The organism is Streptomyces sp. NPDC057002, from assembly GCF_042673825.1.
In the GTDB taxonomy this organism is placed as follows: domain Bacteria; phylum Actinomycetota; class Actinomycetes; order Streptomycetales; family Streptomycetaceae; genus Streptomyces.
Window position 1 is genome coordinate 1 of sequence record NZ_JBHURZ010000003.1, and the last position, 55,600, is coordinate 55,600.

The 55,600-nt window shown below is 70.8% G+C and carries 53 protein-coding genes, 1 rRNA gene and 2 pseudogenes (1 of these 56 cut by a window edge); 31 read left to right on the forward strand and 25 right to left on the reverse strand.

Annotation, left to right across the window (positions count from 1 at the left end; translation table 11 throughout):
- From rrf to ACFT32_RS14390, 9 genes are all read left to right on the forward strand, one after another.
- A 5S ribosomal RNA gene (gene rrf, locus ACFT32_RS14350) occupies nt 1-93 on the forward strand; the annotation flags it as partial.
- Between the two features lie 62 nt (nt 94-155).
- Nucleotides 156-800, forward strand: a complete 645-nt coding sequence (locus ACFT32_RS14355) for an HAD family hydrolase (RefSeq protein WP_382488930.1) — start codon at nt 156-158, stop codon at nt 798-800.
- 75 nt (nt 801-875) lie between these two features.
- Nucleotides 876-2,105: an MFS transporter gene (locus ACFT32_RS14360; RefSeq protein WP_382488932.1), complete on the forward strand. Its 1,230-nt coding sequence runs from the start codon at nt 876-878 to the stop codon at nt 2,103-2,105.
- The gene (locus tag ACFT32_RS14365) at nt 2,056-3,231 is read left to right on the forward strand and encodes an acetoin utilization protein AcuC (RefSeq protein ID WP_382488934.1); all 1,176 of its coding nucleotides are present in this window, start codon (nt 2,056-2,058) and stop codon (nt 3,229-3,231) included. Before ACFT32_RS14360 ends, ACFT32_RS14365 begins: the two co-directional genes overlap by 50 nt.
- An 86-nt stretch (nt 3,232-3,317) precedes the next feature.
- Nucleotides 3,318-4,133 carry a phosphatase gene (locus ACFT32_RS14370; protein WP_382488935.1) on the forward strand — a complete coding sequence of 272 codons (816 nt, stop codon included), beginning with the start codon at nt 3,318-3,320 and terminating at the stop codon, nt 4,131-4,133.
- 129 nt (nt 4,134-4,262) lie between these two features.
- Nucleotides 4,263-4,475, forward strand: a complete 213-nt coding sequence (locus ACFT32_RS14375; protein WP_004984898.1) for a helix-turn-helix domain-containing protein — start codon at nt 4,263-4,265, stop codon at nt 4,473-4,475.
- 154 nt (nt 4,476-4,629) lie between these two features.
- Nucleotides 4,630-4,728 (forward strand): 30S ribosomal protein bS22, encoded by a 99-nt coding sequence (locus tag ACFT32_RS14380; protein ID WP_003948845.1) that lies wholly within the window; start codon nt 4,630-4,632, stop codon nt 4,726-4,728.
- A gap of 214 nt (nt 4,729-4,942) precedes the next feature.
- Nucleotides 4,943-6,004 carry an NAD-dependent epimerase/dehydratase family protein gene (locus ACFT32_RS14385; protein ID WP_382488937.1) on the forward strand — a complete coding sequence of 354 codons (1,062 nt, stop codon included), beginning with the start codon at nt 4,943-4,945 and terminating at the stop codon, nt 6,002-6,004.
- A gap of 14 nt (nt 6,005-6,018) precedes the next feature.
- Entirely contained in the window at nt 6,019-7,074 is a 1,056-nt protein-coding gene (locus ACFT32_RS14390; protein WP_382488938.1) for a lysophospholipid acyltransferase family protein, read from the forward strand.
- Nucleotides 7,075-7,270: 196 nt separating this feature from the next.
- On the opposite strand, the gene ACFT32_RS14395 is transcribed toward ACFT32_RS14390, so the two are convergent.
- The 3 genes from ACFT32_RS14395 to ACFT32_RS14405 form a co-directional block, all read right to left on the reverse strand.
- A complete protein-coding gene (locus ACFT32_RS14395) occupies nt 7,271-8,515 on the reverse strand; it encodes a DUF5667 domain-containing protein (protein ID WP_382488940.1) in 1,245 nt (414 codons plus the stop codon).
- Nucleotides 8,516-8,751: 236 nt separating this feature from the next.
- Nucleotides 8,752-9,522 (reverse strand): ECF subfamily RNA polymerase sigma factor, BldN family, encoded by a 771-nt coding sequence (locus ACFT32_RS14400; protein WP_382488942.1) that lies wholly within the window; start codon nt 9,520-9,522, stop codon nt 8,752-8,754.
- A 348-nt stretch (nt 9,523-9,870) separates the two neighbouring features.
- On the reverse strand, nt 9,871-10,788 hold the full coding sequence (locus tag ACFT32_RS14405; protein ID WP_382488943.1) for an HAD family hydrolase: 918 nt from the start codon (nt 10,786-10,788) through the stop codon (nt 9,871-9,873).
- Nucleotides 10,789-10,935: 147 nt separating this feature from the next.
- Between ACFT32_RS14405 and ACFT32_RS14410 the strand changes: the two genes are divergently transcribed.
- From ACFT32_RS14410 to ACFT32_RS14430, 5 genes are all read left to right on the forward strand, one after another.
- The gene (locus tag ACFT32_RS14410; protein WP_184558945.1) at nt 10,936-11,214 is read left to right on the forward strand and encodes a glutaredoxin family protein; all 279 of its coding nucleotides are present in this window, start codon (nt 10,936-10,938) and stop codon (nt 11,212-11,214) included.
- A gap of 314 nt (nt 11,215-11,528) precedes the next feature.
- Nucleotides 11,529-12,293, forward strand: a complete 765-nt coding sequence (locus ACFT32_RS14415) for a redox-sensing transcriptional repressor Rex (protein WP_382488945.1) — start codon at nt 11,529-11,531, stop codon at nt 12,291-12,293.
- Nucleotides 12,290-14,035: a glutamyl-tRNA reductase gene (locus ACFT32_RS14420; protein WP_382488946.1), complete on the forward strand. Its 1,746-nt coding sequence runs from the start codon at nt 12,290-12,292 to the stop codon at nt 14,033-14,035. The genes ACFT32_RS14415 and ACFT32_RS14420 overlap by 4 nt, the downstream gene beginning before the upstream one ends.
- Nucleotides 14,032-15,012: a hydroxymethylbilane synthase gene (gene hemC, locus ACFT32_RS14425; protein WP_382488947.1), complete on the forward strand. Its 981-nt coding sequence runs from the start codon at nt 14,032-14,034 to the stop codon at nt 15,010-15,012. The genes ACFT32_RS14420 and hemC overlap by 4 nt, the downstream gene beginning before the upstream one ends.
- Nucleotides 15,009-16,715, forward strand: a complete 1,707-nt coding sequence (locus tag ACFT32_RS14430; protein WP_382488949.1) for a uroporphyrinogen-III synthase — start codon at nt 15,009-15,011, stop codon at nt 16,713-16,715. The genes hemC and ACFT32_RS14430 overlap by 4 nt, the downstream gene beginning before the upstream one ends.
- 164 nt (nt 16,716-16,879) lie before the next feature.
- Here ACFT32_RS14430 and ACFT32_RS14435 read toward each other — a convergent pair whose 3' ends face one another.
- Nucleotides 16,880-18,268: an FAD-binding oxidoreductase gene (locus ACFT32_RS14435; RefSeq protein ID WP_382488950.1), complete on the reverse strand. Its 1,389-nt coding sequence runs from the start codon at nt 18,266-18,268 to the stop codon at nt 16,880-16,882.
- Between the two features lie 334 nt (nt 18,269-18,602).
- On the opposite strand from ACFT32_RS14435, the gene hemB reads away from it, so the two are divergent.
- Nucleotides 18,603-19,601, forward strand: a complete 999-nt coding sequence (gene hemB, locus ACFT32_RS14440) for a porphobilinogen synthase (protein WP_382488952.1) — start codon at nt 18,603-18,605, stop codon at nt 19,599-19,601.
- Nucleotides 19,602-19,614: 13 nt separating this feature from the next.
- Here hemB and ACFT32_RS14445 read toward each other — a convergent pair whose 3' ends face one another.
- Nucleotides 19,615-20,286, reverse strand: a complete 672-nt coding sequence (locus tag ACFT32_RS14445) for a DUF4232 domain-containing protein (protein ID WP_382488954.1) — start codon at nt 20,284-20,286, stop codon at nt 19,615-19,617.
- A 228-nt stretch (nt 20,287-20,514) separates the two neighbouring features.
- On the opposite strand from ACFT32_RS14445, the gene ACFT32_RS14450 reads away from it, so the two are divergent.
- On the forward strand, nt 20,515-21,900 hold the full coding sequence (locus ACFT32_RS14450) for a helix-turn-helix domain-containing protein (protein ID WP_382488955.1): 1,386 nt from the start codon (nt 20,515-20,517) through the stop codon (nt 21,898-21,900).
- 28 nt (nt 21,901-21,928) lie between these two features.
- Here ACFT32_RS14450 and ACFT32_RS14455 read toward each other — a convergent pair.
- Nucleotides 21,929-22,284, reverse strand: a pseudogene (locus tag ACFT32_RS14455) (hypothetical protein).
- An 86-nt stretch (nt 22,285-22,370) separates the two neighbouring features.
- Between ACFT32_RS14455 and ACFT32_RS14460 the strand changes: the two are divergent.
- Nucleotides 22,371-23,273: an SAM-dependent methyltransferase gene (locus ACFT32_RS14460; RefSeq protein WP_382488957.1), complete on the forward strand. Its 903-nt coding sequence runs from the start codon at nt 22,371-22,373 to the stop codon at nt 23,271-23,273.
- Nucleotides 23,274-23,295: 22 nt separating this feature from the next.
- Here ACFT32_RS14460 and ACFT32_RS14465 read toward each other — a convergent pair whose 3' ends face one another.
- The 3 genes from ACFT32_RS14465 to ACFT32_RS14475 form a co-directional block, all read right to left on the reverse strand.
- Nucleotides 23,296-24,081, reverse strand: a complete 786-nt coding sequence (locus ACFT32_RS14465; RefSeq protein ID WP_382488958.1) for a DUF4253 domain-containing protein — start codon at nt 24,079-24,081, stop codon at nt 23,296-23,298.
- A gap of 147 nt (nt 24,082-24,228) precedes the next feature.
- The gene (locus tag ACFT32_RS14470) at nt 24,229-25,062 is read right to left on the reverse strand and encodes a DUF2690 domain-containing protein (protein ID WP_382488960.1); all 834 of its coding nucleotides are present in this window, start codon (nt 25,060-25,062) and stop codon (nt 24,229-24,231) included.
- Nucleotides 25,059-25,832, reverse strand: a complete 774-nt coding sequence (locus ACFT32_RS14475; RefSeq protein WP_382488962.1) for a peptidoglycan-binding protein — start codon at nt 25,830-25,832, stop codon at nt 25,059-25,061. Before ACFT32_RS14475 ends, ACFT32_RS14470 begins: the two co-directional genes overlap by 4 nt.
- A 307-nt stretch (nt 25,833-26,139) precedes the next feature.
- Between ACFT32_RS14475 and ACFT32_RS14480 the strand changes: the two genes are divergently transcribed.
- Nucleotides 26,140-26,523 (forward strand): peptidase inhibitor family I36 protein, encoded by a 384-nt coding sequence (locus ACFT32_RS14480; RefSeq protein ID WP_382488964.1) that lies wholly within the window; start codon nt 26,140-26,142, stop codon nt 26,521-26,523.
- A gap of 77 nt (nt 26,524-26,600) precedes the next feature.
- Here ACFT32_RS14480 and argS read toward each other — a convergent pair whose 3' ends face one another.
- Complete coding sequence (gene argS, locus ACFT32_RS14485) at nt 26,601-28,355, reverse strand: arginine--tRNA ligase (RefSeq protein ID WP_382490645.1); 1,755 nt, start codon at nt 28,353-28,355, stop codon at nt 26,601-26,603.
- A 143-nt stretch (nt 28,356-28,498) separates the two neighbouring features.
- Here argS and lysS point away from each other — a divergent pair, with 143 nt between their 5' ends.
- Nucleotides 28,499-30,241: a lysine--tRNA ligase gene (gene lysS / locus ACFT32_RS14490; RefSeq protein ID WP_382488966.1), complete on the forward strand. Its 1,743-nt coding sequence runs from the start codon at nt 28,499-28,501 to the stop codon at nt 30,239-30,241.
- A gap of 51 nt (nt 30,242-30,292) precedes the next feature.
- Here lysS and ACFT32_RS14495 read toward each other — a convergent pair whose 3' ends face one another.
- The 3 genes from ACFT32_RS14495 to ACFT32_RS14505 form a co-directional block, all read right to left on the reverse strand.
- Nucleotides 30,293-31,546, reverse strand: a complete 1,254-nt coding sequence (locus ACFT32_RS14495) for a DUF2637 domain-containing protein (RefSeq protein ID WP_382488967.1) — start codon at nt 31,544-31,546, stop codon at nt 30,293-30,295.
- 88 nt (nt 31,547-31,634) lie between these two features.
- Entirely contained in the window at nt 31,635-32,516 is an 882-nt protein-coding gene (locus tag ACFT32_RS14500) for a DUF3558 family protein (RefSeq protein ID WP_382488969.1), read from the reverse strand.
- A gap of 119 nt (nt 32,517-32,635) precedes the next feature.
- Nucleotides 32,636-33,490 (reverse strand): DUF3558 domain-containing protein, encoded by an 855-nt coding sequence (locus ACFT32_RS14505; RefSeq protein WP_382488971.1) that lies wholly within the window; start codon nt 33,488-33,490, stop codon nt 32,636-32,638.
- 171 nt (nt 33,491-33,661) lie between these two features.
- On the opposite strand from ACFT32_RS14505, the gene ACFT32_RS14510 reads away from it, so the two are divergent.
- Together ACFT32_RS14510 and ACFT32_RS14515 are read left to right on the forward strand one after the other, a co-directional pair.
- Nucleotides 33,662-34,855 (forward strand): RtcB family protein, encoded by a 1,194-nt coding sequence (locus ACFT32_RS14510; RefSeq protein WP_382488972.1) that lies wholly within the window; start codon nt 33,662-33,664, stop codon nt 34,853-34,855.
- Between the two features lie 160 nt (nt 34,856-35,015).
- Nucleotides 35,016-35,159: pseudogene (locus ACFT32_RS14515) on the forward strand (RNA-guided endonuclease TnpB family protein); the annotation flags it as partial.
- 34 nt (nt 35,160-35,193) lie between these two features.
- On the opposite strand, the gene ACFT32_RS14520 reads toward ACFT32_RS14515, so the two are convergent.
- Nucleotides 35,194-35,970 (reverse strand): SDR family NAD(P)-dependent oxidoreductase, encoded by a 777-nt coding sequence (locus ACFT32_RS14520; protein WP_382488974.1) that lies wholly within the window; start codon nt 35,968-35,970, stop codon nt 35,194-35,196.
- Nucleotides 35,971-36,108: 138 nt separating this feature from the next.
- Between ACFT32_RS14520 and ACFT32_RS14525 the strand changes: the two genes are divergently transcribed.
- Nucleotides 36,109-36,546, forward strand: a complete 438-nt coding sequence (locus tag ACFT32_RS14525) for an ester cyclase (RefSeq protein ID WP_382488975.1) — start codon at nt 36,109-36,111, stop codon at nt 36,544-36,546.
- Between the two features lie 19 nt (nt 36,547-36,565).
- Here ACFT32_RS14525 and ACFT32_RS14530 read toward each other — a convergent pair whose 3' ends face one another.
- Both ACFT32_RS14530 and ACFT32_RS14535 read right to left on the reverse strand, forming a co-directional pair.
- On the reverse strand, nt 36,566-36,901 hold the full coding sequence (locus tag ACFT32_RS14530; protein WP_215119737.1) for a YnfA family protein: 336 nt from the start codon (nt 36,899-36,901) through the stop codon (nt 36,566-36,568).
- A 5-nt stretch (nt 36,902-36,906) separates the two neighbouring features.
- Nucleotides 36,907-37,746, reverse strand: a complete 840-nt coding sequence (locus ACFT32_RS14535) for a DUF6597 domain-containing transcriptional factor (protein ID WP_382488977.1) — start codon at nt 37,744-37,746, stop codon at nt 36,907-36,909.
- 62 nt (nt 37,747-37,808) lie between these two features.
- On the opposite strand from ACFT32_RS14535, the gene ACFT32_RS14540 reads away from it, so the two are divergent.
- The 4 genes from ACFT32_RS14540 to ACFT32_RS14555 all read left to right on the forward strand — a co-directional run bounded on the left by ACFT32_RS14540 (nt 37,809) and on the right by ACFT32_RS14555 (nt 41,877).
- Entirely contained in the window at nt 37,809-38,441 is a 633-nt protein-coding gene (locus tag ACFT32_RS14540; protein WP_382488979.1) for a TIGR03086 family metal-binding protein, read from the forward strand.
- A 22-nt stretch (nt 38,442-38,463) separates the two neighbouring features.
- Complete coding sequence (locus tag ACFT32_RS14545; protein WP_382488981.1) at nt 38,464-39,540, forward strand: LLM class flavin-dependent oxidoreductase; 1,077 nt, start codon at nt 38,464-38,466, stop codon at nt 39,538-39,540.
- Nucleotides 39,541-39,657: 117 nt separating this feature from the next.
- Entirely contained in the window at nt 39,658-40,437 is a 780-nt protein-coding gene (locus ACFT32_RS14550) for a response regulator transcription factor (protein ID WP_382488982.1), read from the forward strand.
- An 18-nt stretch (nt 40,438-40,455) separates the two neighbouring features.
- Complete coding sequence (locus tag ACFT32_RS14555) at nt 40,456-41,877, forward strand: ATP-binding protein (protein WP_382490648.1); 1,422 nt, start codon at nt 40,456-40,458, stop codon at nt 41,875-41,877.
- A gap of 1 nt (nt 41,878) precedes the next feature.
- Here the strand turns inward: ACFT32_RS14555 and ACFT32_RS14560 are convergent, their stop codons facing one another.
- From ACFT32_RS14560 to ACFT32_RS14580, 5 genes are all read right to left on the reverse strand, one after another.
- Nucleotides 41,879-42,463, reverse strand: a complete 585-nt coding sequence (locus ACFT32_RS14560) for an antibiotic biosynthesis monooxygenase (protein WP_382488984.1) — start codon at nt 42,461-42,463, stop codon at nt 41,879-41,881.
- 94 nt (nt 42,464-42,557) lie between these two features.
- Entirely contained in the window at nt 42,558-44,198 is a 1,641-nt protein-coding gene (locus ACFT32_RS14565; RefSeq protein WP_382488986.1) for a glycoside hydrolase family 13 protein, read from the reverse strand.
- Between the two features lie 26 nt (nt 44,199-44,224).
- Nucleotides 44,225-45,058, reverse strand: coding sequence for a carbohydrate ABC transporter permease (locus ACFT32_RS14570; RefSeq protein WP_382488987.1), 834 nt, complete (start codon nt 45,056-45,058; stop codon nt 44,225-44,227).
- Nucleotides 45,055-46,038, reverse strand: a complete 984-nt coding sequence (locus ACFT32_RS14575) for a carbohydrate ABC transporter permease (RefSeq protein WP_382488989.1) — start codon at nt 46,036-46,038, stop codon at nt 45,055-45,057. Before ACFT32_RS14575 ends, ACFT32_RS14570 begins: the two co-directional genes overlap by 4 nt.
- Before the next feature lie 11 nt (nt 46,039-46,049).
- On the reverse strand, nt 46,050-47,324 hold the full coding sequence (locus ACFT32_RS14580; RefSeq protein ID WP_382488991.1) for an ABC transporter substrate-binding protein: 1,275 nt from the start codon (nt 47,322-47,324) through the stop codon (nt 46,050-46,052).
- A 273-nt stretch (nt 47,325-47,597) separates the two neighbouring features.
- Here ACFT32_RS14580 and ACFT32_RS14585 point away from each other — a divergent pair, with 273 nt between their 5' ends.
- Entirely contained in the window at nt 47,598-48,656 is a 1,059-nt protein-coding gene (locus ACFT32_RS14585) for a LacI family DNA-binding transcriptional regulator (RefSeq protein WP_382490651.1), read from the forward strand.
- On the opposite strand, the gene ACFT32_RS14590 is transcribed toward ACFT32_RS14585, so the two are convergent.
- A complete protein-coding gene (locus tag ACFT32_RS14590) occupies nt 48,628-49,428 on the reverse strand; it encodes a GNAT family N-acetyltransferase (RefSeq protein WP_382488993.1) in 801 nt (266 codons plus the stop codon). The two genes, ACFT32_RS14585 and ACFT32_RS14590, sit on opposite strands and share 29 nt — an antisense overlap.
- Nucleotides 49,429-49,566: 138 nt before the next feature.
- On the opposite strand from ACFT32_RS14590, the gene ACFT32_RS14595 reads away from it, so the two are divergent.
- The 4 genes from ACFT32_RS14595 to ACFT32_RS14610 all read left to right on the forward strand — a co-directional run bounded on the left by ACFT32_RS14595 (nt 49,567) and on the right by ACFT32_RS14610 (nt 53,154).
- Complete coding sequence (locus ACFT32_RS14595) at nt 49,567-49,905, forward strand: hypothetical protein (protein WP_382488995.1); 339 nt, start codon at nt 49,567-49,569, stop codon at nt 49,903-49,905.
- A 46-nt stretch (nt 49,906-49,951) separates the two neighbouring features.
- On the forward strand, nt 49,952-50,809 hold the full coding sequence (locus tag ACFT32_RS14600; protein WP_382488997.1) for a hypothetical protein: 858 nt from the start codon (nt 49,952-49,954) through the stop codon (nt 50,807-50,809).
- Nucleotides 50,810-50,813: 4 nt separating this feature from the next.
- The gene (locus ACFT32_RS14605) at nt 50,814-52,850 is read left to right on the forward strand and encodes a hypothetical protein (RefSeq protein ID WP_382488999.1); all 2,037 of its coding nucleotides are present in this window, start codon (nt 50,814-50,816) and stop codon (nt 52,848-52,850) included.
- 67 nt (nt 52,851-52,917) lie between these two features.
- The gene (locus tag ACFT32_RS14610) at nt 52,918-53,154 is read left to right on the forward strand and encodes a hypothetical protein (protein WP_382489001.1); all 237 of its coding nucleotides are present in this window, start codon (nt 52,918-52,920) and stop codon (nt 53,152-53,154) included.
- 7 nt (nt 53,155-53,161) lie between these two features.
- Here the strand turns inward: ACFT32_RS14610 and ACFT32_RS14615 are convergent, their stop codons facing one another.
- The 3 genes from ACFT32_RS14615 to ACFT32_RS14625 all read right to left on the reverse strand — a co-directional run.
- Nucleotides 53,162-53,788, reverse strand: coding sequence for an NADPH-dependent F420 reductase (locus ACFT32_RS14615; protein WP_382489002.1), 627 nt, complete (start codon nt 53,786-53,788; stop codon nt 53,162-53,164).
- A 72-nt stretch (nt 53,789-53,860) separates the two neighbouring features.
- Complete coding sequence (locus tag ACFT32_RS14620) at nt 53,861-55,195, reverse strand: cation:proton antiporter (protein WP_382489003.1); 1,335 nt, start codon at nt 55,193-55,195, stop codon at nt 53,861-53,863.
- A gap of 26 nt (nt 55,196-55,221) precedes the next feature.
- Nucleotides 55,222-55,600, reverse strand: partial view of an SHOCT domain-containing protein gene (locus ACFT32_RS14625; RefSeq protein WP_382489005.1) — the 3' portion only. The gene runs 41 nt beyond the window's last position; 379 of the gene's 420 nt are visible here — the last part of the coding sequence; its start codon lies off the right edge, out of view; its stop codon occupies nt 55,222-55,224.

Consider the following 55,600-nt stretch of genomic DNA (forward strand, 5'->3'; position numbering starts at 1 on the left):
ACGCCCGGTTACATTCCGAACCCGGAAGCTAAGCCTTTCAGCGCCGATGGTACTGCAGGGGGGACCCTGTGGGAGAGTAGGACGCCGCCGAACAAATATTGAGAAAACCCCCGCATCTTCGGATGCGGGGGTTTTCTGCGTTTAGGGTCGTGGATATGAACTACGATCTCGTCATCTTCGACAATGACGGTGTTCTCGTCGACAGTGAGCCCATCTCCAACCGGCTGCTGGCCGCGTATCTCACCGAGCTCGGGCACCCGACCTCTTACGAGGAGTCCATTCGGGACTACATGGGGTCGGCGATGCACCGGATTCATGAGCTGGTTCTCGAACGGACGGGCCAGCGGTTGCCGGAGAGCTTCGACGATGTCTTTCACACGCGGGTGTTCGCGGCGTTCGAGCAGGAACTCGTCGCTGTGGCCGGGGTCTCCGGCGTCCTGGAGAAGCTCGCCGCGGACGGGGTGCCGTACTGCGTGGCCTCGTCCGGGAGTCATGAGCGGATTCGGGTGGGGCATCGGACGACGGGGCTCAGTCAGTGGTTCGACGAGGAGCGGATCTTCAGCTCCCAGGACGTCGGGCGGGGCAAGCCGGCTCCCGATCTGTTCCTGTATGCCGCCGAGCGGATGGGGGTCGGGCCGGAGCGGTGTGTCGTCGTCGAGGACAGTCCGTTGGGAGTACAGGCGGCGGTCGCGGCCGGGATGGACGTGTACGGGTTCACCGCCATGACCCCGGCGGAGAAGCTCGCCGGTGCCACCCGGCTCTTCTCCGACATGGGGGAGCTGGCCGATCTGCTGGTGTGAGCCCGTGGAAGATGAGGCAAATTCATCTTTGGCTGGATCTACCCACGGGTAAGCCGGGGCCCTACGCTCGCCGCCATGACTGATGTGCTGCGGCGCGGCAGGGGCTCGTTGGCGTTCAGCTTCTTGGTGCAGGGGGTCGCCTTCGCTCTGCTCGTGACGCGGATCCCGGCCATCCAGGACCGGTACGGGGTTTCCGACGCACTGCTGCCCGCCTTTCTGGCCGCCGTGCCGATCCTCGCCGGGGTCGGGAGCGTCAGCACCGAGCGGCTGGTGAAGCGGGTGCCGCCGAGCCGGCTGCTGCGGTGGTCCCAGCCCGTGGTGCTGCTGGCGCTGCTCGGGGTCGGGGCCGGGGAGCGGATGGTGGAGCTGGGAGTCGCCCTCGCGGCGTTCGGGCTCGCCGTCGGGGTGCTGGACGCGTCGATGAACATGCTCGGGGTGAGCCTGCAGCGGTCGTACGGGCGCAGCATCATGCTCAGTTTTCACGCGGCCTACAGCCTGGGCGGGATCGTCGGGGCCTCCCTGGCGTGGGTGGGGGCGCACTGGGATCTGGCGTTGTGGGTGTCGTATCTGCCGGTCGTGGTGGTGCTGTTGCCGGCTGTGCTGGTGGGGAGCCGGTGGTACGTCGACGGCGGTGGTGCGGGGCCGGTGGCGGGGTCCGGGGTGGAGGAGAAGGCGGGCGAGGGGCAGGCCCTGGCGTTCAAGTTGCTGCTGCCGCTGTGTCTGGTGATGACCGTCGCGTACATCGGGGACTCGACGGTCTCCAACTGGAGCGCGAAGTATCTGCAGGATGTGCTCGGCAGCTCGGAGCAGATGGCGACGGTGCCGTACAACGTGTACATGGTCACCACGCTGGTGGGGCGGGCGCTGGGGGACTTCGGGGTGCGGCGGTTCGGGGCGGTCGCGGTCGTGCGGGCCGGGGCGCTGGTCGCGGCGGGCGGATTCGCCGTGGTGGCCGCGGCGCCCGGGGCGTGGGTCGGGATGCTGGGGTTCACGTTGCTGGGGGTGGGGTTGTGTGTGCTGGTGCCGCAGACGTTCGCGGCGGCCGGCAGGTTGTTCCCCGGGGCGTCTGATGCGGCCGTGGCGCGGCTGAATGTCTTCAACTATGTGGGGTTCTTGATCGGTTCGCCGTTGGTGGGTGCGCTCGGGGATCTGTGGAGCTATCGCGGGGCCATGCTTGTGCCGATGGTGTTGGTGCTGGTGACGCTCGTGTACGCCCGGTCGTTCGCCGCTCAACCGGACCGATACGGTGGCGGTCATGAGCGGCCGCGCACAGCTGATGTGGGACGAGGCAGTAACGGGCTATGACTTCGGTCCCGGGCATCCGATGGACCCGGTCCGGCTCGCGCTGACCCGGGGACTGGTCGGCGCCTTCGGGCTGGACCGTGAGGTGGAGGTGGTCGCCGCGAAGGCGGCCGGGGAGTCGACGCTGCGGCTCGTCCACCGGGAGGACTACATCGAGGCGGTGAAGGCGGCGTCGGCGGAGCCCGGGGCGGCGGATCAGTCGTACGGGCTGGGAACGATGGATGATCCGGCCTTCGCGGGGATGCACGAGGTGTCGTCGCTGATCGCCGGGCAGTCGGTGGGGGCGGCGGAGGCCGTGTGGCGTGGCGAGACGTCGCACGCGGTGAACTTCGCGGGCGGGCTGCATCACGCGATGCCGGGCGGTGCGTCCGGGTTCTGCATCTACAACGACGCGTCGCTGGCGATCGCCCGGCTGCTGGAGCTCGGGGCCGAGCGGGTCGCCTACATCGATGTCGACGTGCATCACGGGGACGGGGTGCAGGCGGCGTTCTGGGACGACCCGCGGGTGCTGACGATCTCGCTGCACGAGCATCCCCGAACGCTGTTCCCGCAGACCGGGTGGCCGGAGGAGACCGGGGCGGACTCCGCGGAGGGCTCGGCGGTGAACGTGGCGCTGCCGGCCGGGACCGGGGACGCCGGGTGGCTGCGGGCGTTCCATTCCGTGGTGCCGGAGCTGATCGCCGATTTCCGGCCGCAGGTGCTGGTGACACAGCACGGGGCCGACACGCACTTCGAGGATCCGCTCGCGCATCTGGCCGTGTCGCTGGACGCGCAGCGGGCGGTGCAGGTGGCCTGTCACGACCTGGCGCACGAGTACGCCGAGGGGCGGTGGGTCGCCCTGGGCGGGGGCGGTTACGCGGTGGTGGACGTCGTACCGAGGTCGTGGACGCATCTGGTCGCGATCGCGGCGCACCGGGAGGTGGAGCCCGAGGCGGTGATCCCCGAGGGGTGGCGGCAGGAAGTGTTCGCGCGGACGCGGCAGTTGGCCCCGGCGCGGATGACGGACGGGCGCTGGCCGGTGGAGTGGACCGGCTGGGAGGCGGGGTACGACCCGGCGGACCGGCTGGACCAGGCGGTGCTGGCGGCCCGGCGGGCGGTGTTCCCGCTGCGGGGGCTGCTGCCGGGGTGAGACGCCCTTGGTAGGCCGGTAGGCCGACCGTGCGGTGTTCGAGGGTTCCCGGGACAGGTGATGGCCTGGTCGCGGACGATCTTCTTGTGCTGACCCCCGAAGTTCTGCGTACGCACCTGGTGGGTGCACGCCTCGCCGGTACCGTGGCCACATCGCGTGAGGAGAGCCTGCGCAGCTACCGGCTCTTCGCTGCCCGGGACCCTCGTGTGCTGCTCGGTATCGATCCCGAAGGGGCTTGGAAGCAGCGGGAGTTGACCGAGCTGATGGCGGACCGGTGCGGGGTTTCGGCCGATTCTCGGCGGACTTCCGGCCAGGATGTGATCGATCCGCAGCGGACCGTGGCCGCGCTGGACGCCTTCGCGGACCGTCTCGCCGATGCCGCCCAGCGGGGTGCTCCGGTGCTTCTCGGTACCGGACACCCGCACCGGCTGCTCGGTTTCTACGCCGCTCTGGCAGACGCGCTGTCGGCGGCGGGGTGTGCGGTTCTCACCCCCGCGCAGGGTCGCTGTGTCGACATAACGACCCGGTTCGGCCTACGTACGTACAACCTCGACTACGTACGGGGAGTCGCGCTGGTGCGGGCGTCCGGGACGGAACGCCCCGGTTGTGAGCCCGGCGCACATACGCACTCACCTCTCCCGGTTCGTACCGTGCTGGCCGCCGCGGCGGAGGCCGGCGGGCCCCTTCCCGAGCTGGTGATCGGGGACCACGGGTGGGTCTGCGGAGCAGGTCAGCTGGGGTTCGAGGCCATCGGGCCGGCCGATACGGACGATCCCGCCCCGTTCGTCGGGCAGGCGGAGGGGTCCGTGTCCGTCGTCGTTCCACTTGATGACGGCGTGCGGTCTGATTACTACCTGCCGCTTACCCGCTACGTACTCAATCGGGCGTGTCTGTCACAGTAGGCCGTTGATGGGTGCACCTCTTCCCCACTCGCATCACTGGCCCCTACATTGGGGAGTGAGCACGCAGCGACGAAGAGTCACCGGAAGGGGAAGCCGGTGGCCGTCGAGTGCGGAAGGTTCAGGTGTGTCATGGCTGCAGCTGGCGAGAGGCCTCTGAACGAGGTTCAGTTCCTTACCGTGGCGGAAGTCGCCTCGGTGATGCGAGTGTCGAAGATGACCGTGTACCGGTTGGTGCACAGCGGTCATCTGCCCGCGATCCGTGTGGGGCGGTCTTTCCGCGTCCCGGAGCAAGCGGTTCACGAGTACCTTCGCGAGAGCTACGTGGGGGTGGAAACCGCCTGACGGCTGGGGCGGGGTGATCCCTCACAGGGCACTCGGGATCACCCTGGCCTCCTCGATTACGACCTCAGCGCTCGGGCGGGTAGGCTAGCCCCTCGTAGGTCGTATGGGCCCATGGCGCCCAGCACCGAGTGATGAGAAGTGAGCGAGGGTAGTCGTGGGCTCTGTTATCAAGAAGCGGCGCAAGCGGATGGCCAAGAAGAAGCACCGCAAGCTGCTCAAGCGCACGCGCGTTCAGCGTCGCAACAAGAAGTAAGTTCGCGACGCCGACGCCGCGAGAGCGTCGTTGTGGCCCCCCACTCAACGGTGGGGGGCCACACGTGTATCGCCAGGTTCGTCCGGCTGCTTCCCGTCGGTGTTCCCGTCACTTCGCGCATCGGGCGGTCATCACAGCGCAACACCGAACCGCTAAGTTGGCCCCACGGGGGAACGCGGCGGGGACAAGAGGCTGTGGAAGGAAGGCGCTGATCTTGGGCAAGGTCGTGCTCGTGACCGGAGTGGCCCGCCAGCTGGGGGGCCGGTTCGTGAGGCGGATCCAGCGTGACCCCGAGGTGGAGCGGGTGATCGCCGTGGACGCGGTGCCGCCCGAGCACCATCTGGGCGGCGCGGACTTCATCCAGGCGGACATCCGGCAGCCCACGATCGCGCGGGTGCTCGCCGAGACGGCCGCCGACACGATCGTCCACCTGGACGTGACGGGCACTCCGCTGGGCAGCGGCAACCGGGCCTCCCTGAAGGAGACCAACGTCATCGGCACCATGCAGCTGCTCGGTGCCTGTCAGAAGTCCCCGACCGTGCAGCGGCTGGTCGTGAAGTCCAGCACCAATGTCTACGGTTCCGCGCCCCGCGACCCGGCCGTCTTCACCGAGACGACCCCGCCCAAGTCCCTGCCCAGTGGCGGCTTCGCCAAGGACACGGTGGAGGTCGAGGGCTATGTCCGCGGCTTCGCGCGCCGCCGGCCCGATGTGGCCGTGTGCGTGCCGCGGTTCGCCAACATCCTCGGCCCGACCGCGGACACCCCGCTCGCCTCGTACTTCGCGCTGCCGGTCCTGCCGACCGTGTTCGGCTACGACCCCAGGCTGCAGTTCGTGCACGAGGACGATGTGATCGAGGTGCTGCGGATCGCCTCCCACGAGCCCAGGCGGGGCACGCTCAACAGCGGCACCTTCAACATCGCCGGCGACGGTGTCCTGCTGCTCTCCCAGTGCTCCCGGCGCCTCGGGCGCCCCACCGCGCCGCTGCCGCTCCCGGCCGTCACCTGGGCCGGCTCTCTGGTGCGTACGCTGGGGATGACGGACTTCTCGCCCGAGCAGATCCGGCTGCTCACCCACGGCCGGGTCGTGGCGACGGGCCAGATGCGAGAAACGCTGGGATTCCAGCCCAAGTACACGACCGCGGAAACGTTCGCGGACTTCGCCCGCAGCCAAGGTCCCGGACTTCTTCCGCCGGAGGCCCTAGCGGGGGCCGTCGACCGGATCGCCGCACTGCCCCTCGCGGGCGACGGCCACCCCCCGACGCAGAGCGCCAACTGAGGAGCGCATCAACGATGGCGGATGCCAAGGTCATTCCGTTCGACGACGACCGGTCCCGCGGAAGCGCCGTGCAGCGCCCCCAGCGGCGCCGGAGCGCGGGGAACCGCCGCTCGGGCACGGAGTCGGCGCCGGTCGGTGAGGTGCAGCCCCTGCCCACCAGGGCTGTTCCGCAGGATGATGTTCCTGTGACTTCTGAGGAACAGCCGCCGGAGCGGTCCCGGGACGGTGACGGCGGTCTGGAACGGCGGATCGCGGGCGGCCTGGCCTTCCTGCGCCGCCGCCTCACCGGGGACTACGAGGTCGACGACTTCGGCTACGACGAGGAGCTCACCGACCAGGTCCTGATGTCCCTGCTGCGCCCGCTGTACGACAAGTACTTCCGGGTCGAGGTGAAGGGCATCGAGAACATCCCGTCCGAGGGCGGCGCCCTGATTGTCGCCAACCACTCGGGCACGCTGCCGATGGACGGCCTGATGATGCAGGTCGCCGTGCACGACAACCATCCGGCGGGACGGCATCTGCGTCTGCTCGCGGCCGACCTGGTGTTCATGCTGCCGGTGGTCAACGAACTGGCCCGCAAGCTCGGCCACACCCTGGCCTGTGCCGAGGACGCGTCACGGCTGCTGGAGCAGGGCGAACTGGTCGGGGTGATGCCGGAGGGCTTCAAGGGCCTCGGCAAGCCCTTCGCGGACCGGTACAAGCTGCAGCGCTTCGGCCGCGGGGGGTTCGTCTCGACGGCCCTGCGCGCCGGGACGCCGATCGTCCCCTGCTCGATCGTCGGGGCCGAGGAGATCTACCCGATGATCGGCAACGCCAAGACGGTCGCCCGGCTGCTGGGCTTTCCGTACTTCCCGGTCACGCCCACGTTCCCGTGGCTCGGGCCGCTCGGCGCGATTCCGCTGCCGACCAAGTGGACGATCCAGTTCGGTGAGCCGATCCCGACGGACGGCTATCCGCCGGAGGCGGCCGAGGACCCGATGCTGATGTTCAACCTGACCGATCAGGTCAGGGAGCAGATCCAGCACACGCTGTACAAGCTGCTGGTGCAGCGGCGGTCGGTCTTCTTCTGAGCCTGCCCAAGTACGACGATGGGGCGCCGGTCGCTCGGAGCCGCCGGACGGAGTCTGGCGCAGCTGTCCGAAGCCTGCGGAGCAGTGCGAGGACAGCAGACAGGAGGGGCCAAGCTGCTGGTGCAGCGGCGGTCGGTCTTCTTCTGATGATTCGCCTACGACGCTGGGCGCCCCGCAGGGGGGCGCCCAGCGTCGTCTAGCGTGCGTCCTCGCCGTCGATGCCCAGGCCGGGCAGCAGGCCGGGCAGGAGCGGCGGGAGTGTGACGTCCGGCTTGGGGACGGGTGCGCTGCCGTCCGCCGACGGTGAGGTGCTCGCCTCGCTCTCCTTCGGCGGGTCGAGCAGACCGCCGGTGTTGCCGCCGAGCAGGCCGTCGCTGTCGCTGCCGGAGCCGGCCGAGCGGCTGGGGCTGCCGCTGCCACCGCTGGTGCCGCCCTTGTCGGTGTGCCTGCCGCCGCTCTTGCCGGGCTGGGCCGACCGGTCGGTGGCGGAGGAGCCGGTAGAGGCCTCCTCGGAGGCGCCCCGGTGCTTGCCGGTGCCGCCGTTCCCGGCAGAGGGCTCGGGGAGCAGGGAGCGCAGCGGGGCGACGTCCTCCTCTATGGCGTCGAAGACCGACGACACCTGGTCACTGACGTCACCGAGCTGGACGGGGAGCCTCTCGCGCAGTTCGCCCCAGGCCTCGCGGTGGGAGCGGGAGAACGCCGACAGGGCCTGCATGGGGCCCAGGGAGTCCGGGTCGTGCTCGTACGCCTCGCTCAGCAGCCGGTGGCCTTCCGACGCGTCGTGCCGCATGCCCGACAGGGCGCGGCGGATCTCGCCGACGGACTCGTGGTCCAGAGGGCCGCTGCGGCCGCGCTCCATGAGCCGGCGGGCTTCGCTGAGCCGGGTGGAGGCGTGGTCGAGGTAGACCCGGCCGCGCTCGTCGGCGCTGTCGGCGAGGCCGAGTTTGACGTCCTCGATGCCGCGCTTGAGGCCGTAGAGCGAGTCGCCGGGCAGGGCGTCGGAGCTGGCGGCGGAGACTCCGCCGAAGGCGCTCGCGGCCACGCCGACGCTCAGTCCGCCCGCGGTGAGGCCCTTGGCGAGCCGCGTCCGCGGACGGAACTTCTTCAGTGAGCCGGCGCGGTGGGCGCCACGGGAGCGCTGTCCGGGGACCGCTCGGTCCGTCGCCCCGCCTCCCGCGGTGCCCTCCTGGAGCATGGCCTCGAACGCGGCCACCAGCTGGGCCCGCTGGACGACCTTGACCTCCGGGTCGAGCTCCGGCTTGGGCAGCGCGTCGAGACCGGAGGCGATCGCCGTCAGGCGTGCCGATTCGGTCTGTTCCGCGGGTGGCGGCGCTGGTGCCGGACCTTCGGACTGCTCGGCCGCCGTGCCCTCCTCGGACTGGTCCTCCAGGGCCTGGGCGAAGGCGTTCGCCCGCCGGTGTGCCGATACGTTCGCGATCACAGGCGGCACCTCCTCTCGTCATGACGGTCGACTCCCCAGGGGGTCCTGAGGGTTGCACACCCTGACCGCGACCACACGATCGAGTGATCGGGGTCGGCCAGGGGGTGACCACAGGGAGCCTGCATCCCGCACAACGAGCGGCGCGGCACTTGGGTTACGGACCCCGGCTGATCGGATGCCGAAGCCAACGAACCGTCACGGAAAGTGAGTTGGGTGTCGCCGAGCGTGCGGTCCGGTCAGCGGGCGTCTTCCGGGAGGAGCCGGGCGAGGGTGCGGACGGCCCGGTACTGGAGGGTCTTGATGGCGCCCTCGTTCTTGCCCATCACGCGGGCGGTCTCCGCGACGGAGAGGCCCTGGAGGAAGCGGAGTGTCACGCACTCCTGCTGCTGGGGGTTGAGCCGCCGTACGGCGTCGAGCAGGGCGGCGTTGGAGAGGGACTCCAGGACGGAGTCCTCCGGGGAGCGCTCGACCTCGTTGGCGTCGAGCATCTCGCCGGTGGTGACCTCGAGGCGGAAGCGGCTGGACTTGAAGTGGTCCGCGACGAGGTTGCGGGCGATCGTGACCAGCCAGGCGCCGAAGTCGCGGCCCTGCCAGGTGAACGTGCCGATGCGGCGCAGGGCCCGCAGAAAGGTCTCGCTCGTGAGGTCCTCGGCGGTCGCCTTTCCTCCGACCCGGTAGTAGATGTACCGGTACACGGTGTCGCTGTACTGGTCGTAGAGACGGCCGAAGGCGTCGGCCTCGCCGGCCTGGGCGCGCTCCACGAGGTCCATCATGCGGGCGCTGTCGCTGTCCGCCGCGGGCCGTCGGGTGGTGGCCCCGCCGGACGGGCGCCCTCGTCTGCCGACCGCGGCGCTGCCGTCGGCCAGTGCGTAGCAAGGGCCTACGGGTGCGGCGGTGGCGAATGCGGGGACGGTGAACGCGGTGGGGACGAGGCCACGCAGCAGGTCGAGGACCGTTGCGCGCAGCGTAGCCAGGCCCGAGGCGTCAACCCCGACGTGTGGGTACACGGGACTCCCAGAGGCAGAGCTTCCATCACGTACAGTGCGGGACCTTTCACCCGTCGTAGCGACGGAGGGGTACCGGTTTGCGTCTGAGGAGAATAACGCTTCGTACAGGCTCTGCTACACCGAGTTGCTCAAATCATCGATTACGTCGCTTCCGTAACCGATTGACGCCGCATCAAGTGCCGAATTGTGAACGGTTGTTGACCGGATGGGTTCGGATTGCGGCTGAGTCCAGGGCGTGTTGTGGCCGTGTGCAGCCAAGAGGACTGGACACGAGGTTTTGGGGGTACGCCAGTTGGATTTACGGGCGTTGTCATCCCGCAAACGATGGTGTCCCGGATTGATCGTTCGTCAGCGCCGACGGCGGTGCAGGGCGATCGCCGCCGCCGTGCCGCCGGCCACGGCTCCCACGCCGGCCGCCGCGGGGATGCCGACCTTGGCCGCCTTGCGGCCCGTGCGGTAGTCGCGCAGGCGCCAGTCGAGCCGGCGGGCGTGCCTGCGCAGCTTGGAGTCCGGGTTGATGGCGTAGGGGTGGCCGACCAGGGACAGCATCGGGATGTCGTTGTGCGAGTCGCTGTAGGCGGCGCAGCGGGTCAGGTCCAGGCCCTCCGCGGCGGCCAGCGCGCGGACCGCCTCGGCCTTCGCGGGGCCGTGCAGCGGTTCGCCGACGAGCTTGCCCGTGTAGACGCCGTCGACCGACTCGGCGACCGTGCCCAGGGCGCCGGTCAGGCCCAGGCGGCGGGCGATGACCTGGGCGATCTCGACGGGGGCCGCCGTCACCAGCCACACCCTCTGGCCCGCGTCCAGGTGGGCCTCGGCGAGGGCGCGGGTGCCGGGCCAGATGCGCTCGGCCATGTACTCGTCGTAGATCTCCTCGCCGATCGACTGGAGTTCGGCGACGCGGTGGCCCTTGACGATCGACAGGGCGGAGTCGCGGGCCTCCTGCATGTGCTCGGGGTCCTCGACGCCGGCCAGCCGGAACCACGCCTGCTGCCAGGCGAACTTCGCGAGGTCGCGGGTCTCGAAGAACTTCCGCTTGTACAGGCCCCGCCCGAAGTGGAAGAGCGCGGCGCCCTGCATGACGGTGTTGTCCAGGTCGAAGAAGGCGGCGGCCTGGTCGTCGCCGTGAACCGGGAACTGCGGCTCCTCGGTCGTGCCGGAAGCTTCCTGCGTGGATTTGCGGGCTGCCTCCGCCGAGGCCTCGCCTGCCAAAACGCTCCGCGCCGTGGCGGAGCGCCTACGGGGAGTGAGCCATCCGAGAGCGGCCATGGCGTGAGCATAGCCAGTTTGTTCGGGGGTTCCGGAGTCGAGAGGTTTGGAGCCTGTGAACTCTCGGCGAGCGTGTCGTTAAAGATGCCGCTCGGGGAGGGCGGGAGGATGCGGAGGACGGGGTCGGCGTGTCCCGGGCGCGAGACAATGGCTGACATGAGTCCCCTCTTTCGCCGTACGCCCCCTCGGGACCGGCTCGTCACCCTGATCCGCAAGCCCGGCTGTCATCTGTGTGATGACGCACAGGTCGTTGTGGAGAAGGTGTGCGGTGATCTGGGAGTCCCCTGGGAGCAGAAGGACATCACCGAGGATCGGGAACTGCACGACCAGTACTGGGAGCAGATCCCTGTCGTGCTGGTGGACGGCAGGCAGCACACGTTCTGGCGCGTGAACGAGGGACGCCTGCGCAAGGCCCTGACCGACTGAGTCCGGCCGCTGGAGCGACTGACCGAGCAGTACAAAGCGGTCGGTCAGGTCGCTTAGGATCGACGGTGGCTGGTCTCGGGGGCGGGATACACAGAGGAGAGTGTGCGGTTTTGCCCCCAGAAGCGAAGGAACGACGGTGCTTGTGCGCCGGTTCCCCGGGAGTGCGCCGGGGGCGCGTGAGCCCGGTCACGTTGGGCGGGCAAATCGGACACCATCTTTGTGCACGCGTTCACAAAGACATAGCCTGCTTTCGACGGGGCGGTCATGTAGGGACGTATGACCGCCTACAGCCCCGCTCTACCCGCAGGAGCACCGTGGCAACTGGCCGAACTCACCGACCGGCGACCCGCAGCCGAGGGATTCCCGAGGCCACCGTCGCCCGGCTTCCGCTGTATCTCCGCGCTCTGACCGCGCTGTCGGAGCGCTCGGTACCCACGGTCTCCTCCGAGGAGCTCGCGGCCGCCGCGGGGGTCAACTCCGCGAAGCTGCGCAAGGACTTCTCCTACCTCGGCTCCTACGGGACCCGGGGTGTGGGCTACGACGTCGAGTATCTCGTCTACCAGATCTCCCGCGAACTGGGCCTCACCCAGGACTGGCCGGTTGTGATCGTCGGTATCGGTAACCTCGGCGCCGCGCTCGCCAACTACGGCGGTTTCGCCTCCCGCGGTTTCCGGGTCGCCGCGCTCATCGACGCGGACCCGGCCATGGCGGGCAAGCCCGTCGCCGGGATCCCCGTGCAGCACTCCGACGACCTGGAGAAGATCATCCAGGACAACGGCGTGTCGATCGGTGTCATCGCCACCCCCGCCGGTGCCGCCCAGGCCGTCTGCGAGCGGCTCGTGGCCGCCGGTGTCACCTCCATCCTGAACTTCGCGCCGACCGTGCTGTCCGTCCCGGACGGGGTCGACGTGCGCAAGGTCGATCTCTCCATCGAGCTGCAGATCCTCGCCTTCCACGAGCAGCGCAAGGCCGGCGAGGAGGCCGCCGCCTCCGACGGGGGCGCCCCGGCCGCCGCCGCGCGCAACGAGTCCGCCGACCAGGGGCCTGACGGGGACATGCCCGCCGTGATGCCGGCATGAGCCTCCTCGTCGTCGGACTCAGCCACCGCAGCGCCCCGGTCAGCGTCCTGGAGCGGGCCTCGCTGAACGCGGACGCGCAGGTCAAGCTGCTCCAGGACACGGTCGCCGCCGAGCCGGCCACCGAGGCCGCGGTGCTCGCGACCTGCAACCGCATCGAGCTCTACGCCGACGTGGACAAGTTCCACGCCGGTGTCGCCGAGCTGTCCACGCTGCTCGCCCAGCACAGCGGGGTCGGCCTCGAGGAGCTCACCCCCTATCTCTACGTGCACTACGAGGACCGGGCCGTCCACCATCTGTTCTCGGTGGCCTGCGGGCTGGACTCGATGGTCGTCGGCGAGGGACAGATCCTCGGCCAGATCAAGGACTCCCTGGCCCGGGCACAGGACCTGCACTCCGCGGGCCGCCTGCTGAACGACCTGTTCCAGCAGGCCCTGCGGGTCGGCAAGCGCGCCCACTCCGAGACCGGCATCGACCGCGCGGGGCAGTCCCTGGTCACCTTCGGCCTGGAGCAGCTGGCGCGGGGCGGTGACATACAGGAGTGGGCCCGGGGCAAGAAGGCCCTGGTCATCGGGGCCGGATCGATGTCCTCCCTGGCAGCGGCGACGCTCGCGCGTGCCGGTGTCGCCGAGGTCGTCGTCGCCAACCGGACCTTCGACCGTGCCGAGCGCCTCGCCCAGATCCTGATGGAGGGCGACGACACGGACGTGGCGGCCCGCGCGGTCCCGATGGAATCGGTGCCGGCCGAGCTGACACGTGCCGACGTCGCCGTCTCCTGTACCGGCGCGACCGGCCTCGTCCTGACCGCGGAGGCCGTCGCCGACGCCGCGCAGGGCCGTACGGCCGTGCGGTGGGACGAGACCGACGGCGAGGGTCCTGACCGCGCGGCGGGGCCGGACGGCCAGCGGGGCAATCTGCCGGCCACCAGCCTCGGCAACGAGGACGGCTGTCCGCTGGACCTGACCTCGGTGCAGGGCACCGCCGGGTTCTCCGTGCTGGGCGAGGCGGCCGTGGCCGGGATGGCCGCCGCCGATCTCGAACAGCACGCGGCGTGGGTGGACAACGGAGTGGTGGGCGGCGCCCAGCGGACGGCGGCCAGGCCGGGGACGGCCGACCCGCTCGACCCCGCCCCGGACGCCGACGCCATCGCCGCGCTCGCGGCGACCGTGGCCACCGTCGGGCGGATCCCCGAGCGGCGCCGGCCCGAGCCGGTCGAGGAGCCGCCGCGGCCGCAGCCCGTGCTCTTCCTGCTGGATCTGGCGATGCCGCGCGACATAGACGCGGCCGTGCACCGGCTGGCCGGGGTGCGGCTGGTGGACATCGAGTCGCTGGCGGAGGCCTCCGCGGGCGCTCCGATGGCTGCCGATGTGGACCAGGTCCGGCGTATCGTCTCCGACGAGGTCGCCGCATTCGGGGCGGCACTGCGGGCCGCGCACATCACGCCGACCGTGGTCGCCCTGCGCACCATGGCCGCCGATGTCGTGGCGGGCGAGATCGCCCGGCTCGACGGCCGGCTGCCCGGCCTCGACGACAAGCACCGCGCGGAGATCACCCAGACCGTGCGGCGCGTGGTCGACAAACTGCTGCACGCGCCGACCGTACGGGTCAAGCAGCTCGCGGCCGAGCCCGGCGGCGCCGGGTACGCGGACGCGCTGCGGACCCTGTTCGACCTCGACCCCGAGACGGTGGCCGCCGTCTCCCGCGCCGAGGACAGCACTACCGAGAAGAACCGAGGGTCGGCATGAACGACACGCGGCGAGTGAATGAAGCAGGGGCACTACGGCTCGGTACCCGCCGGAGCAGGCTCGCCATGGCCCAGTCCGGGCAGGTGGCCGAGGCCGTGACCCGGGTGACCGGGCGGCCCGTGGAGCTCGTCGAGATCACCACGTACGGCGACACCTCCCGCGAGCAGCTCGCCCAGATCGGCGGCACCGGCGTGTTCGTCACCGCCCTGCGCGACGCGCTGCTCAAGGGCGAGGTCGACTTCGCGGTGCACTCGCTGAAGGACCTGCCGACCGCGCAGCCCGACGACCTGGTCGTGGCGGCCGTCCCCGTGCGGGAGGACCCGCGGGACGTGATCGTCGCCCGGGACGCGCTGAAGTTCACCGACCTGCCGAGCGGTTCCCGCATCGGAACGGGTGCGCCGCGCCGCATGGCCCAGCTCAACTCGTACGCGCGCGGCCACGGACTGGACATAGCCACGGTCCCGATCCGCGGCAACGTCGACACCCGGATCGGATACGTCCGGGGCGGTGAGCTCGACGCCGTCGTGCTGGCCGCCGCCGGACTGAACCGGATCGGCCGCGGTGACGAGGTGACCGACTTCCTGTCGGTCGACACGGTTTTGCCCGCCCCCGGCCAGGGGGCACTAGCGATCGAGTGTGCCGCAGGCAATGCGGACCTCGTCGCCGCGCTCGCCGAACTCGACGACCCGTTCACACGGGTCGCCGTGACGGCCGAGCGGTCACTGCTCGCCGCCCTGGAGGCCGGCTGCAGCGCTCCCGTGGGCGCTTTGGCCGACTTGCTGGCCGACGGGCAGATTGTCAAGGAAATGCGCCTGCGCGCCGTCGTCGGTACGACCGACGGCACGCGCATGGTGCAGCTGTCCACCACCGGTCCCGTGCCCGAGACGCACGACGGGGCAATGGCGCTCGGTCGCGAACTCGCGGCCGAGATGCTCGCCCAGGGCGCGGCCGGTCTGATGGGGGAGCGAGCACATTGAGCCCCACCACCCTTTCCGCCGGTCCTGAACACGGGCACGTCACCTTCCTGGGTGCCGGACCCGGAGATCCGGGACTGCTAACTCTGCGCGCCGTAGAGGCGCTGGCGAGCGCGGACGTTCTCGTCGCCGAGCACGAGGTGCTCGACGTCGTACGTCAGCACGCCAGGCAGGGCGTCTCCGAGGTGCACACGGATTCGGATCCTTCCCAGGATCCGGCTCCGGGCGCAGGAACGCCCCAGCTGACGGTAGTTGACGGCACGTCAACCACCGCGGCAGTCCCCGCGGTGCGGGATGCCGCACATCTTGTCATGGAGGCCGCGCGGGGCGGCAGGCGGGTCGTGCGTGCGGTGTCCGGTGACCCGGGCCTCGACACGTACGCCGCCGAGGAGATGCTGGCGTGCGCCGCCGCCGGGGTGCCCTTCGAGGTCGTCCCCGGTATCGCGAGCGCCGTCGGTGTCCCCGCGTACGCCGGTGTGCCGCTGCGGGACGCGCAGGGCGCGGACGTGCGGTTCGTGGACGCCCGGACGGCGTCGGACCGGTGCTGGACGGAGGTCGGGGCGTCGGACGGCACGGTGGTCGTGTCCACCACGCTGGACTCCGTCGCCGCGGCGGCCGGCGAGCTGGTCTCCGCGGGCCGCAAGCCGGACACCCCGATGACGGTCACCGTCGCCGGTACGACCACCCGGCAGCGGACCTGGACCGCCACGCTCGGCACGATCGCGCAGACGCTGAAGCAGGCCAAGGTGCTGCCCTCGCCGGACGGCGGGCGGCCGGTGATAGCCGTGGTCGGTGAGCGTTCCGCCGCCGCCCAGCGCGACCAGCTCGCGTGGTTCGAGTCCAAGCCGATGTTCGGCTGGAAGGTGCTCGTGCCGCGCACGAAGGAGCAGGCGGCGTCGCTCTCCGACCAGCTGCGGTCGTACGGGGCCGTGCCGCACGAGGTGCCGACCATCGCTGTCGAGCCGCCGCGCACGCCCCAGCAGATGGAGCGTGCGGTCAAGGGGCTGGTGACGGGCCGCTACGAGTGGATCGCCTTCACCTCGGTGAACGCGGTCAAGGCCGTGCGGGAGAAGTTCGAGGAGTACGGGCTCGACGCCCGGGCCTTCGCCGGGATCAAGGTCGCGGCGGTGGGCGAGCAGACGGCCAAGGCGCTGATCGCCTTTGGTGTGAAGCCGGACCTGGTGCCGAGCGGGGAGCAGAGCGCCGCCGGTCTGCTGGAGGACTGGCCGCCGTACGACCCGGTCTTCGACCCGATCGACCGGGTGTTCCTGCCGCGTGCCGACATCGCCACGGAGACGCTGGTCGCCGGGCTGATCGAGCTGGGCTGGGAGGTCGACGACGTCACGGCCTACCGGACCGTGCGGGCCTCGCCGCCGCCGGCGGAGACGCGCGAGGCGATCAAGGGCGGCGGGTTCGACGCCGTGCTGTTCACGTCGTCGTCGACCGTGCGGAACCTGGTCGGTATCGCCGGCAAGCCGCACAACGTGACCGTGATCGCGTGTATCGGCCCGGCCACGGCGAAGACCGCCGAGGAGCACGGGCTCCGGGTGGACGTGATGGCGCCCGAGCCGTCCGTGCACAAGCTGGCCGAGGCGCTGGCCGACTTCGGCGCGAAGCGGAGGGCTGCCGCTGTGGAGGCCGGGGATGCGGTGACTCGGCCTAGTGAGCGGCGGCCGGGGGCTCGGCGGAGGCGGTCTACGACCTGAGGCGGGCTCGGTGGTGCTCGGCGTTGGGGCTGGGGGCGGGTGGGTTCGCAGCCCGGCGTGGCGGGGCGCCTCCCCCACTCTCGGCTTCGCTCGAGCGGGGGGACCCCCACCGCCCACCCGTGCCGCCCCTAGCGGAACGCATGTCCGCAGCTCAGCGGGTGTGGCTATGCGGGTGTTACCGCGTGGCCGTAGCGCAGTAGGTTCGCCGGGTCGTAGGTGGCCTTGTCGTGGCGCAGGCGGTCGTAGACCTCCGGGGTCCAGGCGCGGGCGATGTCCTGTTCGTCGCCCGGGGTGCCGTGGATGTTGACCATGGTGCGGCCGGTGCCGTAGGGGGCCATCGCGGTGTAGAGCTGTGCCGTCGCCTGTTCGAGGGCCTCGGCGGCGGGTGGGGCGGCCAGGATGCCGACCGATTCGAGGAAGTACCGGGCGTCGCGGGAGCAGACGGCGTCCTCGACGGCGGACGGGCGGGCCATCGCGCCGCCCATGTGCCGCAGCGAGGCGACCAGAAGCGGGTGGTCGGCGCCGGCCGCCGGGCCGACCTGCTCCAGGAGCGTGCTGATGGCGTCGGGCGACAGTTCGCGCAGCAGCATGCAGCACTCCCGTGCCGGGAGCGGGTCCTGGGGTTCCATGTGGATGCGGTCCAGGGCCGTGTAGTCCATTTCCTCGACCGTGTCGACGGCCACGGGGGCCGCTGCGCGGAGTGGGGCGATCAGGGCCTCGCCCTCGGCCGTGTCGCCGGGCCAGGCGATCGCGACCCGGGCCCAGAAGCCGCCGCGCAGGGGCTCCGGGATCTGGGGGATGGGCGGCAGGCGCAGGATCGAGAACATGCTGCACATCTCGTCCGGGACGGTGCGGGTCCAGTCCGTCCAGGTCCGGAGCAGGGCCGCGGTGTGTTCGCCGGGGCAGTAGATGCCGCCGCCGTAGAGGCGGGTCAGGGGGAGCAGGTCGGTCACGAGTGAGGTGACGACGCCGACATTGCCCTTGCCGCCGCGCAGGGCCCAGAACAGTTCCGGTTCGTGCCGGGGGTCCGTCTCGCGCAGGTGTCCGTCCGGGGTGACGACCTGGAAGGAGCGGACCAGGTCGGCGGCGTAGCCGTAGGCACGGCCGAGGACCGGGAGTCCACCGCCGAGGGTGTAGCCGACGACACCCGCGTCCGTGGAGGTGCCGCAGAGGCCGGCCAGGCCGTGCGGGGCGGCGGCGGCCATGACATGGCTCCACTTCGCGCCCGCGGCGATGGTGGCCGTGCGGGTGGTGGGGTCGACCCGTACGTCGGTCATGCGGGCGGTGCTGATCAACAGGCCCTGCTCGATGGGGAAGTTGGCGCCGTGGCCGGTCGCCTGGACGGCTACGGGGGTCTCGGTGGCCTTCGCCCAGCGCATGGCGGTGACGATGTCGTCGGGGCCGGTGGCGCCGATGACGATGTCGGGGGTGTGCAGGGAGGCCAGGTTGAAGCCGGTGACTTCGTCGGCGTAGGCGGGGTCGCCGGGGCGTAGGACCGGGCCGTGCAGTTCTGACAGGGCGAAGAGGTCGGGGGTGTGGTGGGGGGCGGTCATCGCGTCCTCCGTGGATGGGCGTACGGAGGGACGGCGGCGGCGGGGTGGTGGGGCCGGCCGTCGGGGTCCTCGTCCTTGCTGTTTCAGGATGGACCTGGGGGGTGGTGGGCGCATTGTGGGCCGTGTTCGACGGTGCTCGGTGTTGGGGCTGGCGCCGGGTGGGTGCGCAGCCCGGCGGAGCGGGGTGCCGCTGCGCCCACCCGTGCCGCCCCTAGCGGCACGCATGCCCGCAGCGGTGGCGCGCATGCCCGCAGCGGCGGTGGCGCGCATGCCCGCAGCTAGGACCGACAGGGCGTCGGCATCGGGAGGTTTCGGGCGGGCGTAGCGTTGGGGTATGACGACGTACGGATCTTTTCCCGGTACTCGGCCGCGGCGTTTGCGGAGTAACCCCGTCATGCGTCGGATGGTTGCCGAGACCCGGCTGCACCCCGCCGATTTCATTCTTCCGGCCTTTGTGCGCGAGGGCGTCAGTGAGCCGGTGCCGATCGGGGCCATGCCCGGGGTCGTGCAACACACCCGGGACAGTCTGAAGAAGGCCGCCGCGGAGGCGGTCGCGGCGGGGGTCTCCGGGATCATGCTGTTCGGCGTGCCGGAGGAGTCGAAGAAGGACGCCCTCGGGACGCCGGGGACCGACCCGGACGGGATTCTGCAGGTCGCCCTCCGGGACGTGCGGGCCGAGGTCGGCGACGACCTGCTGGTCATGTCCGATCTGTGCCTCGACGAGACCACCGACCACGGGCACTGCGGGGTGCTGGACTCCGAGGGGCGGGTCGACAACGACGCGACCCTGGAGCGGTACGCCGAGATGGCCCAGGTCCAGGCCGACGCCGGGGCCCATGTGGTCGGCCCCAGCGGGATGATGGACGGGCAGGTCGGGGTCGTCCGTGACGCCCTCGACCAGATCGGGCGGGAGGATGTCGCCATCCTCGCCTACACCGTCAAGTACGCCTCCGCGTTCTACGGGCCGTTCCGGGAGGCCGTCGGCTCGTCCCTGCAGGGGGACCGGAAGACCTATCAGCAGGACCCCGGCAATGTGCGTGACTCCCTGCGGGAGCTGGCCCTCGATCTCGAGGAGGGCGCCGACATGGTGATGGTCAAGCCGGCCGGGCCCTACCTGGACATCCTCGCCCGGGTCTCGGACGCCGTGGACGTGCCCGTCGCCGCGTACCAGATCTCCGGCGAGTACTCGATGATCGAGGCCGCCGCCGAGAAGGGCTGGATCGACCGGGACCGGGCGATCATGGAGTCCCTGACCGGCATCCGGCGGGCCGGTGCGCGGAACATCCTCACCTACTGGGCCACCGAGGCGGCCCAGAAGCTCAAGGAGCAGTAGGGCTCGGCAGGACTCAGTAGGTCAGGGCCTCGTCCCTGTCTCGCAGCCAGTACGTGGCCGTCAGCGAGCTGTCGTAGTACATGCCCTTGGCCGGGAGGGGCGGGAGCGCGGAGGGGCCGCCGCTGCTGTTCGGCGTGCGGCCCTGGAAGCCGACCTCGAGCCTGTGGCCGGTGGTGCCGCCGTCGCCGCTGCCGTCGGCCGCCGACAGCGTCACGCCCGAGAAGCCGGACTCGCCGGGAGCCAGGGTCGTCACCGCCTGCGGCTTGGAGTCCTCGACCGGCCGCGGGGCCCACTGCATCTCGTCGAAGCGAAGCACCGGGTAGTAGGTGAGGTCGCAGTACTTCGAGCCGGTGTTCTTGACCGTGATCAGCATGTGGTTGAGGGGGCGGCGGACCGGCTGGGCGGTGACGGTGGTGTTGGTGCCGTTGCAGGAGACGCGGTTGGCCGGGTCGGCGGGGTCGGTGGGCTTGGCCGCCCCGGAGTTCCCGCCCTTCGCCTCGCCGGTCGTCCCGGAAAGCGCGCCCTTCGCGTCGGTGGCCGTCCGCTGGGGTGCGGTGGTCGCCGTCGTCGATGACGTCACCTGGGGCTTGGCCGCGCCCTCGTCCTGCGTGCCCGTGCCGTCCTCGCACGCCGTGAGGGCGAGTGCGGCCAGGAGGGCTACGGGGAGGGCGTGGTGCTTGCGCATGGGTGGGTTCCCTTTCGGACAAAGGCGGTTGGCGAGAAGACCCGAGCGAGCCGCCGACCGGTCGGCCGGGAGCGGCGTGCTTGGATGACCAGAGCTTGTGCGGTCATCCGTCCCGGCCGCCACACCCGGCGGAGCATCAGGGACGCTGGAACGCCCGTACACGCCTTGACCTGGGGAAACGTCCCTGCCCTGGAACGGGTGCACGGGACAGTGGGGGATGGAGGAAGGGTGTCGGAAGGCACGGCCGCGGCGGAGTTCGCCGCGCTGCTGGGGGAGTTGAAGGAGCGTTCCGGGCTGAGCTACGGGGTGCTCGCCAAGCGGCTCCACATGAGTACGTCGACGCTGCACCGGTACTGCAACGGGGATGCCGTGCCCGCCGACTACGCACCGGTGGAGAGGCTCGCCCGGCTGTGCAAGGCGTCGCCCGAGGAGCTTGTCGAGCTGCATCGGCGGTGGGTGCTGGCGGATGCGGGGCGCGGGCGCAAGGGGGGTGGGGGCTCAGCCGAGCCTGTGATGGCAGAGGCAGAGGCAGAGGCAGAGGCAGAGGCAGAGGCAGAGGCAGAGGCAGAGGCAGAGGCAGAGGCAGAGGCAGAGGCAGAGGCAGAGGTTGCGGCTGCTGACGGGCCGGCTTCGGAGGCGGTGCCCGCGGAGAGGTCCCGGTCCCGGCGGCCTCGTCCCGCGCTCCTCGCCGGTATCGCCGTGGCCGTCGTGCTGGGCGGGGTCGGGCTCGCCGTGGCCGTGCCCTCCGGCGACGACGACGGGCGTCGGGGTGCGGCCGCGGTGTCCGACGGTGGCCGGACGCCGGACGGCGGTGCGGTCGTCTCGGCGTCTCCCTCCGGCAGTTCCTCCGCCGGCACCGGCAAGGACAAGGACAAGGGCAAGAACAAGAGCAAGAGCAAGAGTGGGGAAGACGGCTCCGCCTCCGCGACCCCTGACTCGCGCGCCCCCGCCGCCGACGGTGGCGGCGGCCGTCCCGGTCGTACCGGCGCCCCCGCCGCCGGCGCCGTCCCCCTCACGGTCAACACAACCGCGCATGCCTGGGAAGACCCCTGCTCCCAGCGCTACTTGGTGAACCGGCCGCCGGGGCAGGTCGGGCCGCCGCCGCTGGAGCAGGACGCGCCCGCCTGGGTGGCGGCTACGGGGGCCGTTCCGTCGGGGCAGCAGTTTCTGAAGCTCACCGTGCAGGGCACGGGCAAGGAGACGGTGGTCGTCGACGGGCTGACGGTCCGTATGGCCGGCAAGCGGACGCCGCTCGCCTGGAACGACTACGCCATGGGCTATCCGGGCGTCGGCTGCGGCGGCGGCGTCCCGACGCGCTTCTTCACGGTCGCCCTCGACGCCGCGCGTCCCTCCGTCGTCGCCGAGGCGGGCCATGACGACTTCCCGTTCTCGGTGAGCCAGTCCGACCCGGAGGTCTACTACATCCGGGCCGACGCCTCCGCCTACGACGTCAGCTGGTACCTGGAGCTGAGCTGGTCCAGCGGCAGCCGGAAAGGCACGCTGACGGTGGACGACAAGGGCCGGCCCTTCCGTACGAGCGGGAACAACGGGCGTCCGGCGTACGAGTTCCCGCTGGGCGGAGACAAGTGGGTCGAGGAGGGGACCACTGAGTGACCGGCTGACGGGCCGATATGGCGGGTTCTCAGTGGAACTCGTGCACCAGCTCGATCTTCCCGACGATCTGGGCGTTGAACTCGTCGAGTTCCTCGGCCGGGATCCACAGTTCGAGGATCGTCTCGCCGCCCGCCTGCCGGACCGGGTAGCGGCTCAGGAAGCCGGAGTCGACCTCGAACCGGGTGACGAAGCCGGCGCCGTCGTGCTTGACGTTCCAGTCCCGGGCGATCCTGACGGCGTAGTCCTCGTTGAGGACCGGGTAGAAGATCGGCTGCTCGGGGAGCCGGGGCGGCCAGGCGCGCCAGTCGAGCTCCGCACCAGGTCCAGTTCCTTCGGGCCGATGGGACGCCACAGGGTCGTCGTCGCTCGCTCGCCGGACTGCATGGGCACCATCAAATCACCCGAGGCGTTAGGTTGTTGACCGTCGGAGTGGTTGCTTATTGAACCACCTACTCTTCAGGGAGACGTCCATGTCCGGTGACGCGCTCAGCCAGGATCCCGCCGAGCTGCAGAGGAGGATCGACAGCAGCAAGGCGCACCCGGCGCGGGTCTACGACGTCTTCCTCGGAGGCAAGGACCACTACCCGGCCGACCGGGACGCGGCCGCCGCCGCGCTCTTTGCCAATCCGCGCGGGTACCTCGACGTCCGGCACAACCGCGACTTCCTGCGCCGCGCGGTCACCACGCTGGTGGAGCAGGACGGCATACGGCAGTTCCTCGACATCGGCACGGGGCTGCCGACCGCCGAGAACGTGCATCAGATCGCACAGCGCGTCGCCCCCGAGTCGCGGGTCGTGTACGTCGACAACGACCCGGTCGTGCTCGCGCATGCGCGGGCCCTGCTGACCAGTGGGCCCGAGGGGCGTACGGACTACCTCGACGCCGATCTGCGGGACCCGGCCCGCATCCTCGAACAGGCCGCCAAGACACTGGACTTCGACCAGCCCGTCGCGCTGTGCCTGGTCGCGATCCTGCACTTCGTCGAGGACGGGGAGGCGTATCCGCTGGTGCGCGAGCTGCTCGACGCGCTGCCCGTCGGCAGCCGGCTGGTGCTCAGCCATCTCACCGAGGACCTCAACCCCGAGAACATCCGCGCTGTCCAGCGGACGTACACCGAGCGGGGGTTCACCTTCGTGCTGCGGTCCCGGGCGGAGGTCGAGCGGTTCTTCACGGAGAACTTCCTGGAGATCGCCGACCCGGGCGTCGTCCCGGCGCACCGCTGGCGTCCCGACCACGCGGCCCCCGTCCCCGAGCAGCCGGAGGAGTCCTTCCTCGCGGGCCTCGACGACATCGAGAGGGTCCGCTACCGCGACATCAACGACGTCACGGACGCGGACATCAACGTGTACGCGGGGATCGGGGCCAAGGGCTGAGCCATGAGCGTCCCTGGGGGGTTCAGTCCCACCAGAAGTGCCAGGTCCGCTGATCGACGACCTGGCGCTCGGCGTAGGCCCGCAGGGTGGGGTCGGTGCTCTGCAGGATGTTGTCCGGGCAGAACGCGAAGTGCTCGGCGGCCACGGCTTCCGCCTCCGCGAGGGTGGTGGGCGGGGCGGCGACCGACACCAGCAGATGGTCGAAGCCGAGGGCCACGACCCGTATGCCGAAGCGGTCCTCCCAGGAGCGCAGCACCGCGCTGACGCGGGCCGTGTCGCCCTCGTGGTTCGCCGGGCCCGTCCAGCCGATCGCCGCCGGGATGTCGGCGCTGCGGCGGGCCGGGACCAGCGCGAGGCGGGGGTCCTTCAGCGGACCGCCGTCCGCGAGCAGCGAGTCCGCGATGTCCGTGGCGACCGCGTCCGGGTCCTGGCCCCGAGCGGCCGGCGTGGCCGGCCCGGGCCATGCGTCGCCCTCCGCTGCGCAGTCCTCCCAGTACTCCGCCAGCACCTCCTCGGCGTCATGATCGCCGGGGTAGGACACCTCACCGGGCATCAACTCCCAGATGTCCGGCCCGCCATGCCCATCGCCTGTGTCGAGCACGACCGGCAGCAGCCCGACCCGCCGCGTCGGCTCCAGCGCCGTCCAGTCACCCGGCACGGCCCGCTCCCGCGCGCACCACAGCAACGGCTCGTGCCAGGGGCCCTCGTCGGTGGTGTCGAGCAGGGTCCCGGCGGGGAGTTCGAGCCCCAGCGCGCGGCCGCTCGGGTCTGCCGCCAGTGTCGGGAGCGGGTTCGGAAGTGTCGCCATGGTGCGACTGTAAAACCGGCCACTGACAACGAGATATCAGCGGACCACGGCTGACCTCTTTGTTCGCTCGACGGGCTGGAGGCACTGGACGGCGCGAACAGTACGGCTCAGCGCTGAGACCGGGGAGGGGAAGGAGACGGTGACCTGTCAGACGCGGGCCTCGATGCATTCGCGGCTGCCTCCCGTCGCCGGGCGGAAGCAGGCCCGGACGGTCGCGCCGCGTCTCGCCTCGGTCATGGGTGTGTAGACGTAGGACTGGGCGGCGATGCCGTCCGTGATCTCCGCGCTCTGCGGGCGGCCGGTGCTTTCGCCGGCCGTGTCCAGCTCCAGGCGGTCGCCGATGCGGGTGCTCCACATCCTCGCCCAGCCCGCCCCGCACTCGGCGCTGTAGCGCAGTTCGAGGTGGGCTCCGGTGGACGTGCGGTGCGAGGCGAGGGTGAGGGGGTGCGTGCCGCACTTCATGGGCATCGGGTCCTGGCCCTCGCAGGTGGCTTCCCGGCAGCGGGGTGCCGGGGCGGAGGCAGGCGGTGCGGAGGGGCGGCCGTCGCCGGTGTGGCCCGCGAGGAGGACCAGGGCGACCGAGAGGCCGCCGGCCGCGATCGCGCAGACCGAGGCGAGGATCGCCATGACCGTGCCCCTGCCGCCGGCGGGATGCCCGTGGGCGTCGGTGTCCGGGGGGTCCGCAGGCACGGGCGCGTCCGTGGGCCGCGCCGCCGCCCGGCCGCTCCACTCCGACTCCGCTAGCTCCCACAGCGCCAGGCAGCGGTCCTCCGGCTCACCGGCGAGGCCGCACAGCTCCCGCACCGCTCGGCTGGGCGGGAGGGACTTGCCGTTGAGATAGCGCTCCCAGGACGACTTGCTGAAGGTGGTCTTCGTCGAGAGGGCCGCCAGGCTCAGGCCCGTGCCGGTTCTCAAGTCCCTCAGTGCGGCGGCCAGTCGGGCGCGTTCCGGCGGCAGCGAGTGCTGCGAGGGCCGCGTCATTCCCGTAGGGCCTTCCAGGTGTGCGGGCCGATGATGCCGTCCACGACCAGGCCGGAACGCTTCTGCAGGTCCTTGACCGCGCGTTGCGTGTGCGGTCCGAAGATGCCGTCCACGGCCCCCGGCGAGAGGCCCGCGTCACGCAGCAGGCACTGCGCCTCGGCCACCTCCGGTCCGGCGTGGCCCTTCGCCAGGATGGCCTTCTGGGTGCGGCTGTTGCCCGCGTACCAGCGGCCGTCGATCCGCTCCGCCCGGCAGGTGTAGGTGGGGCGCTCGCGTTCCGGCTGCTTCGGCGACCCCGGTGCCCGCGTGGCCGTGGACGCCGTGAGCGGGGTCGCGGCCGCCTTGCCCTCGCCGTCCGTGAGCCGTACGGCCAGCAGGACCGTGGCGGCGACGGCCAGCACCAGGGCCACCGACCCGGCGATCAGGGTGATGCGCAGCGCCCGGCCGTGCGGGCGGGGTGTGCCGGTGCCGGGCCCGGCCGGTGGTCTGCGGTGCTCGGCCCCCGACCCCCATGCCTCGGCGGCGACCTCGTGCAGCGCGAGCAGCCGGGTCGGATCGTCACCGCCGAGCCGGGCCATCGCCTCGACGGCCTCCCTCGGCGGGAGCGACCGGCCGGCGAGGTAGCGCTCCCACGACGACGCGCTGTAGCCCGTCTTCGCCGCGAGCCGGCGCAGGCTCAGTCCGCTGTAATCCTTGGCCCGGCGTAATCGCACCACCAACTGCCGCACACGCGGGTCCAGTTCTTCGGGCAGCCCTTTCCAACGCGACATGATCCCCCCACTCGCGTTCGCGGACCGTGGTCAGCGGTCCCGTTACCGCCGCATTCTGCATCAGCATCCACGCGGTGCCCCATACATCGGTTCCGATCCCCCTGCCGCCCCCTACCGATTCGGCCACCGCCCGCCGCGAGCGTCCCGCCGTACCGTCCCGGCGGGTGATGTCCGGGCAGGTCAGGGCGTGGGACGTCCCGTGAGTGCGTCACTTCCGGGGTGAGTCTGGTGGGGCCGGGCTCCCGGCCCGCAGTCTCGTTGTCGAGCCGGCCGGTGTGGTCGGCCCACCACGAAGGGGGCAGACAAGATGCGTATGACCAGGAAGCTCGCCGTCATGGCCGGGGGGATCGCGCTGACCGGTGGTCTGCTGGCCGGCAACGCGGGTACGGCCGGTGCGGCGGAGGCCTCGCCGCAGGCGGCGTCGGACTGTCCGTCGGGCTGGTTCTGCGTGTGGGCCGGGCAGAACTACACCGGGCGCATGCAGAAGGTCGCCGGGACCAACAACGACCTGACCCAGTACGCCGTGTTCCAGAGCTTCAAGTCCTGGTACAACCACGGCGCGTCCTGCGACTTCAAGTGGTTCTCGGCGAAGAACCACGGCGGGTCCAGCGGGGTCATCTCGAGGGGATACAAGACGACCGACAGCGCGAGCCACTACATGAAGTCCAACACGTGGGTCAACTGCCGCTGACCGGCGGGTCTCCTTAACGCCCGAGGGCGGCACTCAACGGGGGAGTGCCGCCCTCGGCCTGTTGTCGGGGGCCGGGCTCAGAGCCGCTCGGGCGTCCGGATGCCCAGCAGGGCCATGCCCTGGTGGAGGGTGCGGGCCGTGACGTCGCAGAGGAACAGGCGGTTCTCCACCTGCTCCGGTGTCTCGGCCTTCAGCACCGGGCACTTGTCGTAGAACGACGTGTACAGCGACGCCAGCTGGTACAGGTACGCGGCCAGCTTGTGCGGGGCGTACTCCGCGGCGGCTTCGAAGACCGTGTCGCCGAACGCGTCCAGGTGCAGACCGAGCGCCCGCTCCGCGGCGTGCAGTTCCAGCTCCGGGTGCGCGACCGGCTTCGTCTCGCCCGCCTTGCGCAGGATCGACTGGATCCGGGCGTACGCGTACTGGAGGTAGACGGACGTGTCGCCGTTCAGCGAGACCATCTGGTCCAGGTCGAACTTGTAGTCCCGGCTCGGCGACGTCGACAGGTCCGCGTACTTCACCGCGCCGATGCCGACCTGCGCGGCCCGCTCCTGGATCTCGTCCTCGGTGAGGTCCCGCGCCTTCTCCCGCACGACCTCGGCGGCCCGCTGCACCGCCTCGTCCAGCAGGTCCTCAAGACGTACGGTCTCGCCCTCACGCGTCTTGAACGGCTTGCCGTCCGCGCCGAGCACCGTGCCGTAGCCCATGTTGTGCGCGGTGACGCCGTCGCTCAGCCAGCCGGCCCGGCGAGCCGTCTCGAAGACCATCTTGAAGTGCAGCGACTGACGGACGTCCACGACGTACAGCAGGGACGAGGCGTGCAGGTCCTGGACCCGGTTGCGGATCGCCGTCAGGTCGGAGGCCGCGTAGCCGAAGCCGCCGTCGGCCTTCTGCACGATCAGCGGGACCGGCTGGTCGTCCTTGCCGCGGATCTCGTCGAAGAACACCACGAGCGCGCCCTCGGAGCGCACCGCGACACCCGTCTCCTCCAGGAGGCGGGCGGTCTCGGGCATGCCCTCGTTGTAGGCGGACTCTCCGACGATCTCCTCGTCGCGGATCTCCATGTCGAGCTTCTCGAAGACGGAGTAGAAGTAGACCTTCGACTCGTCCACGAACTGCTGCCACAGCTCGAGCGTCTCCTTGTCACCGGACTGCAGGGCGACGACCCGCTTGCGGGCCCGCTCCTTGAACTCCTCGTCCGCATCGAAGAGCGCACGCGACGCCTTGTACACCCGGTTCAGGTTGCTCATCGCCTGCTCGCCGTCGACGTCGGCCGCGGGGGCCAGCTCGCCGGGGTTCTCGAACAGGTACTGGATGAGCATGCCGAACTGGGTGCCCCAGTCGCCGATGTGGTGCCGGCCGATCGTCTGCTCGCCGGTGAAGTCGAGCATGCCGCGCAGGGCGTCGCCGATGACCGCCGACCGCAGGTGGCCGACGTGCATCTCCTTCGCCACGTTCGGCTGGGCGTAGTCGACGACCGTGATGCCCGCGTTCTCCTTCAGCGGCACCCCGAGACGCTCGCCGTCCGCGTGCCGCGCGGCGAGGTTCTCGGTGATCGCCCGGTCGGCGATCGTGATGTTGAGGAAGCCGGGGCCGGAGACCTCGACGTCCTTGATCACGTCACCGGTGACGATGTTGCCGACGACCTCCGTCGCCAGTTCCCGGGGGTTCGACTTGGCCTTCTTGGCGAGGGCCAGGATCCCGTTGGCCTGGAAGTCGGCCCGGTCGCTTCGTCGCAGCAGCGGGTCGGCGTCGGCCTCCGGCCGGGTGGCCGACAGGGCGTTCGCGAGACGCTGCTGGACTTGATCGGTGAGCGACGTGACCGAGGTCATGGGATGGATGCCGTTCTCCTCGTGGGAATCGATAGACACGCTCAGTATCCCACGGGGGGTAAAGCCGTTTTCCCGGGCGGGATGCCGTCTGGGAGAATGGGCACCGGCCGTTGACCGTACGGCTGCCCTGGAGAAAGAAGGACGTGCCGATCGTGGCTCAGAGCACCGAGACCACCGACTGGGTCTCCCGTTTCGCGGATGAGGTCATCGAGGAGTCGGAGCGTCGGGCCCCGGGCAAACCCGTCGTCGTCGCGTCCGGGCTGTCACCGTCCGGCCCCATCCACCTCGGGAACCTGCGCGAGGTCATGACCCCGCACCTCGTCGCCGACGAGATCCGCCGCCGGGGGCACGAGGTGCGCCACCTGATCTCCTGGGACGACTACGACCGGTACCGCAAGGTCCCGGCCGGAATCGCCGGCGTCGACGAGTCGTGGGCCGAGCACATCGGCAAGCCCCTGACCTCCGTCCCGGCGCCGCAGGGCTCCTCGCATCCGAACTGGGCCGAGCACTTCAAGGCCGCGATGGTCGAGTCGCTGGCCGAGCTGGGCGTGGAGTTCGACGGGATCAGCCAGACCGCGCAGTACACCTCCGGCGTGTACCGCGAGCAGATCCTGCACGCCATCAAGCACCGCGGCGACATCGACGCGATCCTCGGCCAGTACCGGACGAAGAAGGCCCCGGCCAAGAAGCAGGGGCAGAAGCCGGTCGACGAGGCCGAGCTGGAGGCCGCCGAGGGCTCCGGCGCGGCCGGTGAGGACGACGGCAGCTCCACCGCCGCCGGCTACTTCCCGTACAAGCCGTACTGCGGCAACTGCGAGAAGGACCTCACCAGCGTCACGTCCTACGACGACGACTCCACCGAGCTGACGTACGCCTGCACCGCGTGCGGCTTCTCGGAGACGGTCCGGCTGAACGAGTTCAACCGCGGCAAGCTGGTCTGGAAGGTCGACTGGCCGATGCGCTGGGCCTACGAGGGCGTCGTCTTCGAGCCGAGTGGTGTCGACCATTCGTCGCCCGGGTCGTCGTTCCAGGTCGGCGGGCAGATCGTCGGGATCTTCGGCGGGAAGCAGCCCATCGGGCCGATGTACGCGTTCGTGGGCATCAGCGGCATGGCGAAGATGTCGTCCTCCCGGGGCGGCGTGCCGACCCCGGCGGACGCCCTGAAGATCATGGAACCCCAGCTGCTGCGCTGGCTGTACGCGCGGCGCCGGCCCAACCAGTCCTTCAAGGTCGCCTTCGACCAGGAGATCCAGCGGCTGTACGACGAGTGGGACCGGCTGGACGCCAAGGTCGCCGACGGCAGCGTCCTGCCGGCCGACGCCGCCGCGCACTCGCGTGCGGTGCGTACGGCCGCCGGTGAGCTGCCGCGGACGGTCCGGCCGCTGCCGTACCGGACGCTGGCGTCCGTCGCGGACATCACCGCCGGGCACGCGGACCAGGCGCTGCGCATCCTCAGCGAGCTGGACCCGGAGCAGCCGCTGACCTCGCTCGACGAGGCGCGGCCGCGGTACGACAAGGCCGAGGCCTGGATCAACACGCACGTGCCCGCCGACCAGCGGACGATCGTGCGGGACGAACCCGACGGCGAGCTGCTCAAGTCGCTCGACGAGGCCTCCCGGCAGTCGCTGCGGCTGCTGCTCGACGGGCTCGCCGAGCACTGGTCGCTCGACGGGCTGACGCATCTCGTCTACGGCGTGCCGAAGGTGCGGGCCGGGTTCTCCGCCGACGCGACGCCGAAGGAACTGCCGCCGGAGATCAAGACGGCTCAGCGGTCGTTCTTCGCGCTGCTGTACCACCTCCTGGTCGGGCGTGACACCGGGCCGCGGCTGCCCACGCTGCTGCTGGCGGTGGGGCAGGAGCGGGTCCGGGCGCTGCTCGGGGAGTAATCGCCGTCAAGAAGGAAGGGGCCCTCGTCCGAGGGCCCCTTCTCTGTTGCCTTATGCGATGTGGTCTTCCTCCAGTTCCGCCGTGTGGCGGTTCTGGAAGCGTTCCGCGAGGGACTTCAGCTCGCTCGGGCTCATCGTCGTGCCGTAGGTGGCCTGGATGTTGTCGCCGAGGGCCCGGGGCGTGGGGTAGCTGCCGTCGATCGACTGGCGGAACACCTGGTAGTACGCCTCCTCGTCCGGCTCGGCGGCCGGTGGGGTGCCGCCGCCGTCGCCGAGTTCCCGGGTGCGGTTGGGGCCCACCGGGATGGGGAAGCTGCCGGTGTCTTCCGGGGTCGGCTCCTGCTCGAACCGGGCCTGGTACTGCTCGGCCTCTTGTTGCTCTGCCATCCACTGGGCGTACTGCTCGGGGCTGTAGGCCGGGTCGTAGCCGCCCTGGTATTCGACCTCGCGCTGGGTGTTGAACCACGGGCTCTGGTCTGGTTCGGGTACGTCGTCCATGTACTCGGCGTGGGGGCTGCTGTCGAGCTCCAAGCGCTGCTCGCTGTGCCGTGCCGCTCTCTGTGGGTCGGCTTCCAGCGCTGAATGCTGCTGCTGCGGCGGCGGCGGGATCAAGGCCGGCTCAATGCCCGCTGCCGCCAGCCCCGCCGGGGCTGTCTCCGCGAGAGGGACGCCGTAGCGCGCCAGCCTCAGCGGCATCAGGGACTCCACCGGAGCCTTGCGGCGCCAGCTCCGGCCGTAGCGGGAGCGCAGGCGGGCCTGGTAGACGAGACGTTCCTGCTCCAGCTTGATGACCTGTTCGTAGGAGCGGAGCTCCCAGAGCTTCATGCGGCGCCAGAGGAGGAACGTGGGCACGGGGGAGAGCAGCCAGCGGGTGAGGCGGACGCCCTCCATGTGCTTGTCGGCCGTGATGTCGGCGATCCGGCCGATCGCGTGGCGGGCCGCCTCGACCGAGACCACGAAGAGGATCGGGATCACTCCGTGCATGCCGACGCCGAGCGGATCCGGCCAGGCGGCCGCGCCGTTGAAGGCGATCGTCGCCGCGGTCAGGAGCCAGGCCGTCTGGCGGAGCAGGGGGAAGGGGATCCTGATCCAGGTGAGGAGCAGGTCCAGGGCCAGCAGGACGCAGATGCCCGCGTCGATGCCGATCGGGAAGACGTAGGAGAAGTTCCCGAAGCCCTTCTTCAGGGCCAACTCGCGGACCGCCGCGTACGAACCGGCGAAGCCGATACCGGCGATGATCACAGCGCCGGCCACGACCACGCCGATGAGTACGCGGTGCGTCCGAGTCAGTTGTGGCGCGGCCACCCGTCTTCCCCTCCCCTTGCGTGTTGTTGCGCGCAACAGGGTGGCACATGTGTGCGGAGGACGGGTGGCCGGTTCCGGTCGGTGGTGTTCAGCTCTTCTTCGCGGGCGTCTTAGAGGGCGACGCGGAGGAGTCCTTCGAAGGCGTCTTCGAGGGCGCCTTGGACGGGGACTTCGACGCCGGCTTCGACGGTTCGCCGCTCGCCTTGCCGCCGCCCGCGCCGTTCGCGTCGGACACCGCGGCCACCGCCTCCTTGGCGGCCTTCTTCGCGTCCTTCGCCATCTCGTCGGCGCTCGGGGACTTGTCGCCCGCCAGGCCGGCGCCGTTGTAGTCGAGCGTGACGACGACGTTCTCGACGCGTGCCACGATCGTCTGCTGCTTGAAGGTGCCTTCCTTCTTCTTCAGGTCGTAGCGCACGGCCGTCGCCTGATCGCCCGTGCCGGGCACCGGCTCCGACTTGACGCCCTTGGCGCCCTCCGCGGCCTGGGCGTCCTGGACCTGCTTCTCGTAGTACTGCTGGGCCAGCTTGTCGCCCGAGCCGCGGGTGGTGTCCGACTCGAAGCGCAGCATCGACACGTTCAGCCAGCGGAACTGCGAGCCCTTCACGCCGTTGTTGTCGAGGCTGTTCCAGGAGCAGCTGCCGCGCGTGGAGATATCATCCGACTTGCCCTCCTTGCCGGACTTGCTCTGCGGAACGAGCTCCTTCAGCGTCTTCTTCGACAGTGCCTTGCAGGACTCCGGAAGCTTGTCGTACGCCGCCGCCTCGACGGTCGGAGACGGGCTCGCGGACGCCGAGGCAGCCGCGTTCGCGGCCTTGTCCGTGCTGTCGCCGGAGCCGGAGTCCGAGGAGCAGCCGGCGGCGACCAGCATCACGGGGACGGCGGCCGCGCAGACAAGGACGCGGTTGAGTCGCTTCGCTCGCTGATCCTGCTGGTCTCGCTGTGCTCGTCGCTGCATGGTTCCTTCACTCATGACGCTCGTGGTTCCCTGCGGTCGGAACGGGGCCGAGTGGTCACCGTACGCGGTGCGGCGGAGGTGTGGCCTTCCTTCGCGTGCTTTGCGGGTGTGCGTGAAGGGGGCGTGAAGGGGCCTCAGCCGCTCAGCGAATCGGCCAGCTGGGAGGCCAGTTTCTGGGCCCTGTCCTGCAATTCCTTGCTGTCCGGGACGACGCCGACGGTGGCGGGCTGTTCGGTGTACTCGATGGTCACGATGACATTGGACGTGCGGAACGCCACAGTCACCGTCCGCGGCTTGGCCGTCGAACCGGAGCTGCTCAGCTCGTCGTCGATGAAGGCCTCGTCGCCGAAATCCTCCAGCACACGGGGCTGGAGTGCCGTCGGGGTGGCGGAGGGGGACGTCGAAGGCGACGAGGAGCCGGAGGGAGAGGAGGGGGAGGAGGTCGAGCCGGGGGAACCGCTCGGGGCGGCGGAGGCGCCGCCGGCCGGTGTGCTGCCCGCGGCGGGGGACTCCGTGGCGGCCGACTCGGTGGCCGTCGGCTCGGGGAGGTGCGCCGCGGCCTCCCGCTCCGCGAAGAGCTGCTCGGCCTGGCTGTCGTCGCTGACGGCGTTGTCGTAGGAGACGACCCGTTCGAAGTCGATGAGCAGATGGTCGGTGGCCTGTGTGCCGTCGACCTTCCACTGGCAGCCGACCTTGCGGTCGGTGTCGAACGTGGCCGTCGGCTCGCCCTCGTAGGCCTTCTCGCGCTGCTCGCCGTCGGTGATCTGCCGGATGCCGGGCAGGAGTTCGTCGAGTGTGCTCTGGCCGACCGCGGTGCAGGGCTCGGGGAGCGTGCGGTAGCGGCCCGGCTCGGCGGCGGGCGAAGCGGTGCCGGTGTCACCGGGGTTGGAGTCGTCCGTCGGGCCGCCGTCGCCCGAACTGCCGGTGCAGCCGGCCAGCAGGGCCGCGAGGAGCGCGGCGATACCGGGTGCGTACGCCTTCCGTTGCACGTGGGGGCTCCTCTCGGGGCGGATATTGGCTTGCCGTCGCGAGGCAGCCGATGAACACAATGTGTATCGCACGCACTGCCGTGAACGCCGGTCCGGATTCCCTTTCGTAGACCTTGGCTCCGGTATTTGCTGTTGAGGACTTCTGTTTGCCTACGGGGGATTGAGGGCGTTATGTCGTATGTAGAGATACCTGGTGCGAAGGTACCGATCCGGATGTGGGCCGACCCCGCCTCGGTCGAGGAGGGCGCGCTCCAGCAGCTCCGGAACGTCGCCACGCTGCCGTGGATCAAGGGCCTGGCCGTCATGCCCGACGTGCACTACGGCAAGGGCGCGACGGTCGGCTCGGTCATCGCGATGCGGGGTGCGGTGTGCCCGGCGGCGGTGGGGGTCGACATCGGCTGCGGAATGTCGGCGGTGAAGACGTCCCTGACGGCGAACGACCTGCCCGGGGATCTGTCGCGGCTGCGGTCGCGGGTCGAGCAGGTGATTCCGGTGGGGCGGGGGATGCATGCCGACGCCGTCGACCCGGGGCGGCTGCACGGGTTCGGTACGGCCGGGTGGGACGACTTCTGGGGGCGGTTCGACGGGGTTGCGGAGGCGGTCAAGTTCCGTCAGGAACGGGCAACCAAGCAGATGGGAACGCTCGGCGGCGGAAACCACTTTGTCGAAATCTGCACTGATACGACCGGATCTGTCTGGCTGATGCTGCATTCCGGTTCCCGGAACATCGGCAAGGAACTGGCCGAGCACCACATCGGCATCGCCCAGAAGCTCCCGCACAACCAGGGCCTGGTCGACCGCGACCTCGCCGTCTTCGTCGCGGACACCCCGCAGATGGCGGCGTACCGCAACGACCTGTTCTGGGCGCAGGAGTACGCGAAGTACAACCGCTCGATCATGATGGCGCTCCTCAAGGACGTGGTCCGCAAGGAGTTCAAGAAGGCCAAGCCGGTCTTCGAGCCGGAGATCAGCGCGCACCACAACTACGTGGCCGAGGAGCGCTACGACGGGATGGACCTGCTCGTGACCCGCAAGGGCGCGATCCGGGCCGGCTCCGGCGAGTACGGGATCATCCCCGGCTCCATGGGCACGGGTTCGTACATCGTGAAGGGACTCGGCAACGACAAGTCCTTCAACTCGGCCTCGCACGGCGCGGGCCGGCGCATGAGCCGCAACGCGGCCAAGCGCCGGTTCTCGACGAAGGACCTGGAGGAGCAGACCCGGGGCGTGGAGTGCCGCAAGGACTCCGGCGTCGTGGACGAGATCCCGGGCGCCTACAAGCCCATCGAGCAGGTCATCGACCAGCAGCGGGACCTGGTGGAGGTCGTGGCGAAGCTGAAGCAGGTCGTCTGTGTGAAGGGCTGAGGCGCCGAGGGTTGCTTCACCTGATTCTTGTGAGGATGCCCCGGGCGTTCACGCGTGGGAGGGGCTGTCGTGTCGGTGGTGTAGGAGGCCGGGGACGCCGGGCATGCCCGGTGGACGTTCCGGCTGCGTGTGTCGGGCACCGCCGAGCGTGCGCTGCTGGCGAACCTACGCCTGCACCGCGTGCGGAACCGTCTCGCCCAGAGACAAGAACTCCGCCCACGTGATGCTGGCCCGGGCTGGTCTCAACCCGGCTGGTGCTGATGGCGCAAGACCCGGCGGGACGCTGTTCCGCCGGGCAGCCTGAGCCAGGAATCCCCCGCGTTTATGAGGGGGAGGAATCAAAGCTCCCGGTGGACCTTCGTGTTCGAGGCCTGGGCGCGGGGGCGGAGGACCAGGAGGTCCACGTTGACGTGGCTGGGGCGGGTGATGGCCCAGGTGATGGTGTCGGCGACGTCGTCGGCCGTGAGGGGCTCGGCGACGCCCTCGTAGACCTTCTCGGCCTTCGCGGTGTCGCCGGAGAAGCGGGTCAGGGCGAACTCGTCCGTCTTGACCATGCCGGGGGCGATCTCGATGACGCGGACCGGCCGGCCGACGATCTCCAGGCGCAGGGTCTCGGCGAGGACATGGGCGCCGTGCTTGGCGGCGACATAGCCCCCGCCGCCCTCGTAGGTGCCGTGGCCCGCGGTGGAGGAGACGACCACGACCGTGCCGTCGCCGCTCGCGTCCAGCTTGGGCAGCAGGGCCTGGGTGAGGTGGAGCGTGCCGATGACGTTCGTCTCGTACATCTGGCGCCAGTCGGCCGGGTCGCCGGTCGCGACCGGGTCGGCGCCGAGCGCGCCGCCCGCGTTGTTGACCAGGACGCCGATCGTCTTGAAGGCCGTGGCGAACTCGTCGACCGCCGCGCGGTCGGTGACGTCGAGGGCGTAGGCCGTGGCCTGGTGGCCCGCCTTGCTGATCTCCTCCGCCAGCGCCTCGATGCGGTCCTTGCGGCGCGCGGTGAGGACGACGCGGTAGCCCGCCGCGGCGAGCCGCCGGGCCGTGGCGGCGCCGATTCCGCTGCTCGCACCGGTGACGACGGCGATGCGGGAGGCTGCGGACGGGGCGGCGGTGGCCATGGGAGCTCCTCGGGCGTGGGTGCGGTGTGCGGGGGCCGGCAAGGCCCTCAGGGCTTCCGGCCAGGATAGGCGGGGCCCGCGGTGGGAGAATGAGGGCGGGTGGTTCCCCGGTTTTCTGGGTTTTCCTGGAGGTGGATCATGGGCGAGGCACGTGAGGTCATGGACCGGCTCACGGACGCGATCACCACGCACGCCGATCTGAAGGTCATCGGCGAGCTGTACGCCGAGGACGCGGTCGCCTTCACCCCTGACGAGGGTGAGCTGCGCGGGCGCGACAGCATCGTCGAGTACTGGCGGACGATGACGGAGGCGGTTCCCGAGGGGGCGTTCCAGCCGTTGCACTCCTACGAGGTCGGCGACACGGCTATCGACGAGGGGGTCTTCAGCGGACGCAACACCGGGCCGCTGGAGCTGCCCAACGGTGAGACGCTCCCGCCGACGCAGAAGGAGATCAGGATCCGCGGGGTGGACATCGCCACCGTGCGGGACGGGCGGATCGTCGACTACCGGCTGTACTTCGACGAGATGGATTTCCTGGGGCAGCTGGGGTTGCTGCCGCCCGACGAGCCGTTCTGAGCCGGGCCGAAGGGGCCGGTCAGTCACCTCGCGGGGCGTACATGATGACCGCCATGCCCGCGAGGCAGATCAGCGCGCCCGCGATGTCCCAGCGGTCCGGGCGGTAGCCGTCCGCGACCACGCCCCAGAGGATCGAACCGGCGACGAAGATCCCGCCGTACGCGGCGAGCACGCGGCCGAAGTGGGCGTCGGGCTGGAACGTCGCGACGAAGCCGTAGGCGCCGAGCGCGAGGACGCCGCCGGCCGCCCACAGCCAGCCCCGGTTCTCGCGCACGCCCTGCCAGACCAGCCATGCGCCGCCGATCTCGAACAGGGCGGCGACGACGAAGAGGGCGGCGGAGCGGAGCACGAACATGGCGGTCAGCTTCGCATGCCCCCTCGCCCGGCCTGAGTCTCCGCCGCGTAGGCCGTGGGCGGCACCCCCACGGTCGTCGTGAAGTCCCGTACGAGGTGGGCCTGGTCGGCGTAGCCGAGGTCGGCGGCGAGGCCGGCCCAGTCGACGTCGCTGCGGTGGCCGGCCTGTTCCAGGGCCTCGTGGATGCGGTAGCGGAGGATGACCCACTTGGGGCTGACGCCGACCCGGGTCGAGAAGAGCCGTTGCAGTGCCCGTACCGACAGGCCCCGCTCCTCGGCGAGGTCGCCGACGCGGCGCACGGTGCGGTCCGCGCGGATGCGTTCGACGAGGTCGATCGCGAGGTCCGCCTGCGGGTCCGGGGCGCAGGGCAGGGAGAGCAGGAAGCCGTCGAGGGCGGCGACCCGGGCGCGGTCGTCGGCGGGGGTGACGACCGTGCGGGCGGTGTCGGTGGTGACCTGCGGAAACACCTCCTGGGCGGGCAGCGCGCGGCCCGTCCACCGGGAGACCGGTGTCCCGGGGGTGTACGGCCGGAAGCCGCCGGGGCGGAACTTCGCTCCGCAGACCCGGCCGCGTCCGGTCAGCTTCCTGGTGTAGAGGCCGAGCGCGACGCCGGTGACCTCGCCGTAGGGCGGGCTCTCGTCCTCGTCCCACTGGAACGTGAGGTTGACGGACGGATGCGGGACGACGTGGGAGGCGTAGGGCGCGGGCAGGTCCCAGTCGATGAGCCAGTACCACTCGACGTACCGGCGCAGCGGCTCGGCGGGCTCGTGGCGGCGGAATCGCACGTGGTTCAGCAGCCCGGACGGGTCGACGATCCCGCGGGTGTCGTGGCGGGGTGCCTCCATGGCCGGATCGTACGTCGCGTTTCTTCAAGATGGGCGGTCGTGGCCGTCCCTACGGTCGGGGCATGGACACGAACCCTGTGAGGACGTACCGCATCGGTGAGCTGCTGGGCATGGCGCGGGAGCGGGCGGTGCCGGTGGTGCGGGGCATTCCCGACGCGACGCTCGCCGCGCCCACGCCCTGTGCCGAGTACGACGTGCGGGCGCTGGTCGATCACCTCCTCCAGGTGATCGTGCAGTTCCAGCGGCTGGCCGCGAAGGAGGCGTCGGACTTCGGTGAGAAGCCCGACCCGGTCGCCGGGAGCCACGGGTGGCGTGAGCGGCTCGCCCAGGAGTCGGAGCGGCTGGTGGCGGCCTGGTCGGCGCCGGGTGCGGAGGAGGGCACGACGGGCGGGATGAACATGCCGGCGCGGCTGGTCGGCTCGATGGCGCTGCTCGATCTGACGGTGCATGTGTGGGATCTGGCGCGGGCGACGGGCCAGGAGTACCCGGGTGCCGACGAGGCGGTCGTGGCGGAGCTGTCCGGCGCGGTGGACGAGCTGGCGCCGACGGCCCGGAAGATGGGGGTGTTCGGGGAGCCCGTGCCGGTGGCGGAGGGCGCGTCGGCCTGGGAGCGGCTGCTCGGGCGGACCGGCAGGGACCCCCAGTGGAATGCCCCCGCGCCCGCTGTCGTTCCCCCAGGTACGGTTGAAGGGTAAACAATCTGGAGGGTGAGCGACCATGCAGTTCGGGATCTTCAGTGTCGGCGACGTCACGCCCGACCCGACCACGGGCCGGACACCGACCGAGCGCGAGCGGATCAAGGCCATGGTCGCCATCGCGCTCAAGGCCGAGGAGGCCGGGCTCGACGTCTTCGCGACCGGCGAGCACCACAATCCGCCCTTCGTGCCCTCCTCCCCGACCACGATGCTCGGCTACATCGCCGCCCGCACCGAGCGGCTGGTCCTCTCCACGGCCACCACCCTCATCACCACCAGCGACCCGGTGAAGATCGCCGAGGACTTCGCGATGCTCCAGCACCTGGCCGACGGCCGGGTGGATCTGATGCTGGGCCGCGGGAACACCGCGCCGGTGTACCCCTGGTTCGGGCAGGACATCCGGCAGGGCATCCCGCTCGCCGTTGAGAACTACGCCCTGCTGCACCGCCTGTGGCGCGAGGAGGGCGTCGACTGGGAGGGGAAGTTCCGTACGCCCCTGGAGGGCTTCACGGCGACGCCCCGGCCGCTGGACGGCGTACCGCCGTTCGTCTGGCACGGGTCGATCCGCTCGCCGGAGATCGCCGAGCAGGCCGCGTTCTACGGCGACGGCTTCTTCCACAACAACATCTTCTGGCCGGCCGACCACACCAAGCGCATGGTCGAGCTGTACCGGGCCCGGTACGCCCACTACGGGCACGGCACGCCCGAGCAGGCGATCGTCGGGCTCGGCGGGCATGTGTTCATGCGGCGGAACTCGCAGGACGCCGTGCGCGAGTTCCGGCCGTACTTCGACGTCGCCCCGGTGTACGGGCACGGCCCGTCGCTGGAGGACTTCACGGAGCAGACGCCGCTGACCGTCGGCACCCCGCAGCAGGTCATCGAGAAGACGCTGGCATTCCGGGAGTACGCGGGCGACTACCAGCGCCAGCTGTTCCTGGTCGACCACGCCGGGCTGCCGCTGAAGACCGTGCTGGAGCAGATCGACCTGCTGGGCGAGGAGGTCGTACCGGTGCTGCGCAAGGAGTTCGCCGTGGGCCGCCCGGCGGACGTGCCCGACGCGCCGACGCACGCGGCCCGGCTCGCCCGGGCCCGGGCGTGAGGGGACGGCAGGCCCCCGGCCGGTGGTTGTGTGCTCCCTGGTGAGAGGGGAGTAAGAAGGACGCTCCGGCGCAGCGCATCCGGTCCCGGGGAGCCGGTCGCCAGGCACACTGGACGCGTGCCCCACACCGTGCTGCTCGCCGAAGACGACCGCGCCATCCGCAACGCCCTGGAGCGCGCCCTGACCCTGGAGGGCTACCAGGTCATGGCGGTCGCCGACGGTGTCGAGGCACTGGCGCAGGCCCACCGCAACCGCCCGGACGTGCTCGTCCTGGACGTGATGATGCCCGGCATCGACGGGCTCCAGGTGTGCCGGGTGCTGCGCGCCGAGGGCGACCGGACGCCGGTCCTGATGCTGACGGCCCTCGTGGAGACCGCCGACCGGATCGCCGGGCTGGACGCGGGCGCCGACGACTACGTGGTGAAGCCCTTCGACGTGGAGGAGGTCTTCGCGCGGCTGCGCGCGCTGCTGCGCCGCACCAGCCCGGTGGGGGTGGGCGACCCCCTCGGCGGCGTAGCGGCCGGGGGCGGAACCGCCGGTGCCGCGCCCGCGGGTGCCGCGCCCGTGCCCGAGGCGCCCAGGCGGCAGCTCCCCGAGCGGTTCATCGAGGCCGCCGGCATCCGCATGGACCCGCAGGCGCGCCGGGCCTGGCGGGGCGCGCGCGAGCTGGAGCTGACCCGCACCGAGTTCGAGCTGCTGGAGCTGCTGGTCCGCAACACCGGCATCGTCCTCGACCACTCGACGATCTACGACCGAATCTGGGGCTACGACTTCGGCCCCGGCTCGAAGAACCTCGCCGTCTACGTCGGCTATCTGCGCCGCAAGCTCGACGATCCGGACGGGCCGCAGCTGATCCACACGGTGCGGGGCGTGGGTTACGTGCTGCGGGAGGACTGAGTGGGCCGCCTCCGCCGGATGCTGAGCGGGCGGCGGCCGAAGCTGGTCTCGCTGCGCACGACGTTCGCGGTGTCGTTCGCGGCGGTGACCGCGGCCGTGACGATCCTGGTAGGCATCCTGTCCTACAGCGCGGCCGCCCGGCTGGTGCGGGTGGACCAGCAGACGGTGTTCGACGAGGTCGTGCAGGACCTGCGGGACGAGGTGCGGGAGAACCGGATGACGCCGGAGGACTTCTCCTCCGCCGCGCCCGGCCACGACCTCGTGCGGCCCGCCCGCACCGATGTGCAGGTGCTCGGCCCGGACGGCCATGTCGTCGACGCGGGCAGTCCGGGACTGCCGGTGACCGGGGCCGATGTGCGGATCGCCGCCGCGTCCCTGTCCGGGCGGGTGGTCGAGCACAAGGACGTCGACGTGGGCAACGACGTGTACCGCGTCGCGACCGTCTCCCTCGGCGGCGGGCGGGGCGCGGTGCAGGTCGCGCAGGAGTTCAGCGACGTCGAGGATCTGCTGCGGGCGCTCCAGCGGCGGACGCTGCTGCTGATGGCGGCCGTCGTGATCGCCGCCGGACTGTTCGGCTGGTGGCTCGCCCGGCGCATCACACGGCGCCTGGTCGTCCTGACCGACGCCGCCGAGGATGTCGCCCGGACCCGCCGTCTCGGCATCCAGGTGCCGGTCGCCGGTCATGACGAGGTGGGACGGCTGGGCCGGGCCTTCGACCGCATGCTGGGCCGGCTAGCCCAGTCCGAGGAGGACCAGCGCCGCCTCGTCCAGGACGCGGGCCATGAGCTGCGCACGCCGCTGACCTCGCTGCGCACGAACATCTCGATGCTCCGCCGGATCGACGAGCTTCCGCCCGGGACCCGGGAGGAACTGGTCGCCGACCTCGGCCAGGAGGCCCGCGAGCTGACCGACCTGGTCAACGAACTCGTCGATCTCGCGGCCGGGCAGTCGGACACCGAGCCGCCCCGGCGGGTGGACGTCGCCGACCTCGCGGAGGAGGTGGCGGGCCTGGCCCGGCGCCGCAGCGGCCGGGAGATCACGCTCCGCGCGAGCGGCGACACCACGACCGACGGACGGCCCGGGATGCTGACCCGGGCGCTGTCCAACCTCGTCGAGAACGCCGTGAAGTTCGACCAGCGCGGCACGACCCCCATCGAGATCGTCGTCGCCGGGCCCGCCAGGCCCGGCACGATCCGGGTCGAGGTCCTCGACCGGGGCCCCGGCATCACCGACCACGACCTCGCCCGTGTCTTCGACCGCTTCTACCGTGCCGCCGACGCCCGCTCCCTGCCGGGCTCGGGCCTCGGCCTGTCCATCGTCCGCGAGGTGGCCCTCGCGCACGGGGGAGCGCCGTTCGCGGTCCGGCGGGACGGAGGCGGGACGGTGATCGGGTTCACGGTGGGCGGGTTCCCGGTCGATGACGGGCGACCGGCACACTGAGTCACCGCGGGGCGCGACAGAGCCGGTACCGCCCGCCGTGCGTGAGCCGCACCCCGGGCGTCCCCGAGAACAGCTCGTGCCCCTGGTCGTGGTCACCGGCCTCGGCGGCCTCCTGGTGGGCCTCGGCGCTGGTCCACTCCGTGTACAGCAGCACCCGGCTGCCGTCGACGCTGTGCAGGAAGTGGGCCGAGATCGCCCCGGGATGGCCGCCCTCCCGGGGCTGGGCCGCGATCACCGCGTCGGTGAACGACCGCTGCCGCTCGGGCCCGTCGACGTCGAACGCGGCGGTGATCAGACAGCCCGGGACGCGGGTCTCCCGCTCCTCGGCCAGGCTGCGGTAGAGGCGATAGCGGGGCGGGCCGACGGGCGGAACCCCGGCGTCGTCGTCCCACCGCGCGAGCGTCAGCACGGTCTCCCCGTCCGTGCTCAGGAACCAGCTGACGGCGGCGGGGCCGACGGGCGATGGCTCCAGTAACGCCGACTCCTCCTCTACGAGTGCCCGTTGCCGGTCGGGGCCGTCGGCATACCGGGTGCCGATCACCCATGTGCCGGGGGCGGACAGGTCGGGGAAGAGTGCTGGGGGCACGGACGGAACTCCTTCACGCGTACGGAGGACGGAAGCGGAACCGTGATCGTGCCCGTGGACACCGGGGAGCGGTCAACTGCTTTTCGCCGGCGCCCTACACCGCCAGCCACACCGCCCGGTCCGGCCCCAGCCGGCCGTTCTCCAGCGGGCCGCTGGACAGGAGGAGCCGGGAGTGGCCGGGCAGCTCGTACGGCTCCGACGAGAGGTTGACGACGCAGACGAAGCCCGGGTCCCGGGTGAAGGCCAGCACCCCGTCCGGTGTGTCCAGCCAGGTCATCGAGCCGTCGCCGAGGGCGGGATGGTCGCGCCGGGCGCGCAGCGCCGCTCGGTAGAGCTCCAGCATGGACGCCGGGTCGCCGCTCTGGCTCTCGACGGTGTGCTCGGCCCAGCGGGCGGGCTGGGGCAGCCAGGGCCCGGCCGTGGCGCCGTCGGGGCTGAAGCCGTAGGGAGCCGTGCGCCCGGACCAGGGGATCGGGACGCGGCAGCCGTCACGGCCCCGGTCGGTGTGGCCGGAGCGCTCCCAGGTCGGGTCCTGGAGGAGGTCCTCGGGCAGGTCCTCGACCTCGGGCAGGCCGAGTTCCTCGCCCTGGTAGACGTAGGCGCCGCCGGGCAGGGCGAGCATCAGCAGGGCGGCGGCCCGGGCCCGCCGGGTGCCGAGCTCGAGGTCCAGGGGGCCTTCCGGGCGGTAACTCTCGTTCGCCACCCAGCGCTTGGCGGTACGGCGGCCGTAGCGGCTCGGGTGGCGGGTCACGTCGTGGTTGGAGAGGACCCAGGTGGCCGGTGCGCCGACCGCGCCGAGCATGGCGAGGGAGTCGTCGATGACCGCGCGCAGGTCCTTCGGGTCCCAGCTCGACATCAGGAAGTCGAAGTTGAAGGCGGTGTGCAGGCCGTCCCGGCGGACGTACGCCGCCAGCCGCTCCGGTGTGTCCGCCCAGGCCTCGGCGACGAAGGAGCGGTCGCCGGGGAACTCGTCGGCGACCCTGCGCCAGGAGCGGTATATCTCGTGGACCTCGTCGCGGTCCCAGTGCGGGTGGTCCATGTGCCGCGAGGGCGACCCGGCGTCCGGGTCCCGGCGGGGCGGCAGGTCGGGCAGCTCCGGGTGCTTGATCAGGCCGTGGGCGACATCGATACGGAACCCGTCGACGCCCCGGCCGAACCAGAACCGCAGGATCGACTCGAACTCGGCCCGCACCTCGGGATGCTGCCAGTTCAGGTCCGGCTGCTCGGGTGCGAACAGGTGCAGATACCACTCCCCGTCGGGCAGCCGGGTCCAGGCCGGGCCGCCGAAGCAGGACACCCAGTCGTTCGGCGGTTCCGTACCGTCGGCTCCGCGCCCGGGCCGGAAGACGTAGCGCTCGCGTTCCGCGCTGCCCGGCCCGGAGGCCAGGGCCGCCTGGAACCAGGCGTGCCGGTCGGAGGTGTGGTTGGGCACGATGTCGGGGATCACCCGGATCCCGTGCGCGTGCGCTTCCTCGATGAACCGCTCGGCGTCGGCCAGGGTGCCGAACAGCGGGTCGATGGCGCGGAAGTCGGCGACGTCGTAGCCGTGGTCGGCCATGGGCGACTTGTACCAGGGGTTGATCCAGACGGCGTCCACGCCGAGGGACTTCAGATAGGGCAGGCGGGAGCGCAGGCCGGCGATGTCGCCGACGCCGTCACCGTTCCCGTCGGCGAAGCTGCGGATGTAGACCTGGTAGATGACGGCACTGCGCCACCAGGGGGCGGTGGGGGACACGAGAGCTCCTTCTGATGGGGGCGGGTCTACTTCGCGGCGCCGGCGGTGAGCCCGGCGACGATACGGCGCTGGAAGAGCAGCACCATGACCACCAGCGGGACCGTGACGAGGACACCGGCGGCCATCTGGCTGCCGAACGGCGTCTCGTAGGTCGTGGCGCCGGTGAACTTGGAGATGGCGACGGTCGCGGTCTGCATGCCGGGCTTGTTGGTCATCGACAGGGCGATGAGGAACTCGTTCCAGGCGCAGATGAAGGTGATGATCGCGGTGGTGAAGATGCCCGGGGCGGCGAGCGGCACGATGACCCTGCGGAAGGCCTGGCCGCGGGTGCAGCCGTCGACCATCGCCGCGTGCTCCAGTTCGTCCGGCATCTGCCGGAAGAACGTGGTCAGGTTCCACACCGCCAGCGGCAGGGCGAAGGACATGCTGGGCACGATCATCGACTGGTAGGTGTTGATCCACCCGATGTCCGTGAACAGCTTCAGCAACGGCACCACGATCGAGACGACCGGGAACATCGAGGTGGCGATGATCAGCGTGAGGATCAGCCGCTTGAAGCGGAACTCAAGCCTGGCCATCGCGTAGGCGGTGAACGTGGCGAGCAGCAGCGCCGCAGCGGTCGTGATCCCGGCGACGACCAGGCTGTTGAGCAGCGCGCGCCCGAACCCCTGCGTGGGGTCGAACACGGCCCGGTAGTTCTCGAAGGACAGCGGGGCCGGGACGAGCGAGGTGTCGAAGATGTCCTCGGTGCGGCGGAGGCTGGAGACCAGCATCCAGTAGAACGGGGCCAGACAGTAGGCCACCACCGCGGCGATCCCCAGATACGGCAGCCACTGCCGCCACTTGGCCGTGAGCGTCATGCCGCCACCTCCGTACGACGGCGCCTTCTCCTGCTGTCGCCCCCGACGAGGTCGGCGCCGAGCAGCCGCACGAAGGCGAGCGCGATCAGGAAGACGTAGAGGAAGAGGATCACCGCGTAGGCGGAGGCGGGCCCGAAGCGGACGTTGGCCGCCTCGTTCTGCGCGAGCATCGACAGCGTCTCCACCGAGTGCTTCTGCGCGCCGACGAGGATGTAGGGCAGGTCGAACATCCGCAGCGCGTCCATGCAGCGGAACAGCACCGCCACCAGCAGCGCGGGCTTCACCAACGGCAGGGTGATGTGCCAGAACTGTCGCACCGGCCGGGCCCCGTCCATACGGGCCGCCTCGTATACCTCCTTCGGGATCACCTGGAGTCCGGCCAGCACCAGCAGCCCGATGAAGGGCGCGGTCTTCCACACCTCGGCGACGATGACGGCGACCTTGGCGTGGAAGCCCTCGGTGGTCCACAGGATCTGCTGCCCGAGCAGCGCGTTGGCGACGCCGTCGCTGTTGAAGATCCACCTCCACAGCAGTCCGGAGATGGCCGTCGGCACCGCCCAGGGCACCAGGATCCCGGCCCGCACCAGGGCCCGGCCCCGGAACGCCTTGTGCATGATGAGCGCCATGGCCACCCCGACCACCGTCTCCAGACCGACCGTGACGACGGTGAAGAACGTGGTGTTCCAGAAGGCGTTCCAGAACCGCGCCCCGGCCTCGCCGAAGATCTCCGCGTAGTTCTGGAGCCCGACGAACGGCTCGGTGTCGCTGATGAACCCGGTCTTCGGGTCCAGCTCCTTCGGCCCGTACAGCGACTCCTTCAGCGCCATGAGCGTCGGGTAGAGCACGACGATCGTCAGGACCAGCAGCGTCGGCGAGACCAGCAGCGCGGCCAGCCGCCCGGAACCGGCGGTCGCCCGGCCCGGCTTCGGGACCCGCCGGGGTTCCGTACGGACATCGGGCTCCGCCGGAGTCCCGGTCATGACCCCGGCCCTCACAGCGCCACGGCCTTCCGCAGCGCCTTCTGCAGGTCCTTCAACGCCCGCGCGCTGCTCTTCTCCCCGGTCAGGGCGGCGTACGTCTCCCGCTGGACCGCCGAGGTCACATCGCCGTACTGCACCACCCGGGGCCGTGGCACGGCCCGCAGGATGGACTCCTTGAGCACCGGCAGATACGGGTACCGCGCGATGAGCGCCTTGTCGTCGTAGAGGGAGGCGTACGGCGGGGCGACGGAGGCGTCCTCGAGGAAGGTCCTGGTGTTCTCCTCGCTGCTCATGAACCTGATGAAGTCCAGGGCCGTCGCCTTGTTCGCGGCGGAGGAGGACACGGCCATGTTGTGGCCGCCGAGGCTGGAGGAGCCGGGGCCGTTCAGACCGGGCAGGGGAGCGGTGGCGAACTTGCTCTTGACGCCGCTCTTCTGGGCCAGGGAGTAGGCGTACGGCCAGTTGCGCAGGAAGACGAGCTTGCCGGACTGGAAGGCCTGGCGGCCGTCCTCCTCCAGGTAGGTGATGGCCTTCTTCGGGATCGTCCCGTCCTTGAAGGAGCGGGCGAGGAAGTCCAGGCCCTTCCTGGCCTCGGGGGTGTCGACGTCCGGCCTGCCGTTCGGGTCGGTGACGGTGCCGCCCGCGGAGTTCACGGCCTCGGCGAAGTTCACCGTGAGGCCCTCGTACTTCTGGAACTGCCCGGCGTAGCAGGACATGCCCTTCGCCTCGGGCAGCTTCTTCACCTCGGTACAGGCGGCGGTCATCTGCGCCCAGGTCGTGGGCGGCCGGGCGACACCCGCCTTCTTCAGCAGGTCGGTGCGGTAGTAGAGCAGGCCGCCGTCCGAGCTGCCCGGCACCGCGTACAGACCGCCGCGGTACCGGGAGGTCTCCACCACCGGCTTCAGCATCCTGCCCAGCGGGAACCGCTTCTCGGGCAGCGGGTCGATCCACCGGTGGGCGGCGAACTCCGAGGTCCACACGGCGTCCAGGGACAGCACCGTGTAGGCGTCGGACTTCGTCTCCGCGTTCTGGATCATCTGCTGGCGCTGCGCGTCCGGGTCCGTCGGCAGCTGGATGAAGGTGACCTTCTCCTTCGGGTGCGCCCGGTTCCAGCGGTCGAGCATCGGCTGGACGGTGCCCGTGGTGTCCTTGCCGGCCACGTAGGTGATGGGCCCGCGCCCTTCGAACGACGGTGGCCCGGCCTGCCCGGAGCCGCTGCCGCAGGCGCTGAGCAGAAGCCCGGTGGCGGCGAGCGCGGTGGCTCTGGTGGTGGTTCTGGTCGTCATGCCACTCCTGCTGAGACTGCGTTGTCATGGAATGAATGAAGAAAATATGCAGGTCAGAACGCTTGTTACGGTCCTCGCTGAGACCACTTCAGGACCGCTCGGACAACGCTTGCAAGCTAGGGGCGTGTTTTGCCGAAGTCAATGAGTTACGCGACGGTAATCGGCTGAAGAACTGGGCTTGACACCCATGAAAGCGCTGTCACAACCAGAGGCAGGAGAGCGAATCCCTGTGCTAACGTCCGGCTCATGCCTCCAGCTCAGCGGCACCCCACGATGGCCGACGTCGCCGAACGGGCCGGGGTCTCCACCTCCACCGTCTCGCGCACGCTGCGCGGCCTGTCCACGGTGTCGCCGGAGGTGCGCGCCCGGGTGGAAAAGGCCGCGCGCGAACTGAACTTCGCCGTGTCACGGCAGGCCGCGAGCCTGGTCACGGGACGAACCGGGACGGTCGCGGTGATGGTCCCGACGCTCAACTCGTGGTTCATGGGAGCCGCCCTGTCCAGCCTGGCCCCGCTGCTGCGGTCGGCGGGCCTGCAACTGAACGTCTACGAGATCCCCGACCTGGCCGAGCGCACGGACTTCTTCGAACACCTCCCGGCACGCCGCAACGCCGACGCGCTCCTGGTGTTCTCCTTCGACCTCACCGACGAGGAGACGGCCCGGCTGGACGACCTCGGCATGCCGGTCATCTACGTCAGCCAGCACGTCGACGGACGTCCGAGCGTCTACGTCGACGACGTGGCCGGCGCCCTGCACGGCACCCGGCATCTGCTCAACCTCGGCCACCGCCGGATCGCCTTCGTCCAGACCCAGGGCGCGAGCGGCTTCACCTTCAGCTCCAACGAACGGCTGCTGGGCTACCAGCAGGCGCTCACGGAGGCGGGTGTCCCGCTCGACGACGACCTGGTGGTCTCCACCCGGGTCGGCGACAAGCGCGCCGCCGCCGAGGTGCTCGGCACGCTGCTGAGCCTGCGCGAGCCGCCGACCGCCGTCTTCGCCGAGCAGGACGAGGTCGCCGTCGCCCTCATCTGGAACCTGCGCAAGACCCGGATCGCCGTACCCGAGCGTATCTCCGTCCTCGGCTTCGACGACCAGCCGCTGGCGGACTGGTTCGACCTGTCCACGGTCGCCCAGTCACCGTCGGACATGGGGCGCGAGGCCGGCGAACTGGCCCTGAAGCTCATCGACGACGCCGAGGGGGAACACGGCCGGCATCTGGTCCTGCCGACGCATGTGATCCCCCGCTCCACGACGGCACCGGTGGCTCATGCCCGGGACGAGGGGGAGCGGGGCGACCGGCCGGTCAGTCCCTCAAGGCATAGAAGCTCATAGGGGAGTTCGGCTCGAAGCCGATACGCGGATACACGGGCGCGCCGGCGGCCGTGGCGTGCAGCGTCGCCCGGGTCAGTCCGGTGGCGCGACCGCCCTCGTACAGCGCCTTGCGCGTCACGGCCTCCCCGTACCCCCGCCGCTCCCACTGCGGGTCGGTGGCGACGAGCAGCACGAAGAGGCGCCCGTCGGCCTCCATCGTGGCCGCGCAGGTCACGGCGGTACCGTCCCGTACGCCCAGGTAGGCGTGCACCTCGCTCTTCCACAGCGGGGAGCGGCCGAGACCGTCACGGCCGTCCTCCAGCGGGAACCCGTAGGCGCGCGAGTTGAGGTCGGCGAAGGCCCGCAGCTGTTCGTCGGTGGTCACGCGGACGAACGTCAGCTCCGGGTGGGCCGGTTCGGGAACGGGCAGCAGGTCTCCCGCCATGCCCGTGCCGGGGAAGGCGTGTGCGAGCCCCGCCTGCTCGGCCGCTTCCCTGAGCCCCGAGCGTGCCTCGTCGTCGAGGAGTTCCTCGAAGACCCAAAGGAAACCGGGATGCTTCTTCGAGCGCATGATCCGCGCCGCCTCGTGCACCCGCTGCCGCGCCGGCCCGGCGCCGATGCCCGGCTCGGTCAGCGTGAGGCAGTTCCAGAAGGCGAACCGGCAGTCGGCCCAGCGGACGGCGATGCCCGGAAGGTCGCGGACGTCCGCCCGCGGATCCCGGTCGAGCACCATCACCCGCCAGACGGCGGCGAGCTGCTCCATCGATTCGATCGAGTCCGCGAGGTCGCGCATGGAGGCCTCCCAAGGTCGGCGGTACAGGGAAATTTCTACGCAACCCCTGCTTGGTTTGTTGCGCATTGTGGGATGGTACTTACAGTGCGTCAGGGGGACGTCGGGGGAGGCGCGTTGACTATGGTGGATCTGAGTCCCATGCAGCTCTTGGTCGTTGGCCTCATCGTGCTCGGGATCGTGGGCGTGATCGTCTTCGGTCTGCGGCGAGGCTCGCTGAAGAGCGCCAACATCCAGGGCCTGGGCATGCGGGCCGGTGTGGAGGGCGGCCAGGAGGCCAAGCCCGTCACCAACCAGACGATGCAGGTGGACCGCTTCAAGTCCAAGCGGTCCCGTTTCCGGATGGTGAAGGGTGCCAGGACATCGTTCCGCCGGGCCCGGTTCAAGCACAGCGTCGTGGAGATCCTGCCGGACGACGGAACCGTCCCGCCCGACGGCACGAACCCCGCCGACCCCCCGACGGGCCAAAACCCCCGGTAGCGGTCCGACTCGGTCCGCGGCGTCACGAGGGGGACGGGAAGAGCGGGTGCACGAACCGGCAACACCTCACCGGCACATCGACCGTGCCGAGCAACTGGACAGCGCGGCCCGCCTCACGGCCCGGGACGAGGACCGCGGCGGGGAACGGCAGGCGCTGTTCTTCGAAGGGCCGCAGGACATCGGCAAGTCGTCCCTGCTGCTCGAGATCTACGACCGCCACGCGGGGAACGGCGTGTACTTCGTCGACCTGTCACGGACGGCGGTGGAACACGACGTGCTCGAACAGCTCTCCATGCAGGCGCGCGGACAGGACGTCGGCGTACCGGGCTACCGGACCACGCGGGACCGGCAGGCGGAGCAGTCGAGATCGACCGAGGTCGCCTTCACCAATGTCCGGCTGCGGAACTCGGCGATCCAGCTGCTGGCTCAGGGAGAGGACCGGCTCCTGCGCCTCGCCGCCCTGAGCGATGCACTGCTGGAAAGCCTGGTCGCCGATGAGCGCAGGCCCGTGATCTGCCTCGACAGCTTCGAGGCGTGTGCCCGGCCGATGCGCGACTGGCTCGGGCGGAGTCTGCTGCCGAACCTGCTGTCCAGGCGCGAGGTCAGCGTCTTCCTGGCTGGTCGGAGCGTGCCGAGCCTGCCCCACCCTCCGTACTCCACGGCCGTCCAGACGCTGGTGCTGCCGCCGTTCGACGTGGAGGCCGTGCAGGACTGGATCGAGAACCTCGGATTCGCCAGCCTCAGGGACAAGGCCGTGGTGATCCAGCGCAGCCACGGCGGCGTGCCGGGGCTCCTCGCCGAGTTCTTCGCGTGTCATATGGAGCCCGGTGAACCCGCTCCGGGGCATCCGGACGGCCGGCCGGCCACCGCCACCGGTGACGACGGCGACGACAGGGAGGGCTGACGCCATGACCCGGGAAAACGTCTTCCGGCGGGCACTGGCGCACTTCGACCGGCTCCCCGCCGACGAGGGACGACTGCTCGAAGCGCTCGCCGTGCACCAGTGGTTCGGCACGGACATCGTGCTGTACACGGCGGCGAACCTCGATGTCGGCGTGCCGGCGGAACAGGTCCTGACCTCCCCCTTCGTCGTCAGGGACCGGGTTCCGTACGGCGGACCGGACGGCGACCCGCAGTACGCGATCCGCTCCGCGCTGCGCACCGCGTTGCACGACCGTATGCGCACCGAGCGGCCGGCCGTGTACCAGGAGGCCCACAGGATCGCCTTCACCTACTACAACCAGCCGCTGCGGCCGCTCCGTACCGACCGGCTCATCTGGTACGTGTACGAGGTCCGGCATCTGCTCGCCTACCGGCCGGAGCTGGTGGCGGAACGGCTCGCGGCGTTCGCGCACGAGGCCCTCATCGCCGGCCACGCCGAGGCCGCCGGCCGGGCAGCCGCAGAGGTGGCCGACGCACCCGCCGCCGACGCACCCGTCGAGCCGGGGGCGCGGTCGCTGGCCGGGATCATCCAGGCCGTGGCGGTGATCCTCAACGCCCCGGCCCACGTGGAGCGGTCCACGATCGTCGCCCTGGACGACCTCCTGGCCCGCCACGGGACCCCCTCCGACCCGACGGTCACTCGGCTCGTCTCGCTCGCCCGCGACCTGGTCGTGCACTGCACGGAACGACCCGCCCCGGCCACGCCCCTGACCGCGCTGGTCGTCCCCGACGCCACCACGACGGTCGACCCGCGCGGCATGCCGGTCCTCGGCGGCGAGCTGCGACTGTTGCAGGACCTGGCCCATCCGGCCAGGACCATCACCACCCGCACCCATCGTGTGAAGCTCGCCTCCAGGTCCACGGCCCTCCACCAGGTGACCACCAAGCTGGCCACGGAGGACCGGCCCGGCCGGCGGAGCATGGTCCTCGCGGACCTTCTCCCGCAGGACCACTGGGACCGCCTCGAAGTACTCCACCTGAGCGAACGCGGAGTCATCCCGGTGACCGTGCTCCCGGCGAACGAGACGGTCCGCGTCATGGCCCGCGGCGTCGGCCGGCTCCTGGCCGGCGGTGAGCAGCCCCCCGAGAACTCGACGCGCGCGGAGCTGTCCCGGCGGCTGGACTCCCTGGGCTGGCGCAGCGGCACCGAGGAACTCACCGCCCTGCTGCGCCGGACCGGGCAGGCGGACGACGTGGAGGAGCCCCTGCGGGAGCGCGTCGAAGGCCTGATGCGCTACACCCCGCTCGTCGCCCTGCTGGACGTCCACCCGGGGCTGCCTTCCGAGGTGACCTACCAGTACGAGGAGGACTGCGTCACGCACCGAGACGGCTGGGGCCGGGTCGTCATCTCCCTGGACCTGGCCCTTCCCCGCGCGCTGACGAACCGGTTGGAGTTCGTCACCCCCGAGGGGCTCGTCCCCGCGGACGCCCAGGGCCGGGAAGGAACCGAACTCGTACGGATGCGGAACGGGCGAACCGCCTCCAACACACAGCAGTTCGCCATCGAGACGGCCCGGCCGGCGGAGGACGACGCCGAGGACGAGGGCATGGCCCGCATCCTGGTCGACCTCGGCTACCGCCTGCCGGACCGCGAGTTCAAGGACGCGCTGAGAACCGCGTATCTGTGCATGCTGCTCTCCGCGCTGGCCCTGCTCCTGCTCTTCCTCGACATCGCGCTCGTCTCCATCGTCGGCACCGTCCTCGCCTCGATCGGAGTGCTGGTCGACGTCTCCCGGGACGGCAGCCACCACGAGGGCAACGAACCGCTGCACGTCTACACCGGCAAACCCATGTTCTTCCTGCGACGCAGCAACGCGGTCGCGGCCATCGCGGCGTCCGCCGCACCCAACGCCAACTCACTCCTGGGCAGTCTGGCCGCCTCCGGAGTGGCCTTCCTGTACTGCCTGGCCACATGCCTCATCGTGGTGAGCGTCAAGAGAGCCGCCCTCCGCCCCCTCCCCGAACCGAGCGGCCACGCCTTCAGAGCGCTCCGGCACACGTAGGGCTCCTCATGAACGGTCAGGGGCGCCCCTACACTGATCAGCGTTTTCACGATGATCGGAGCACGACATGCGTCGCCTCGCCACCGCTTTCGCGGCGGTCAGCGTCCTCGCACTCGCCGGATGCGCGCAGGACTTCGGCCAGGGCCCGGAGGGCATGGTCACCGAGAAGGTCAAGGACGGGAAGAAGTTCTATCTGGTCGTCGATCCGGCCAAGGCCGGTGACGAGACGAAGTTCAGGGTCAGCAAGTACGACTACCACGACTGCAACCGGGGCTCGAAGTACCCCAAGTGCGTCGGGGACTGAGCCTGCTCTAGACAGCCGGTCGGGCGACCACCTTGATGTTGAAGGTGTGAGAGGCCAGTCCGCCCGCGATGCCCATGAAGAGCAGGGCGAAGTGCTCCTGTCCGCGTGCCGTGCGGATACCGCCGATGTCGAGCTGGGACGACGCGGGCCAGCCGAGGTCGGTGAGCAGCCGGCCGGTGGTCCGCTTCGCCTCGGCGTCGTCGCCGGAGAGGAAGACGGTGCTCGGGCCGTCCAGATCGCCCGGGGCGCTCATCACCGTGGAGTCCATGGTGCACAGGGTCTTCACGACGGGGGTCAGGGGGAACGCGTCCTGGATCTGTTCCCCCAGGCTGCTGTTGGGGTGGGAGAGCTCGACGAAGTCGTCGGAGAGCCCGACCCCGACATCGATCAGCGGGATGCCGGCCAGTGCCGGGGCCCCGATCGAGTGCAGCAGCTCGACGGAGACGGTCCCCGGGGTGGCGTTGACCAGTACCTCCGCATGAGCGGCGGCTTCGCTCGGAGAGCCCACGGGGAGCCCGAGATCCGTCCGTTCCGCGGGCCGGCGCGAGCCGAGGAGGACGTCATGCCCGGCGGCGCTCCAGCCGTGGGCGAGTGCTCGGGCGACGTTGCCTGTGCCAAGTAGTCCGATACGCATGCCGGGGACGCTAGCCGCCCCCGGGACCGCGGCGGATCGGGCCTCGGGCCCGGCCGGCCCGGCACGAAAGACCTAGTCCGGTGGTCCGTCCCCGGGCAGGTTCTCGCGCAGCCCCGGTCGCAGGGCGGCGGCTTTGCGGTACCAGGCGCCGTACCGCTTCGCGAGGAGTACGGCCGACATGCCGTGCAGGAGGATGCTGAGCGCGACGGTGACCGCGATCACCCGGCCGAGGAGCTGAATGCCCGGGACGTGCTCCTCCACCAGGAGAAGCCCGAAGACGACGGAGGCGAGGCCGCGCGGCCCGAACCACCCGATGTAGGCGACCGTGGGAAGGGCCAGGCCGGTCCTGGCCAGGGAGAGGGCGACCGGCAGCATCCGGACGACGGTGAGGCTCAGTACGGCATAGACGATGATCCGCCAGTCGAGGTCGTCCAGGGTCGGCCCGAGCAGGACGGCACCGAAGACCAGGAAGCTCAGCGAGGCGAGAAGGTCGGCGAGATGCCCGGCGAGACCGGCGGAGTCGTCGACGGCGGCCGGGGCCTCACCTGGTGTCTCGCCAGTTTCCTCACCCGGTGCCTCCGTCTCGGGGCGCGCCTCCGCCGCCGGTCCGCTCCGCCGCAGGGAGACACCGAAGGCGAAACCGGCCACCCAGGCCGCGATGAAGCCGCTCCCGTCGAAGGCGACGGCCACCGCGTACGCGCCCACGGCCACGGCCAGGACGAACGTCTGCCGCCAGTCACCACCGATCCAGCCTCTCGCACGCGACCGGCGCAACAGCCACCCGCCGAGCCCTCCCACGGCCAGACCCCACGCGGTGCTGAGCACGAGCGCGCGCCAGAAGACTCCGGCGGCTCCCTCCTCCGAGGCCAGGGTTCCGGGCAGAGCCGCGAGGAAGACCACGAAGAAGGGCAGCGCCATACCGTCGTTGAGGCCGGACTCGACATTCAGGCCGCCGCGCACCAGCGGGGGGACCCGCCGGTCGGAGACCGCCGTCTTGCCGAGTGCGGCGTCGGTCGGCGCGAGAACGGCACCGAGCAGGGCCAGTTCCCACAAGGTCAGCCCCGGCAGCAGGGGCCACGCCAGCAGCCAGCCCGCCCCGATGGTCAACGGCAGACCGATGCCCAGCAGTCGGCCCGGGAGGAATCCGCCGAGGCGCAGATCCCGTCGCCGTACGGACATCGCGTCGGTGAACAGGACCAGCGTCAGGGCGGCTTCGACCAGGGTGAGCACGGGGCCCGAGTCGTGCTTCAGGTCGAGCAGATCGAGCCCGACCGGGCCGATGGCGATCCCGCAGCCGGTGAACACCATCGGCGCCGACACGGCGGTGGTGGCCAGCCGCCCGGAGCAGAGGGCGTACCCCGCCGTCACCGCGGCCACGGCCGCCCCTGCCCACGCGCTGCCGCTCACCGTGCCTCACCCGTCAGGGCGTGCGGTCACGGGTGGAGGACCTTCTCCTTGGCCTGGCGGAACTCCTCGTCGGAGATGTCGCCGCGGGCCCGGATCTGCGAGAGCTTGTCGAGCTGGTCCGCCTCGCTTGCCGGGCCGGTGGCGCCGACGGTCTCGCGGATGTAGCGGTCCGTCTCGTCCAGCTTGGCCTTCACATGGTCCTGTTCACGCTTGCCCATGCCCTTGCCCCTGGCGACGACGTAGACGAAGACGCCAAGGAAGGGCAGGACGACGGTGAAGACCAGCCACCCCGTCTTGGCCCAGCCGCTCAGGGCGTCGTCGCGGAAGATGTCGACGATGACGCGGAAGAGCAGGAAGATCCACATGACCCACAGGAAGATCCACATGATCGTCCAGAAGGCCCCG

Excerpts from the sequence above, each read along its gene's own strand:
- ACFT32_RS14355 (WP_382488930.1), top strand. The coding sequence starts at position 156 with ATGAACTACGATCTCGTCATCTTCGACAATGACGGTGTTCTCGTCGAC.
- ACFT32_RS14360 (WP_382488932.1), top strand. The coding sequence starts at position 876 with ATGACTGATGTGCTGCGGCGCGGCAGGGGCTCGTTGGCGTTCAGCTTC.
- ACFT32_RS14365 (WP_382488934.1), top strand. The coding sequence starts at position 2,056 with ATGAGCGGCCGCGCACAGCTGATGTGGGACGAGGCAGTAACGGGCTAT.
- ACFT32_RS14375 (WP_004984898.1), top strand. The coding sequence starts at position 4,263 with ATGGCTGCAGCTGGCGAGAGGCCTCTGAACGAGGTTCAGTTCCTTACC.
- ACFT32_RS14390 (WP_382488938.1), top strand. The coding sequence starts at position 6,019 with ATGGCGGATGCCAAGGTCATTCCGTTCGACGACGACCGGTCCCGCGGA.
- ACFT32_RS14405 (WP_382488943.1), bottom strand. The coding sequence starts at position 10,788 with ATGGCCGCTCTCGGATGGCTCACTCCCCGTAGGCGCTCCGCCACGGCG.
- ACFT32_RS14410 (WP_184558945.1), top strand. The coding sequence starts at position 10,936 with ATGGCTGACATGAGTCCCCTCTTTCGCCGTACGCCCCCTCGGGACCGG.
- ACFT32_RS14420 (WP_382488946.1), top strand. The coding sequence starts at position 12,290 with ATGAGCCTCCTCGTCGTCGGACTCAGCCACCGCAGCGCCCCGGTCAGC.
- hemC (WP_382488947.1), top strand. The coding sequence starts at position 14,032 with ATGAACGACACGCGGCGAGTGAATGAAGCAGGGGCACTACGGCTCGGT.
- ACFT32_RS14435 (WP_382488950.1), bottom strand. The coding sequence starts at position 18,268 with ATGACCGCCCCCCACCACACCCCCGACCTCTTCGCCCTGTCAGAACTG.
- hemB (WP_382488952.1), top strand. The coding sequence starts at position 18,603 with ATGACGACGTACGGATCTTTTCCCGGTACTCGGCCGCGGCGTTTGCGG.
- ACFT32_RS14445 (WP_382488954.1), bottom strand. The coding sequence starts at position 20,286 with ATGCGCAAGCACCACGCCCTCCCCGTAGCCCTCCTGGCCGCACTCGCC.
- ACFT32_RS14460 (WP_382488957.1), top strand. The coding sequence starts at position 22,371 with ATGTCCGGTGACGCGCTCAGCCAGGATCCCGCCGAGCTGCAGAGGAGG.
- ACFT32_RS14465 (WP_382488958.1), bottom strand. The coding sequence starts at position 24,081 with ATGGCGACACTTCCGAACCCGCTCCCGACACTGGCGGCAGACCCGAGC.
- ACFT32_RS14470 (WP_382488960.1), bottom strand. The coding sequence starts at position 25,062 with ATGACGCGGCCCTCGCAGCACTCGCTGCCGCCGGAACGCGCCCGACTG.
- ACFT32_RS14475 (WP_382488962.1), bottom strand. The coding sequence starts at position 25,832 with ATGTCGCGTTGGAAAGGGCTGCCCGAAGAACTGGACCCGCGTGTGCGG.
- ACFT32_RS14480 (WP_382488964.1), top strand. The coding sequence starts at position 26,140 with ATGCGTATGACCAGGAAGCTCGCCGTCATGGCCGGGGGGATCGCGCTG.
- argS (WP_382490645.1), bottom strand. The coding sequence starts at position 28,355 with ATGACCTCGGTCACGTCGCTCACCGATCAAGTCCAGCAGCGTCTCGCG.
- ACFT32_RS14500 (WP_382488969.1), bottom strand. The coding sequence starts at position 32,516 with ATGAGTGAAGGAACCATGCAGCGACGAGCACAGCGAGACCAGCAGGAT.
- ACFT32_RS14510 (WP_382488972.1), top strand. The coding sequence starts at position 33,662 with ATGTCGTATGTAGAGATACCTGGTGCGAAGGTACCGATCCGGATGTGG.
- ACFT32_RS14520 (WP_382488974.1), bottom strand. The coding sequence starts at position 35,970 with ATGGCCACCGCCGCCCCGTCCGCAGCCTCCCGCATCGCCGTCGTCACC.
- ACFT32_RS14525 (WP_382488975.1), top strand. The coding sequence starts at position 36,109 with ATGGGCGAGGCACGTGAGGTCATGGACCGGCTCACGGACGCGATCACC.
- ACFT32_RS14530 (WP_215119737.1), bottom strand. The coding sequence starts at position 36,901 with ATGTTCGTGCTCCGCTCCGCCGCCCTCTTCGTCGTCGCCGCCCTGTTC.
- ACFT32_RS14535 (WP_382488977.1), bottom strand. The coding sequence starts at position 37,746 with ATGGAGGCACCCCGCCACGACACCCGCGGGATCGTCGACCCGTCCGGG.
- ACFT32_RS14540 (WP_382488979.1), top strand. The coding sequence starts at position 37,809 with ATGGACACGAACCCTGTGAGGACGTACCGCATCGGTGAGCTGCTGGGC.
- ACFT32_RS14545 (WP_382488981.1), top strand. The coding sequence starts at position 38,464 with ATGCAGTTCGGGATCTTCAGTGTCGGCGACGTCACGCCCGACCCGACC.
- ACFT32_RS14555 (WP_382490648.1), top strand. The coding sequence starts at position 40,456 with ATGCTGAGCGGGCGGCGGCCGAAGCTGGTCTCGCTGCGCACGACGTTC.
- ACFT32_RS14570 (WP_382488987.1), bottom strand. The coding sequence starts at position 45,058 with ATGACGCTCACGGCCAAGTGGCGGCAGTGGCTGCCGTATCTGGGGATC.
- ACFT32_RS14575 (WP_382488989.1), bottom strand. The coding sequence starts at position 46,038 with ATGACCGGGACTCCGGCGGAGCCCGATGTCCGTACGGAACCCCGGCGG.
- ACFT32_RS14580 (WP_382488991.1), bottom strand. The coding sequence starts at position 47,324 with ATGACGACCAGAACCACCACCAGAGCCACCGCGCTCGCCGCCACCGGG.
- ACFT32_RS14585 (WP_382490651.1), top strand. The coding sequence starts at position 47,598 with ATGGCCGACGTCGCCGAACGGGCCGGGGTCTCCACCTCCACCGTCTCG.
- ACFT32_RS14590 (WP_382488993.1), bottom strand. The coding sequence starts at position 49,428 with ATGCGCGACCTCGCGGACTCGATCGAATCGATGGAGCAGCTCGCCGCC.
- ACFT32_RS14595 (WP_382488995.1), top strand. The coding sequence starts at position 49,567 with ATGCAGCTCTTGGTCGTTGGCCTCATCGTGCTCGGGATCGTGGGCGTG.
- ACFT32_RS14605 (WP_382488999.1), top strand. The coding sequence starts at position 50,814 with ATGACCCGGGAAAACGTCTTCCGGCGGGCACTGGCGCACTTCGACCGG.
- ACFT32_RS14610 (WP_382489001.1), top strand. The coding sequence starts at position 52,918 with ATGCGTCGCCTCGCCACCGCTTTCGCGGCGGTCAGCGTCCTCGCACTC.
- ACFT32_RS14615 (WP_382489002.1), bottom strand. The coding sequence starts at position 53,788 with ATGCGTATCGGACTACTTGGCACAGGCAACGTCGCCCGAGCACTCGCC.